The following is a 57,671-nucleotide window of genomic DNA, read 5'->3' as shown; positions in this document are numbered from 1 at the left end:
GATCTCGGCCAACAATTTCCTGATCATCTACCTGGGTCTGGAACTGATGTCGCTGTCGCTGTACGCGCTGATCGCCTTGCGCCGTGACAATGCCAAGGCCACGGAAGCGGCCATGAAATACTTCATCCTGGGCGCACTGGCTTCCGGTTTCATGTTGTACGGTATCTCGATGCTGTACGGCGCGTCCGGCACCCTGGACCTGGGCGAACTGCGCGTGGCGCTGGAAAACGGCAAGACCAACGGCACCATCATGGTCTTCGGCCTGGTGTTCCTGGTCGCCGGCCTGGCCTTCAAACTGGGCGTCGTGCCATTCCACATGTGGGTGCCTGACGTGTATCAAGGTTCGCCAACGGCCGTGACCCTGCTGCTGGGCGGCGCGCCGAAACTGGCCGCGTTTGCCATTACCCTGCGTTTGCTGGCCGAGGGCTTGCTGCCGATGGCGCATGACTGGCAGCAAATGCTGCTGGTGCTGGCCGTGATGTCGCTGGCCATCGGCAACTTCACCGCCATCGCACAAACCAATCTGAAGCGCATGCTGGCGTATTCGACCATTGCGCAAATGGGCTTCGTGCTGCTGGGCCTGCTGTCGGGTACCGTCGATGCGCCGAACAATACCCTGAACGCGGCTGGCGCAGCCACCGCCTACGGCGCTTCGATGTACTACGTCATCACCTATGTGTTCACCACCCTGGGTACCTTCGGCGTGATCATGTTGCTGGCACGTAATGGTTTCGAAGCAGAAGAACTGGCCGACTTCAAGGGCCTGGGCAAACGCAGCCCGATCTTCGCGCTGGTGATGACCCTGTTCATGTTCTCGCTGGCCGGCGTGCCGCCGCTGATGGGCTTCATGGCCAAGTACTCGGTGCTGGCATCGGTGTTGGCCACGGGCCAGCTGTGGCTGACCATCGCCGCCGTGCTGTTCTCGCTGATCGGCGCTTTCTACTACCTGCGCGTCGTGAAAATGATGTGGTTCGACGAGCCTGCGGATAGCAATGCGCTGGTCGTGCATGGCGACATGCGCGTGGTGCTGGCCCTGAACGGCGTGTTCGTCCTGGCGCTGGGCGTGATGCCTAACAGCATCCTGGCGGCCTGCGCTTCGGCCATCACCAAGACGCTGGCGTCCTGACCGATGGATGTCACCGTCTCGAGCTGGCTGGTGATCGCCCTGGGCATCCTGGGCGCCAACCTGCCATTCTTGAACGAGAAGCTGTTTGCCGCCGTGCCGTTGAAAAAAGCCGCGCCGGCGGAGCAGGGCTGGCGCAAGCCGCTGGCACTGCGCCTGCTGGAGATGGTGGTGCTGTACTTCATCGTCGGCGCCGTGGCATTCGCGCTCGAAGCGCGCATCGGCAACGGTTTCCCGCAGACGTGGGAATTCTATGCCATCACGGGATGCCTGTTCCTCGTGCTGGCCTTCCCCGGCTTTGTCGCACGCTACCTGCGCAAACGGCGCTAGAACGCTGACCAAACCTACTGCGCGTCGCGCTTTGCGGCCTGCGATGCTCACTGTGCTCAAGCACAGTTCCGCTTCTCAGCCACAAATCACTGCCGCTCGCTACGGTTTTGTCAGTGTTCCTCCCCTCCGAAAGCGGCGCCTCTGGCGCCGTTTTTTATTGAATAAAGGAATTTCATGGATACGAATCTGATTGAAACCAAAGTGGACGGCGAGCTGGCCTACCAGGGCGGCTTCCTGCGCGTGCAGCGCGACCGGGTGACACTGCCCGATGGCAAGATCACGGTGCGCGAATTCATCCTGCATCCGGGCGCCGTCGTCATCCTGCCGCTGCTCGACGACGGCAGCGTACTGATGGAGCGCCAGTACCGCTATCCGCTGGACCGCGTGTTCATCGAATTCCCGGCCGGCAAGATCGACGCAGGCGAGTCCCACCTGGCCTGCGCCCAGCGCGAATTGCTGGAAGAGACGGGCTACACGGCGACCGACTGGCAGTTCGTCTCCACCATCCACAACGCCATCGCCTATTCCGACGAGCACCTGGAGCTGTTCCTGGCACGGGGCCTCGTGGCCGGCGAGCGTCGCCTCGACGACGGCGAGTTCCTGGAAACGTTCACGACGACCGTGCCGCAGCTGCTCGACTGGGTCAGGGATGGCACGATCACGGACGTGAAGACGGTCATCGGCATCTTCTGGCTCGACAAGATCACCAGCGGCGCCTGGCAGCCGGCCTGACCTTGCGCATGCGCAAGGCGCTCTTCCTGCTGCTCGCTGGTGCCGCTCTGGGGGCGCAGGCGCAGACGCGCACGCCGTTCCAGGTGCGCTGCGAAGACACGATCAGCAAGACGGTGTCGGTGCTGACGGTGCAGCAGAACGGCTACAGCATCGACACGCATCTGTCGTACAAGGCGCTGACGGTGATGAAGGGCATGGCGCGGCCCAATACCTGGGTGCTGGGCCTGACGAAGACGGATTCGCAGGTGCAGATTGCCCTGGCCGGGCCCATGCTGCAAGATCCTGCCAGCGGCTACGAATGCGTGGCGCCGCAGATATCCGTCAAGCTCAACTACGCTCCCGTGGTGATTTACATCGGCCGCGAGTTCGCCCCCGGCAGCTGCGCGTATGATGAGATACTCGCGCACGAGCTGCGGCACATGAAAACCTATATGGAGCATCTGCCGCGCGTGGAAAAGACCGTGCGCGCCGCGCTGGCCCGGCGTTTCGAGGCGCGGCCCCTGTATGCGCCCAGCGGAACGGCCAGGGCGGCGCTGGCGCGCGAGATCGATACGGGCTGGTTGCCGTATATCAAGGCCGAGATGCGCAGGGTGGAAGTCTTGCAGGCGGCCATCGATTCGCCGCAGGAATATGCGCGCCTGGGCAAGGCGTGCAATGGCGACATCCAGAATATATTGGCGGGCAAGGCACGGCCCGCCCAGCAGTGACACGACAAGGAAACGCATGACAGCAGCAGCATCGAATCGCCCCCGCTATTTTGCGCTGATCCCCGCCGCCGGCGTGGGCGCGCGCATGGAGGCGGGCAGCCCCAAACAATACCTGCTCATCGCCGGCAAGCCCATGTTGCGCCACGCCGTGGACGCCTTTCTCGCCAGCCCCCTCATCGCGCACACGTACATCGTGGTCAGCGCGGACGACGGGCAGATCGATGGCCTGGTGCCGGATCAAGGCGTGACGGTCCTGCGCTGCGGCGGCGCCACGCGCATGGAGACGATCCTGAATGCCTTGCAGGCGCTGCACGGCAGCATCGCCGCGCACGACCAGGTGCTGGTGCACGACGCGGCCCGTCCCGGCCTGACGCCGGCACTGATCGGCAAACTCATCAACGAGGTGGGCGAGCATCCGGCCGGCGGCTTGCTGGCCTTGCCCGTGGTCGACACCGTCAAGCGGGCGGGCCCGGCCAATATGTCGGCGCAGACCGTGCCGCGCGACGGCCTGTGGCTGGCGCAGACGCCGCAGATGTTCAGCTATGCCTTGCTGCACCGGGCCCTGTCGCAGGCGCCCGACCCGCAGGCGATCACGGACGACGCCAGCGCCGTCGAGGCGCTGGGGCTGGCGCCCAGGCTCGTCGAGGGCCACCCGCGCAACCTGAAGGTGACCTTGCCGCGCGACATACAAACGGCCGAGCTGTATCTGGCCCATTCCTGAATTGTAAAGAGACCCGCATGAACACAACGACTCCCGTACTGCCTTTCCGCATCGGCCAGGGCTATGACTGCCACGCGCTGGTGGAAGACCGCGACCTGATCATCGGCGGCGTGAAGATTCCCCATCACCTGGGCCTGCTCGGCCATTCCGACGCGGACGTGCTGCTGCACGCCATCACGGACGCCATCTTCGGCGCCGCCGCCCTGGGCGACATCGGCCGCCATTTCCCCGATACGGATGCGCAATTCAAGGGCGCCGATTCGCGCACCCTGCTGCGCGAAGCAGTGCGCCGCGTGCAGGCCGCCGGCTATATTATCGGCAATATCGACGCCACCATCATCGCCCAGCGCCCGAAGATGGCGCCGCACATCGCCGCCATGTGCGCCAACGTGGCCGAAGACCTGGGCGTATCGGCGGGGCAGGTGAACATCAAGGCCAAGACGAATGAAAAGCTGGGCTATCTGGGCCGCGAAGAGGGTATCGCGGCCGAAGCCGTGGCCTTGCTGCTGCGCGCCTGAGGCGGCGGGCGGTAAATATTGCTGATTTTTAATGATTTCTGTGAATTAATATTTCCAAAGTGAAATTTGGTGAAAATTTAACGTTGTTGTCATGATAATATGCGTGCGCATTTTAGACGCGACAAGACGTCATCTTTCTAACCACGGGAATATTAGAGAACGGAATCATATGAAGAGTCGTATGCAGGGGCCGGTATTGCGCTGGCTGGGCGCCAGTCTGCTGGCCATGGCCATGCTGGCCGGATGTGGCGGCGGAAGCGGCAATGATGGCAGCGTCGTGACGCCGCCCGCGGCCGTCGTGCCGCAGCCCGCCATTCTGTTTGCCGGCGCCGTGTCAGCGGCGGCCGAAGGCGCCGACGCGATCGGCACCATGGGTGCGCCCATCGAACTCGATGCGAGCGGCAGCAAGGATAGCGATGGCAATACCTTGACCTTTGCCTGGAGCATCGTCTCCAAGCCGGCGGACAGCGCGCTCAAGCTGGACGCTGCCAGCGCGGCCAAGCTCAACTTCCAGGCCGACGTGCTGGGAACGTATGTCTTCAAGCTGCGCCTGGCCAATGGCAAGGGCGGCTGGGTCGACAAAAATGTCACGGTACTGGTCAATAACCGGGTGCCGAACGCCGTCGTGGTGGTCAATGCCACCTTTACGGCGCAGCCGGTCGTCAAGCCAGCCATGGCCATATCGGTGGGCTCCGGCATCGTCCTCGACGCCACGGGCAGTACCGATGCGGATGGCGACAAGGTCACCACCACGTGGGAATTGATGCAGAAACCGTCCGGCAGCGCGTCCGTGCTGTATGCCGCAGGTCAAACGGCCCGTTTCTCGCCGGATGTGCTGGGCCTGTACATCGTGCGCGCCCGTGGCGCGGACGGGAAGGGAGCCTATGCCGAGACGGTGTACCAGTTCGACGCCAACAACAGCTTGCCGACGGGCGTGATCCAGGGCACGGTGGCTGTCGTCAGCCGCAACAATCAAACGGTTCCCGTCGGCCAGCCGGTGGTGACCAGCGGCATCCTCAGCTATGACGAGGGCGGCGCGAAATTGACCTACGCCTGGACGGTGGACAGCCGGCCTGCCGGTTCCGTTGCGACGCTGGGCGCCGCCACGGCTGCCATACCATCGTTCACGCCGGACGTGGCCGGTGCTTACGTGCTGTCGCTGACAGTGAGCAATGGCCGCCAGACAGCGGTCGCCTACCTGAAACTCAATGCCGTCACCTCGACCTCGAGCGTGCTCGCGTTGCCGTTCAAGCCGCTGGATATGCGTTACAGCGTGGCGACCGATCGCCTGGTCGCCATCACGGCCGAGCCGAACGCCATGAAAGTCATCAATCCGGTCGATGGCGCCATCACCAGCATCGATCTGCCGACGACGGTCAAGGCCTTCAATCTGAGCCCGGATGGCAAGCTGGCCGGCGTGCTGCATGATGGCGTGGTCAGCCTCGTGGACCTGGTCGCCGGCACCGTGCTGAAGTCGACGGGTACCGGCGGCACGCAAACGGAAGTATTCGTCACCAACGACGGCGTGGTCTTCCTCTCGGGCCAGACGCTGTCTTCCTCGGCGCGGCCGGCGGTCGCCGTGATCAATGCCCGCACGGGGCAGGCTTTGCCTGCGCTCGATTACGGCGCCGGCGGCGGCTTCTACGGCGTCCTGCGCGGCGCGTTCGCCGTATCGAAGAGCAAGGTCTTTCTCGCGCCGGCTGGCAGCTCCAGCCTCTCGTATTTCACCTTCGATCCGCAAACGAATGCCATCCTGACCAGCGGCAGCGTTTACGGCGATTACTACATGACGTCGCCGTTCTTCCTGTCGCCGAAGGAAGATCTGCTGTTTTCCGCAAACGGTTCGTATTTCAATACCGAAACGCTGAAATATGTGGGGCACTTCATCCTTGGTAATGGCAACAGCGGCCAGAGCAACACCATCCTGTCGATGAGCTATTCGCCCACCACGGCGGAAGTGCTGCTGATGGAAAGCTCGCTTGAGTACGTTTCTTCGGGCTACGATACGACGTACCAGACCAGCTACAAGAAATATAGCGGCGAATTGCTGTTCCCTGCAGGCAGCGTCAGCCTGCCCGTGATCGGCGGCGAAGCCAGCTATGGCCTTGGCGTCTTCCATACATCGGCCGGCGAGTTGCTTGCGGTGGTGCAGACGGGCGGCGCGCAGAAGGGTTACGCGCGCGCCAAGTACTACCTCGTGTATCGCTGATCGCATGCAAACGGCGGCGCGTCCGCCGTGCAAGATGTGATATTTTAGAAGGCGGCGGGATGGCCAACACCATCCCGGCCGCCTTTTTTCATAGCCGACACAGGAGAATTCGGGATGCTCATCATCAAGCGCACACGCCTTGCCACCGCACTGTTGCTGGGGGCCTTCGCGGCATCGGCCATGCCCGCCCACGCCGAACTGGCCGCCACAGGCGAGCCGCCCGCCGCGAAACAGCAATGGAAGGCCGTCACGGTGGCCGAGGGCGTGCGCCAGCCGTGGGGCATCGCCTGGCTGGGCGAGGGGCGTGCGCTGGTCACCAGCAAGCAGGGCAGCTTGCATCTGCTGAATGGAAAGACTTTTACCGACGTGGCGCTGGAAGGCATGCCCAAGGTGTTTACGGGCGGGCAGGGCGGCCTGCTCGATATCGTGCTGCACCCGCAGGATGCCAACAAGCCGAACCCGCGCGTCTACATGACGGTATCGACGGGCACGAATGAGGCCAACCGCACGACCCTCGTGCGCGGCGTGTTCGACGGCAAGAAGGTGACGGGCATCCAGACCCTCTTCAAGGTCGCCACGGAAAAGAGCGGGGGCCAGCATTTCGGCTCGCGCCTGCTGTGGCTGCCGGACGGCACTTTGCTGATGAGCGTGGCCGATGGCGGCAATCCGCCGCTGCGCATCGGCGACCGCCTGGCGCGCGAGCAGGCGCAGAATCTGGCCACGCACCAGGGTTCCATCCTGCGCTTGACGGAAGACGGCAAACCGGCGCCCGGCAACCCGCTGGCGGCCAAGGGCGCCTTGCCGGAAATCTGGTCGTATGGCCACCGCAATGTGCAGGGCCTGGCGCTCGACCCCGTTTCCGGCCGCGTGTGGGCCACGGAACACGGTCCGTACGGCGGCGACGAGCTGAACCTGGTGGTAGCGGGCGGCAACTACGGCTGGCCCCTGCAAAGCTATGGCGCCGACTACACGACGCACGAACCCGTGGGCAAGCATGAGGTGGCGGGCATGATCAATCCGAGCGTGGCCTGGGTGCCGTCGCCGGCCCCGTCCGGCCTGGCCGTCTACACGGGCGACAAGATTGCCGCCTGGCGCGGCAGCATCTTCAGCGGCGGCCTGGCGGCCAAGGATATCCGCCGCATCGCCGTCGATGCGCACGGCAAGGTGACGGGGCAGGACCGCCTGGCCATCGGCGCGCGCGTGCGCGACGTGCGCCAGGGCCCGGACGGCTACCTGTATGCGCTGACGGACGAAGACAACGGCCGCTTGCTGCGCATCGTGGCGCAGTAGCACGGCAGGCGCCGTCTTCCTTTAAGATGGCGCCTTTATTCAAGACAAGGTGGCGGCATGGCCCGTGATACTTATGCATATCGGCACGTTGCCGTCGAATCGCGCGCCGTCAATGGCCGCGTGGAAATCCGCCCCGTGCCGGGCCAGGCTTTTTCGCCCGAGCTGGCCGTGCAGTGCTCGCGCCGCCTGGCCGACCTGCAGCGCTATCCGCTGGGCAGCCGCTTTTTGCTGTTCGCCAAGCTGACGGACCGCCTGGGCGGCACGCCCTTCCTGTATGCGTATCACGGCGATGCGGACGTCTTGATGGCGCCGGCCGAAGTGACGAAATTCCTTGGCGAATTTCGCCGCGGCCGCATCTGAGCCTGCTTTTGGGCTAGGCCTTGCAGGCAGCGGCACTTGCGGCCACCTGTTGGGCGGCGCGCGGCTTGCCGAAGACGGCGATCGTCACGGCGCAGCCCAGGGCGAACAGGCCGCCCACCACCATCGCGCTTGATACCCCCAGCCGGTCGACGGCCATGCCGCCCAGCAAGGCGCCCGACGCCAGCGACACCTGCACGATGGCGACAAACAGCGCGCTGCTGCCTTCCATCAGCTCCGGCGCCGCCTTGAACATCCACGTCTGCACGGCGATCGGCATGGCGCCGAAGCCGAAGCCCCACACGGCCACCAGCAGCATGGCCGTGACCGAATGGCTGCCGAACGCGGCCAGCGCCAGGGTGGACAGGCCCAGCACGGCGCCCGTGACCATCAGCGCGGCCCGCTCGTAGCGGCCGGCGGCCCAGCCGCCCACGAGGTTGCCGATGAAGCCGGACGCGCCATAGACCAGCAGCATGGCGCTGACCGTGCCGGCGGCCAGGTGCGAAATCTGCGTGAGGAAAGGCGCGATATACGTGTAGGCGGCGAACTGGCCCGTGAACAGCATGGCCGTGGCGATCAGGCCCAGCCTGGCCTTGCGGATGCCGAAAATCATCGGCAACTGGCGCAAGCGGATGGCTTGCGTCGGTGGCAGCTTGGGCAGCAGTAACAGCTGGCCGATGAAGACCAGCACGGCAATGGCGCTGGCCGCGCCGAAGGCGACGCGCCAGCCCACGAGATCGCCCACGAGCGCACCGGCCGGCACGCCCGCCACCGTGCCCAGCGAGACGCCGGCAAAGATGATGGACATGGCGCGCGACGCATGCTGCGGCGCCACCAGGCGCGGGCCGATGGCGCTGCCGATGGCCCAGAAGCCGCCCACGCCCACGCCCAGCATGGCGCGGCCCAGCAGTATCCAGCCAAACGAGGGCGCCAGCGCCACCAGCAGGTTCGACGCGACCAGCAGGGCCGTGAGCGCCAGCAGCACGATGCGGCGGTCGAGGCGGCCCGAGCCGACGGTGACGAAGATGGCGGCAAATGCGGCAACGATGCCGGGCGTGGTGATCATCAGCCCCGCCTGGCCCTTGGTGATGGCCAGTTCGGCGGCCATGGCCGGCAGCAGGCCGACGGGCAGGAATTCGGACGTGACGAGGGCGAACGCGCCGATGCCGACCGACAGGACGGCCAGCCAGGGCGCCACGGTGGTATCGTCGCTGGTGGCCGCCGGGGCGGATGAGGAAGCAGGTGGTGTTTGCATGGTGGGGTCCTGAAAAGCCGAGAGGTTTTTAACCGGTCGGTATATAATCAGCGAAGGCAGACATTGTTGTCAATAATTTTTTACCGAACGGTATGAAACAAGATAAAAAAGATGAAACCGTCAAGGCGAAAACGGGCCGTCCACGCACCTTCGATGCGGACGAGGCGCTCGATTGCGCCATGAAGGTATTCTGGGAAAAGGGCTATGAAGGCAGTTCCCTGCCGGAATTGACGAAAGCCATGGGCATGAACCGGCCCAGCCTGTATGCCGTCTTCGGCAACAAGGAGCAGCTGTTCCACAAGGCGATCGAGCGCTACAGCGACACGCGCATGCAGTTTTTCGACGCGGCGCTGGAGCAGCCGACGGCGCGCCAGGTGGTGGAAGCCTTGCTGACGCAGTATGTGGACGCGCAGACCATGCCGGACGGTCCGCACGGCTGCATGGGCGTGAATGCGGCGCTGGCCTGCAGCGATGATGCCTTGCCGATCCGCGATGAATTGTTCGCGCGCCGGCTGCGCGGTGAAATCAAGTTGCGCGACCGCTTGCGGCGCGCGAAGGAGGAGGGGGATTTGCCGCCCGATTCCTGTCCCGAGCAGCAGGCGCGCTTTGTCGTGACCCTGTCGCAGGGCATGGCCATCCAGGCGGCGGCGGGCGTATCGCGCGAGCAATTGCAGCAGATGGTGGGCTTGTTGCTGCGCAATTGGCCGCTGTAGCTAGCCGCTGGGGGCAATGGTCTTGGCCAGGTCGCTGGGTGCCTTGCGCCGCCAGGCGGCCGTCAGGGCGGCGGCCAGCATGTCCAGCTCGGCGTCCGCCAGGCGCACCGTGATGCCGGCCAGCCGTTCGCCCCACCACAGCTTTTCGCAGCCGGACGGCGTGATGACGGTGGCGATATGCGCCGCTTCCGCATCGAGCAGCACGTTGATGTGCTCGTCGTCGGGCAGGGTGGCAAAGATCTTCCCGCCCACGCGGAAGGCCGGACGGTCGTGGTGTTCTTCCTCGGTGGTGTCGGGAAACGACAGTGCCAGATAGCGTAGTTCTTCCAGGTCGACCATTCCTCTTTCCCCCAGTTCGGATAGATAGCAGCGTGACTACATTTTGCCATGCTGTTTCGCCCCGTGGTGCAGCGGCATGCGAAAAGAAATGCGCAAGATGCGACACCGGCGCGCCCGTTTGTGGTGCTTGCGCGACACGTGCGCAGGCGCGTCCACGGCGCTGATGCCCGTGCGGCACGGCCGTCCAGGCTGTTTTTCCCGCCTGTCGTGCGATTGCCATAAAAATATCTTACATGACTAAAAGAAAAATACTTTTCTTCCAGGGAATTTAAGATAGAATAGACTCAACGTTTTACCTGACCCGTCAATTGTCTGGCCTTGTCCCGGGAACCCGAACCCTTTCCAGGACGCTTGCAGTGCCGCCATGGCACGCCGCAAGTCTGCGAAGTTTTGCGGAAGCCACGCCCCCGACCGCTCATTCTTGCACTTTCCCGCGCGATGCCGACACGCCTCAATGCAGCGTGTATTCAGCTAAAGCGCCTTCACGCCTGCTGCGCCCGTTGAATACTTACTGACTGGATATCCATCATGAAAAACTTGCCTAAAATCGCTTTGTCCCTGATCGCCGCTGCTGCGTTTGCCCATGCGAACGCCAGCACCATCACCGTCTCCACCGGCTACTCGAACGCTGGCGCGCAAGCTTCCGCCGCCGCCTACCAGTCCGTGGTGAATGCCGCCGTGGCCACGCCGGGCGCCGGCTATGGCACGACGACGATTGCCAGCTACAACAATGTCACGAATAGCAGCCTGTTCGGCAGTGGTTCCAACGTCGCCTTCAAGTCGGTGATCAACTTTGGCGTCAGCGCGGCCAATGCTGGCGCCTGGAGCTTCCGCAGCGGCGTCGACTTCGGCAATGGCGGCGCCCTGTTCCTCGACGGCGTGGCGCTGGACTTCAAGAGCAGCGACCTGTGGTGGTCCGGTAACTACAATAGCAGCAGCCAGTTCCTCGCCGGTTCGGGCACCCTGTCGGCAGGCAACCATACCTTGAGCATCTTCGGCCTGGAAGGCTGCTGCGATGGCGGCCAGCAAGTCCAGTTCAAGGCAGGCAACGGCAATTTCACCAGCTTTTCCAGCACCGATGGCCTGGTGTCGGCCGTGCCGGAACCGACCACCTACGCCATGCTGCTGATCGGCCTGGGCCTGCTGGGCTTTACGGCGCGCCGCAAGCAGGAAGCCAAGTTCTAAGCGCAAGTACCAGGCAGCGATACTGCGTGCCGCACGGCGCGCGTGAAAAAGCCCGCCGCTCCGTCAGGATGCGGCGGGCTTTTTTTATGTGCGCACTGTCAGTCGCCGCTGTCGTCGTCTTCGTCGGCGCCCTTGGCCGCCTTGCTGCGCTCGGCGTCGACGGCGCGCTGCAGGCCGGCCGCATCGCGGAAGAAGGCTGCCGTCGCGTGATCCGGGCTCAGGCGCAGTGCGTGCGGGTAGATTACCGACATGTAGGCCTCGTCGGCCAGGCGGCCGCTGATCTGCAGATTGCTCAGCAGGATCAGGGTCGAGCCCACGATGGCCAGCACGACGGCCACGAGGCCGAAGCGGCGCGGATGCTGGGGTTTGATGGTGCACAAATGGTAGTAGATCATCACGCAGACAATGACGATGAACATATGCCGTCCGTAGCGTGTCAGCACTTCCAGCGACAGCGCATACGCGGCCACGTTGCTGCCCAGTTCCCACGCTTCCATGGCCAGCAAGCCGCAACCGATGATGAACAGGTGGCGGCCGAAGCGCGCCACATGGCCGAACAGGCGGTTTGCCACGGCCCAGATCGACGCCCACACGAGGCCGCCGGCCAGCGCGTAGGCGATGATCATCAGGTAGGAAATCGGGTCGAACGCATCGGCGTCGCCCAGCCAGTTGCTGAAGGCGGCCGAGGCGCCGATCATGGCCAGGCCGGCGACGGCGGGGCGCAAGCCTTCCCAGTCGTGCCGGGTGGTGTCGCTCAGTTCGGGCGCCACGGGATGGTCGCTGGCGCGCACGCGCAGGCGCGTGTGGCCCAGGCGCACGATGCTGTTGCCGCTCAAGGCCACTTGCAGTTGCCGCTGGCCCCGGTGGATCACGCCATTCTGGCTGCCCAGGTCGCGCAGCAGCAGGCCGCCCGCACCGTCGTCCTCGACGATGGCGTGGCGGGCCGCCGCATGCGCATCGTCGAGGATGAAGTCGTTGTCGTAGCCGCGCCCGATGTGGATCGGCAGTGCATCGATGCGCTGGCGCTGCTGCACTTCGCCATTCTCGGCCAGGATTTCAAGGTAGTAGGGCGGCTTCATGGCTTGCGCGCACCGGTGGTGGCGGGCGCGCGCGACAGCGCCTCGAGGAAGGTGCGCGTGACGCGCATGCCGTTGGCGTAGGACACGCCGCGCGCGTCGATGCGGCTTTGCAGGCTCATGAGTGGCTCATCGGTGCTGGCGGCCAGCAGGGCAAAGTCGTACAGGCCGGTAAACTTGCGGTAGGCGCGCACGCATAGCACGGCGCGCAGGGGCAGGGTGGCGTTCTTGACGAACTGTTCGGTGCAATGGGGGCCCGTCAGGTGCACGCTTTTATAGCTGCCGAAACTTTCGTTCTTGAACGAGGTGCTGGCCAGTTCGGAAAAGCGCAGCGCGCCCAGTTCGCTGCTGCGCAGGAATTCGTGGCGCATCGACACTTGTCCCGTCTGCAGGGCGCCGGAGATGAAGATGGCCGATTCCATGGCGCAGCTGGTGTTGTCGAGCATATAGGGCTTGTCGGACTTGACGTTGGAGCGGCCCCAGCAGCGCATCTGGTCCGATTCGCGCACGGGCACGCGGTACGGTCCCATGGCTTTCAGGCTCAGGGGCGTGTCGAGCAGGCGCGCCAGCATGACTTCCTGGTGCGCCAGCAGCTGCGCCGTTACCAGCGGCTTGAAGTCTTTCGGCGGCTTGCCTTGCTGGGCCACCTTGGCCAGCAATTGCTGGGCATAGCGGGCCGGCACGAGAAAACTGACGAGCTCGCCATCGAGGCGCTTCGACACGTTCACGCCGGCCACGTCGCCGCTGGCCGTCACGCTGGGGCCGCCGCTCATGCCGGAATTGATCGGTCCCGTAAACATCAGCTGGTCATAGAAGCTGCGCGTGACGACGCCGTTGTACGAGCCTTCCGAGATGGCGAAGCCCAGGTCCAGCGGATTGCCCATCGAATACAGGTACTGGCCCTGGGTCAGGGGTGCCAACGGTTCCGGCATCTTGAAAAAGCCCGTGCCATGGCGGTTCACGCGCAGCACGGCCAGGTCGTGCAGCACGTCGACGGCCAGCAATTCCACATTGCCGCGCTGGCCGCCCGTATCGACCCATTCGCCCACGTAGGTATCGGGATCGAGGGCGAATTGCGATACGACATGATAGTTGCTCACCACCAGGTCGCCCGTGCCGATCAGGAAGCCGGAACCCACGGACGATTGCGTGCGGCCATTTTTCAGCAGCACGCGCACTTGCAGGATGTCGGCGCGCGCGGCCGTGTACAGTTTTTGCGCGGCAGACGAGGGCGGCGGCAGGGCCGCATGTTCGGTGGCGGCGGGCGCGGCGGTGGCCGGCGGCGGCTTGATGGGGGGAGTCGAAGCGGTGGTGGCCGCGGCTGGCGAAGGCGCCGGGGCCGCGTGCGCGCCTGCGGCAGCGCACAGGCTGGCCAGCAGGAAGGCGAAGTTAGATAATTTCATGCATCCTTTGTGCGTGGGCAGGAGCGGGGCCGGCGCGGCGCGGCATCGCGCACGCGCCAGCCCGGGGGATTACAGGGCGCCGTCTTCCAGCGCCGGCGCCGTCTCCGGAGTCATCATGTGACCGAGCTTGCTTTGCTTGGTGTTCAGGTAGTGCTGGTTGAAGGCGTTGCGGTTGACCAGCAGGGGCACCCGTTCGGCCACCGTGATGCCCAGCGCTTCCATGGCGGCGATCTTGCGCGGGTTGTTCGTCATCAGGCGCAGGCTGTGGATGCCGAATTGGGCAAACATGGGCTTGCACAGGGTGTAGTTGCGCGCATCGGCCTTGAAGCCCAGCTGCTCATTCGCCTGCACCGTGTCGGCGCCCGCCTCCTGCAGGCGGTAGGCGCGGATCTTGTTGATCAGGCCGATGCCGCGCCCTTCCTGGCGCAAATACAGCAAAATGCCGCGGCCTTCCTCGGCGATGCGTTTCAAGGCGCCTTCGAGCTGGGCGCCGCAGTCGCAGCGCTGGGAAAACAGCACGTCGCCCGTCAGGCACTCGGAATGCACGCGCGCCAGTACCGGTTCGCCGTTGCCGATATCGCCCAGCACCATGGCCAGGTGTTCCTTGCCCGTGGCGTGCTCGACAAAGGCGTGCAGGGTGAACTGGGCCCACGGCGTCGGCAGTGCGCAGGAAGTCGTGTAATCCAATTCGCCTGTCGCCAGGAGGTCTGCGCCGCTTTGCATGGTTGTGCTCATATAGGTAATTGTCAAAAATAAAAGGCGCGCCTGACCACTCCGGTGCCGGCGCGCCCTGTCATCATACCAAAAAGCAGGAGAAGCCATTTCCCCTGGCTGAGATTTGAAGGCTGGAATGCCTGGTGATATGCCTCTAATTGTGGCCGGATCAGCCTTTTGCAAGGCGGCTGGCCTTGCCGAAGCCCCGCTCCACCAGCAACAGCATGCCGCCGAAGATGGACAGGTTCTTCAGGAAATTCGTCAGCTGGTCCTGGAAGTGGGCCGCATCCGCGCTCCAGAACGCGTGGAAGATCACGGTGGTGGGAATCAGGAACAGCGCCAGGGCCAGCGCCGCCCAGCGTGCCTGCCAGCCCGTGATCAGCAGCAGGCCGCCGCCCACTTCCAGGGCGATCACGCCGACCAGCAGGATGTTTGCCAGCGGCAAACCCTGGCTGGCCATGTAGCCGGCCACGCCCGCAAAGCTGCCGATTTTCAGCAAGCCCGAGACAAAGAACAGCACGCCAAGGGCGGCACGGCCCAGGGGCAGCAGGATATCTGTATTGTTTTTCATGATGGTTTCTTTTTCTTTATATCGATTGATGAATTATTTAGGCAAGTCGAACAGCAGGAATTCCGCATCTTCCGCTTGGGTAATGCTCACGCTGGCTTCCTGCGTCAGTTTCAGCGCATCGCCTGCTTTCAGCGGCGTGCCGTTGACCACCAGGCTGCCGCGGATCAGGTGCACATAGGCGAGGCGGCCTTCTTCCAGCGCGTGTTCGGCCTGTTCGCCTTCCTGCAGGATGCTGGCGTAGATGGCCGCGTTCTGGTGGATCAGCACGGAACCCTGGCGGCCGTCGCCCGAGGCGATCAGGCGCAGCTTGCCCCGTTTGCTGTCCGGCGAAAAATGCTTCTCTTCATAGCTGGGCGCAATGCCCGTCACGTTCGGCTGGATCCAGATCTGCAGGAAGTGCAAGCCATCCGTGTTTGAATGGTTGAACTCGCTGTGGCGCACGCCGCTGCCGGCGCTCATGCGCTGTACGTCGCCGTAGTGCAGGACGGAACCGGTGCCCATGCTGTCCTTGTGTTCGAGCGCGCCGTCGAGCACATACGAAATGATTTCCATGTCGCGGTGGCCGTGCGTGCCGAAACCCTGGCCGGGCGTGACCCGGTCTTCATTGATCACCAGCAGGGGGCCAAAGCCCATGTGCAGCGGATCGTGGTAGCTGCCGAAGGAAAAGCTGTGGTGGGAATTGAGCCAGCCGTGGTTGGCGGCGCCGCGTTCTTCGCTGTGACGAATCTGTAACATGGTGAACTCCGTTTCTGGTAGGTGAATGTGCGATAATTTCGAAGGACCGTTGCCTGGCAGTTGCCGTGGCGCTGATTCTGCCCTTCGCTGTACGATGAAGAAAGTATAGGCGTCCCGGTCCAGAAAGAAAAACGGAAAATCTACCGCACTATGATCGAAAAAATCGAATGTTAAGACTGAGCCTGGAAGCCTTGCAAATCGTCGACGCCATCGACCGCCGCGGATCGTTCTCGTCGGCCGGCAAGGAGTTGCATAAAGTCCCGTCCACCATTTCCTATACGGTGGCCAAGCTGGAAGACGACCTGGGCGTGCAGGTGTTCCAGCGCAACGGTCCGAAAGTCACGCTCACGGCGGCGGGCCAGGAATTGCTGAAAGAGGGCCGCTATCTGCTGAAGGCGGCACAGGACCTCGAACACCGCGTGCGCAGGGTGGCGTCCGGCTGGGAAACGGAATTGTCTATCGGCATCGATTCCATGTTTTCCGCCGTGGCCCTGGCCGACGACGTGTGCGCTTTTTACGAGGTGGCGCAGCAGACGCGCCTGCGCCTGTCGCAAGACACGCTGTCAGGCACCTGGGAAGCGCTGCTGGACCGGCGGGCCGACTTGCTGGTGGGCGCGCCCGGCGACGGGCCCGCGGGCGGCGGCTATATCGCGCAGCCGATCGGCATGCTCGACTTCGTGTTTGCCGTGGCGCCCACGCACCCGCTGGCGCAGGTGGCGGAACCCTTGTCGCGCGGCCACCTGCAGCAGCACCGGGCCGTGGTCGTGGCCGATTCGGCGCGCCAGATGGCGCCGCGCACCGTGGGGCTGTTGCTGGGACAGGACGCCTTGAGCGTGCCGAACATGCAGGTCAAGTTCGACTACCAGGTGCTGGGACTGGGTTTTGGCTTCCTGCCGGGACCGTGCGCGCGCGCCGCCATTGCGCGCGGCCTGCTGGTGGAAAAGGCCGTGGAAGAGCCGAAACCGTCGGAAACGTTTTACCTGGCGTGGCGCGTGGGCGAGGATGGCGCCGCGCTGCGCTGGTGGATGGCGCGCATGCGCGAGCCGGATGTGTTTGCCCGCCTGGCGCAGCATCTGCCGGGCCGTGCCTGACGCCGCACCCGGCCATTCTGCGTAGGTCTTAAAATGTTGACATACGCCAACATTTTTAAGTTACCATATTCACAGTATTTCCAGTATTTCCCGCCCGACCTCCATGCCCCATAGTGGGATTTTGATGATTACACACACTGCAGCGCTCCTGATATGTTCCCCCGACTTGCTCCTGGCGTGGGGTTGCCATGCTTGAGGCGAAGGTTGCGCTGTGCCTGCGCCTGGCCCAGGATGCCCGTGAACAGGCGGGGCCGCAGCAGGCCGCCACCCTGGCGCGGCTGCAGGAAGAGCTGGAGCGGCTGCGCGGCGCCAGCCGGCCCGTGGTGCGCGTGGCGCCGCCCGACGCCTTGCTGGAGATCGACCCGGACGGCTTCCTGATCGGCTGGAACCATGGCGCCGAACAGATGTTCGGCTATTCCGAACTGGAGGCGCTGGGCCAGCACATCCTGTTTCTGTATCCGGAAGACGACGCGGAAGCGAGCGTGCTGGAGCTGCATTTCACGCAGGGCGACGTGGCCACCGACGTGCGCCGGCGCAAGAAGTCGGGCATGGTGACGTGGCTGCGCATGCACCGCCACGTGATCCACGACCAGGCGGGCAAGGGCTGCGGCATGGCCGTGCGCCTGTCGGCCATGAGCGAACCGCTGTCCGACGTGGACAAGGTGAGGTTGCACGCGCGCATCATCGAAGACAGCGAACAGGCCGTGCTGATCACGGATGCGGAAGAGCGCATCGTCTCCATCAACAGCTCGTTTAGCCGCATCACCGGCTATTCGCCCGCCGAAGCCATCGGCCGCACGCCGGACTTGCTGCGCTCGGGCGTGCACGATCCCGATTTCCGCGCCAAGGTGCGCGCCGCCATGCGGGGCCACGGCTCCTGGCGCGGCGAGATCATCGGCAAGCGCAAGAATGGCGAGCTGTTCCCGCAAGACGTCACCATCAGCGTCGTGCGCGACGAATTCGGCGAAATCAGCCATGTGTTTTCCCTGTTTTCCGATATTTCCGTGCACAAGGATGCCGAGGCGCGCATGCAGCGCATGGCCAACTACGACAGCCTGACGGGCTTGCCCAACCGCTGCCTGCTGAACCAGCTGGTGGACCAGGGGCTGGCCGAAGCGAAGCGCCAGGGCACGCATGGCGCGCTGATGGTCATCGACATCAGCCGCATCGGTTCCATCAGCGACACCCTGGGCCATGAAGTGGGCGACCAGCTGGTGATCGCCATCGGCCAGCTGTTCCGCGGCGCCCTGCGCGACGCGGACATCCTGGCGCGCGTCGACAACAGCAAATTCGTCGTGGCCCTGCTGCATATCGAAAAGCGCGAGCACGCGGCGAACGTGGCGCAAAAACTGCTCAATCTGCTGGAGGCGCCCATCAATATCGATGCGCACGCGCTGCACGTGGGCGCCAGCATCGGCATCACCGTGTATCCGGAAGACGGCCTGGAAGCGCCGGCCCTGTTCCGCTTTGCCGACGTGGCCGTGGCCAAGGCGGGGCAGACCATCGAATCGACCTTCCTGTTTTACCGCGAGGACATGAACCGGCGGGCCAAGGAGCATCTGCGCCTGGAAAGCGAAATGCGCCTGGCGCTGGGCGACAAGGAGCTGGAATTGCATTACCAGCCCAAGGTGAGCCTGGCCAGCGGACGCATCGTGGGTGCGGAAGCCTTGCTGCGCTGGAAGCATCCGATGCGCGGCATGGTCTCGCCCGGCCTCTTCATTCCCGTTGCCGAGGAAACCAGTCTGATTTTGGAGCTGGGCACCTGGGTGCTGGACGAGGCTTGCCGCCAGATCCGCAGCTGGGAAGACCGGGGCCTGCACATGCCGGCCATCGCCGTCAACCTGTCGGCGCGCCAGTTCGACGAGCAATTGCCGGCGCGTATAGCGGCCGTGCTCGAACGCTACCAGGTACGGCCCGAGCAGATCATGCTGGAAATCACGGAAAGCCTGTTGATGCGGGGCGCCGACAAGGTGATCGACATCATGAACCAGCTGGTGGCCATGGGCCTGGCGCTGGCGCTCGACGACTTCGGCACCGGCTATTCCAGCCTTGCCTACCTGAAGAAATTCCCCATCAGCACCCTGAAAATCGACCGTTCCTTCGTCATCGGCTTGCCCTTCGAGGAAAACGATTGCGCCATCGCCCGCGCCATCGTCACCATGGCGCAGCAGCTGCGCCAGGAAATCGTCGCCGAAGGGGTGGAAACGGCCGAGCAGATGCGTTTCTTGCGCGAACTCGGTTGCGACCAGCTGCAAGGCTATCTGTTCAGCCCGGCGGTGCCGGCGTCGGAATTCGAACTGATGCTGGGCGAGGGCCGGCAGCTGCGCCTGGAGGCGGTAGCGCTCTAAGCGCCGCCCAGCTTTACCTTTTCCAGCAGGTAGTCGAGCATCACGCGCACCCTGGCCGGCACTTGCAGGCCCGGCCCCACGAAGACGGCGTGCACGAGTTCCCGGTCGCCCGGATTGTAGTCCTGCAGCACGGGGAGCAAATCGCCGTGCTCGATGTCGCGCAGCACGTGCTGGCGCGAAAAACGTCCCAGTCCCATGCCCGCCAGCACCAGCTGGCGCATGCTTTCGCCATCGCTGACGCAGGTATTGCCCTGCGGCGCCACCTGCAGCGTTCCGCCCGCGCCATCGAGGAAGGGCCAGGTTTCGTTCTGGCAGCGGAAATTGAAGGCCAATAAATTGTGTCCGGATAATTCCTGCGGCGTGCGGGGCAGGCCGTGCTGCGCCGCGTAGGCGGGCGACGCCACCACCAGCATCGGCTCTTCGCCCAGCTTGCGCGCCACCAGGTTCGATTCCTTCAGCTTGCCCGTGCGGATGGCAATGTCGGTGCGGTCTTCCAGCAAGTCGACGACGGCGTCGCTGACGACCACGTCGAGCACGATGTCGGGATAGCGGCGGGCGAACTCGGGCAGGATGGGCAGCAAGTGGCGCACGCCGAACGGCACGAAACAGTTGATGCGCAAGCGCCCGCGCGGCGCCGCGCCCTGCGCCGCTTCGCGCTCGGCGCCGTCGATATCGTCGAGGATGCGCTTGCACTGGATAAAAAAGGCGTCGCCCTCGGGCGTGGTGTGCAGCTGGCGCGTACTGCGCTGCAGCAAGCGCGTGCCGAGCCGCGCTTCCAGCCGGCTGACCAGCTTGCTGACGGCCGACGGCGTGAGGGCCAGGCGGCGCGCGGCGGCGGAAAACGCGCCCGTTTCCACTACGGCCACGAAGACGCCCATCTCGAACGAACGGTTGATGTCTTGCCGGGCCATTATTGAATCCATTTCACAGGTGTTTCCATTATCGGAGTCTATATCAAAAGTGGAATGCCCGATACACTGGCCGGCTTGAACCCTAGCTGGAGCTTTCCATGACTACCGCACACCCTGTTTCTACTTCGCCCGCCACGATGCCGCCCGGCGTGCTGGCGCTGGCCGTCGGCGCCTTCGCCATCGGCGTGACGGAATTCATCGTCGTCGGCATCCTGCCCGCCATCGCCAAGGATTTGCGCATTTCCATCGAATCGGCCGGCTCGCTGGTCAGCCTGTATGCGCTGGCGCTGGCCATCGGCACGCCGCTGCTGGTGCTGCTGATGTCGCGCCTGCCGCGCAAGACAGCCTTGCTGGGCCTGATGAGCGTGTTCCTGGCCGGTAACCTGCTGGCCGCCTTTTCCCACACGTTCGAGCTGTTGCTGCTGGGAAGAGTCATCACGGCCGTGGCGCACGGCACCTTCTTTGCCATCGGCGCCACCGTGGCGGCCAGCCTGGTCAGCAAGGAGCAGGCGGGCAGGGCGATTTCCGTCATGTTTGCCGGCTTGACCCTGGCCATGGTGATCGGCGTGCCCTTCGGCAGCTTCCTGGGCAACCTGATGGGCTGGCGCTTGCCCTTCTTTGCCGTGGTGGTACTGGCCGCGCTGGGCCTGGCGGCCATGGCGCGCTGGCTGCCCGCTGGCTTGCAGCAAGGCAAGGGCGGCAAGGCCATGACGCAGCTGGCGGCGCTCGGTAGCGGCCCCATCCTGACCATGATGGCCGTCACCACGTTCGGCTTCGGCAGCAGCTTTGCCGCGTTTACCTTCATCACGCCCATCCTGACGGATGTGACGGGCTTTTCCGCCACCATGGCCAGCGCCTTGCTGATCGTGTTCGGCATCGCCACCTTTGCCGGCAACCTGGCGGGCGGCTACCTGACGAGCCACCTGGGCTGGCAAAAGGCCTTGCGCGTGACCCTGCTGTTGCTGGCTGCCACGCAAGTGGGCGTGGCCTTGAGCATCAGTTCGCAGTGGATGATGACGGTGATGCTGTTCGTGTGGGGCGTGTTCGCCTTCGGCCTGTCGCCCGCCCTGCAAGCCGGCATGCTGGCCACGGCCGAGCGCTACACGCCGCGCGCCGTCGATTTCGCCTCGGGCCTGAACATTTCCGCATTCAACCTGGGCATTTCACTCGGTTCCATGCTGGGTGCGCTGATGGTGTCGCGCCAGATGATGGCGTCGTCGCCGTGGGCCGGCGTGGCCGCCGCGCTGCTGGCCCTGCTGCCGCTGGCCTGGCTGGCGCGCCGTAACCTAGCGTCGCACGTGGCTGGTGCCGCCGTGCATTGACGCCTGCGCCGGTTCAGGTATGCACGGCGGCGGCCGATGCCGTGTTCTTCATGCGTTGCGCCATGTAGGAACTGCCCATCGATGCCGCCATGATCATGGCGATGGCCAGCCATTGCGCAGTGTCCAGGCGTTCGTCGAGCAGGAGGAAGGCCAGCATGGCGGCCACGGCCGGTTCCATGCTGCTCATGATGCCGAACGCTTGCGGCGTCAGCCGCTTCAGGGCCACCATTTCCAGCGAGATCGGTATCGCGCTGGAAATAAGCGCGACACCCAGGCCCACGGCCAGCACGACGGGCGAGAGCAGGGCGGCGCCGCTGTGCGCCACGCCCACGGGCACCACCACCAGCGCGGCCATGGCCAGGCCCAGCGAGACGGAGTGTCCCGCATGCAAATGGCTGGCGCGCTTGCCGAAGACGATGTACGAGGCCCAGCAGACGGCGGCGCCCAGGGCGAACAGCACGCCGGTGGGGTCCAGGTTGCTGATGTCGTGGCCCAGCGGCAAGAGCAGCGCCAGTCCCGCCACGGCCAGGGCCACCCAGACGAAGTCGAGCGGACGGCGCGAGGCCTGCAGCGCCACGGCCAGCGGGCCGGAAAATTCGATGGCCACGGCGATGCCGAACGGTATCGTGCGCAAGGCCATGTAGAAGCACAGGTTGGTCAAGCCCAGCGCCCCGCCATACAGGGCCACCGTGCGCAGGTCGGCGCGGCTCAGCTGCCAGCGCCACGGACGCCAGAACAGCAACAGCAGCAGCGCGGAAAAGCCCACGCGCACGGCCGTCGTGCCTTGCGCGCCCACCAGCGGAAACAGGCTGTGCTTGGCCCACGACGTGCCCAGACCCAGGCAGGTGACGGAGCCGAGGATGGCCAGCAGGGGAATCAGCGAGGAATAGCGGCGTAATGGCATGGGGATAAAAGGCTTGATATCGGAATGGTGAAAGTTTATTGTGTCTGCTCCGATATTTGCACTCCATTTTGACCATCATGACGCAACTTTCGCTCACGCCTGACCCCGCCCTCGATGCCTTCGACCTGGCCATCCTGGACATCTTGCAGCGCGATAACACGACGTCGCAGCGCGAAATCGCCCAGGCCGTGCACTTGTCGGCGCCGGCCGTGCAGCGGCGCATCCGCCGCCTGCGCGAGAGCGGCGTGATCCGCAATGAAGTGGCCGTGCTCGACGCGAGCCGCCTGGGCCGCCCCTTGATACTGACGGTGGAAGTGCATTTGCACGACGAGCATCCGCTGCGCACGGCCGGCATGCGCGCGCGCATCATGGCCGAACCGGCCATACAGCAGTGCTACGGCATCACGGGCGAGGCCGATTACCTGCTGCTGATCACGGCCAGCAGCATGGCCGAATACGAGGCGCTGACGGAGCGCCTGTTCGGCGGCGACGACAATATCCGGCGCTACCGCACATCCGTGGCATTGAGCTGTCTCAAGATGGGCTTGCACGTACCGTTGACATTAGCGCAAAGGCCAGGCCAATGAGCATCTCCAAAAAAACACTAGCCGCGGTGACGGCAGCCATGCCCGCCAGCATGGCTGCCGCCGTGGCCGGCCATGGCTGGGCGCGCGCCGACGGCGGCGCATCGGATGCCGCCGTCTACCGCCTGCAGGGCCAGGGCGCTGCGCCCGACCTGTACCTGAAGCATGGCGTGGAGGCGGCCGCCGCCGATATCGCCGATGAAATGGCGCGGCTGCGCTGGCTGGCGCCATACCTGCCCGTGCCGGCCGTGCGCCAGTTCGCCCGCGTGGCAGACCCGGACCAGGCATGGCTGCTGATGACGGCCATGCCGGGCACAACGGTGTCCGCAGTACTGGAAGCGAACCCTGCGCTGGGACCCGCCGTGGTCGACGCGCTGGCGGCATTCCTGCGCCGCCTGCACGCGGTCCCGGTGCGCGACTGCCCCTTCGATGCGGGCCATGCGCTTCGGCTGGCCCAGGCGCGCCAGCGCATCGATGGCGGCCTGGTCGATGCGGACGATTTCGATGCCGAACGGGCAGGCTGGACGGCGGAACTGGTGTGGGCGGCGCTGCACGGCTGCCGGCCCCTCGCGCCCGACCTCGCCGACCTCGCCGACCTCGTCGTCACGCATGGCGACTTCTCGCTGGACAATATCCTGATGCGGGAAGGCGCCATCGCCGGCTGCATCGACGTGGGCCGGGCCGGTGTTGCTGACCGTTACCAGGACCTGGCCATCGTCTGGCGTAGTCTCAGTGAGTTGGACGCCTCGCTGCAGCAAAGGTTGTTGCGGGCCTATGGGATCGTTGATGCCGATCAAGGCAAGCTGCAGTTTCACTTGCTGCTGGACGAGCTGTTTTGAGGACGAGCCGGCAGGCAGCCGCTTGCCCTCTGGCATCATCGGCGGGAATGAATCTGGCCTATCCTGTCGGCGTATTCGACGGCAACGATGACGTGATGCCAGCAATCGCACTGCCGCGGCGTGGGGGCCGGGCGGCCATGTCACTGGTCGGATTCGTCGCGCTCGGCGTCGCGTTCCCGGCAGCTCAATGAGGCGTAATGGCCCTTGGGCAGCCTGGTCTGGATGGCGACGTCGTTCAGTGCACGCCGGATATCGACGGGGTCCGTCAAGGTGCAGCGCTGGGCGCGGGCAAACGCCTGCAGCCTCTGCGTGCTGCCATGCACCTTCACGGTGACGCCGGCGCCGGGGCTGACGCAGCAGCCTATGTATTGCGTGATGTATTCTTCCTCGATGAGCACCAGTTCATGTCCCATGAAGCTGGCGGGCTTCTTGAGCAGGTAGTAATCGGTGTAGTCGGCGCGCTGGTCGGGGCGCTTGCCGATGTAGCCTTCGCGCATGTAAGCCTGGATGGCCGTGCCGGAAGTGCCCACCCTTTGCGTCGTGCCCTTTTTCAGGTGCAGCGCCTGGAGCAGGCCGCTTTCGAGCCCAGTAACGGCAGCGGCAGCGGCGAAGGCGCTGGCGCAGCAGGCGGCCAGCAGAAGCGAGCCGGTCAGGTGGCGCGTGCGTTTCCATTCAGTCATGTGAGTGATTCCTGGCATACATTGCATACGTGAAGAGACGGGAAGCGCAGTGTAGCCCACGCCGGCCTGGTCGCGTGGCACAATGCGTGATCCGCACGCCACGTGCCACTCACCACAGGATTTTCATGACCCGCGCCATCCTCGACGAAGCCCAGATCCATCCCGCCGCCCGCCCCTTGATCGGCAGCAGGCACGCGGACATCGTGCGGGAAGTGCAGGCGGCCATTGCCGCGCATCAGGTGGTGGTGGTCGGCATGGCGCTCAACCCGTTTCCGCGCAAGGCGCGCAAGATCCTGGACGTGCTGGGCACGTCTTACCAGTATTTGCAATACGGCAGTTATTTGAGCCAGTGGCATCGCCGCAATGCGCTCAAGATGTGGACGGGCTGGCCCACGTTTCCCATGATTTTTGTCAACGGCGTGCTCATCGGCGGCGCCAGCGAGCTGCAGACGCTGGTGGAAAATGGCCAGTTCAGCGCCATGCTGGCGAAGAAAGTGCGCGAGTTTTAGGCGCGGCCTTACTCGCCCGGCCGCCACGGCGACTTGCGCGTGCGCAAGGGATCAAGCAAGCCGCGCAAATCGTTGTGGTCGAGCTCATACATCAGGGCAATCAGACTGCCCAGTTCGCCCGAGGGAAAGCCCTCGCGCGCGAACCAGCCCAGGTAGTGGCCGGGCAAGTCGGCCAGCAGCCGTCCCTGATATTTCCCATATGGCATTTCGCGCGTGACCAGCAGCGCCAGTTTTTCTGAATTCATGGTGGTGCCCCTGTGTTGACCGGCCCAGTGTAGCAGATCATCATATTGTTGATTCGGGCGCAACTATCTTCTGCCTGATGAGGTATTTTTCGCCACAAAGAAAACCCCGATACTGCATGCCAACATCTTTTATCGGAGTTTGCCATGCCCATTGCCTTGCTCGCGCTGACCCTCAGCGCATTTGCCATCGGAACCACCGAATTTGTCATCGTGGGGCTGTTGCCCACGATCGCCGCGGACCTGGGCGTCAACCTGCCGTCGGCCGGCCTGCTCGTCAGCCTGTATGCGCTGGGCGTCGCCGTCGGCGCGCCCGTGCTGACTGCCCTGACGGGCAAGATCCCCCGCAAGACCCTGCTGCTGTCCCTGATGGTCTTGTTCACCCTGGGTAACTTGCTGGCCTGGAAGTCGCCCGGCTACGAAACCCTCGTCATCGCCCGTATCCTGACGGGGCTGGCGCATGGCGTGTTCTTTTCCATCGGCTCGACCATCGCCACCTCGCTGGTGCCGAAGGACAAGGCGGCCAGCGCGATTGCCATCATGTTTACGGGTCTGACCGTGGCCCTGGTGACGGGTGTGCCGCTGGGTACTTTCATCGGCCAGCATTTCGGCTGGCGCGAAACCTTCCTCGCCGTTTCGGCGCTGGGTTTGATCGCCTTTGTCGGCAGCCTGCTGTACGTGCCCTCGACCATCCAGCACAGCAAACCGGCATCCCTGCTGCAGCAAGTGCAGGTGCTGGGCCAGCCCCGGCTGCTGCTGGTGTACGCCATGACGGCCGTCGGCTATGGCGGTTCCTTCATCGCTTTTACCTACCTGGCGCCGATCCTGCAGCAAGTGTCGGGTTTCAGTGCCGGCGCCGTGGGCGTGGTGATGCTCGTGTATGGCGTCTCCGTGGCCTTCGGCAATATCTGGGGCGGCAAGCTGGCCGACAAGAAAGGTCCTGTCAGCGCCCTGAAACTGATCTTTTTGCTGCTGGCGGCCGTGCTGCTGCTGTTGACCTTCACGGCGCCGCATCCCGTGCTCGTCGTCGTGACCGTGCTGCTGTGGGGCGCCGTGGCCTTCGGTAACGTGGCTGGCCTGCAAGTGTATGTCGTGCAGCAAGCCGAACACTTCACGCCCCGCGCCGTGGACGTGGCTTCGGGCCTGAACATCGCCGCTTTTAATCTGGGCATCGCCGGCGGCGCCTGGGGCGGCGGCCTGATCGTGGAGCACCTGGGCCTCGTGCACACGGGCTGGATCGGCGCGCTGGTCGTGCTGGGCGCCTTTGGCTTGACGGCCCTGAGCGGGCGCCTGGACCGCTTGAACCCGATACCCGTGCGCACGGGCGGCGAAAAGTCGCTCCATGCCGTGGGCCACTAAGCTGGCCTGAGATTGGCCGGGGCCGCAGCGTCCCGGCTGGCCTGGCCTGCAAATAAGTTGCTGGCAGAAAACAGCAAAACGGATGAGCACAGGGTTTAGAATAGGGCTCACCTTCCTCTGACCCATACTCCCCATGTCCGATACCGCCACTTCCCCCTTGCGCCTGCGCACCGATATCAATCCAAAACCGCTGGGCCTTGCCCTGTTGCTCATCGTGCTGGGTGCATGCTACCTGGCGCAAACGGTCGGCGTCAACCAGGCCGCGCTGTACGTGGTGGGCGCCTTGCTGGGCATCACCCTGTACCACGCGGCCTTCGGTTTTACGTCCGCCTGGCGCGTCTTCATTGCCGATGGCCGCGGCGACGGCTTGCGTGCGCAAATGCTGATGCTGGCCGTGGGCGTGGCGCTGTTTTTCCCTGCGCTGTCGGCCGGCACCCTGTTCGGCACGCCCGTCGCGGGCCTCGTCTCGCCGGCCGGTACCTCCGTCATCGTTGGCGCCTTCATCTTCGGCATCGGCATGCAGCTGGGCGGCGGCTGCGCTTCCGGCACCTTGTACACGGTGGGCGGCGGCAGCACGCGCATGCTCATCACCCTGGCCGCCTTCATCGTGGGTTCCGTGATCGGCACGGCGCACATGCCGTTCTGGACGGCGATGCCGCAACTGAAACCCATTTCCCTCGTCACGACCCTGGGCCTGGCGCCCGCGCTGGCGCTGAACTGGATCGTCTTCGCATTGATCGCCGGCGTCACGGTATTCGTTGAAAAACGCCGCCACGGCAAGCTCATCACTCCGGCATTGCGCCCGGCGCACGCGTCGCCCTGGCTGCATGGCCCGTGGCCGCTGGTGGCGGGCGCCATCGCGCTCGTCGTGCTGAACTTTGCCACCCTGGCGCTGTCGGGCCGCCCATGGGGCGTGACGTCCGCGTTCGCCCTGTGGGGTGCGAAGGCGGCGTCCGTGGTCGGCATCGATACGGCCAGCTGGGCCTACTGGTCCACCAAGGCCAACGCTGCGGCGCTGGCTGCGCCGCTGACGCAAGACAAGACTTCCGTGATGGACATCGGCATCGTGCTGGGCGCCATGCTGGCAGCGGCGCTGGCCGGCCGCTATGCCCCCGTGTGGCGCATCCCGCGGCGCTCGCTGATCGCCGCCATCGTGGGCGGCTTGCTGCTCGGCTATGGCGCGCGCCTGGCCTACGGCTGCAACATCGGCGCGTATTTCAGCGGCATCGTCTCGGGCAGCCTGCACGGCTGGCTGTGGCTGGTCTGCGCCTTCCTCGGCAACGTCCTCGGCACGCGCTTGCGTCCGTGGTTCGGCCTGGAAGTGGAAAAAGTCAAGCCGAGCGGCTGCTGACGCCGGCGTCAACAGGGGCTTTGCTGTATATTTCTGCCCCTGTTCCCCTTTGCTGCCAGCGCAATACCCATGTCCCCCACCATCCTGTTTGCCGTCGTCCTCGCGTATTTCCTGATCCTGCTGGGCGTGGCATGGCGCACGTCGCGCCATGCCACCAACGACAGTTTTTTCATCGGCAACAAGGACAGCAACTGGATGCTGGTGGCCTTCGGCATGGTGGGCACGACCTTGACGGGCGTGACCTTCATCAGCGTGCCGGGCGCCGTGGGCAGCAACGGCTTCGGCTATATCCAGCTGATGCTCGGCTATGTGCTGGGCTACCTGGCCATCACCTTCATCCTGCTGCCGCTGTACTACCGGCTGCAGCTCACGTCCATCTACCGCTACCTGGAATTGCGCCTGGGACGGCGCTCCTACCAGAGCGGGGCGGCGTTCTTCATCGTCTCGCGGCTGCTGGGCGCCACGGCGCGCTTGTATCTGGTGGTCAATATCCTGCAGGCCACGATACTCGACAGCTTCGGCGTGCCGTTCTGGCTGACGGCGTGCGTCGTGCTGTTGCTGATCCTGCTGTACACCTATGAAGGGGGCGTCAAGACCATCGTCTGGACCGATACCCTGCAAACGGCGTGCATGCTGGCCGGCCTCGTCATCTGCAGCGTGTTCTTGCTGCGCGAGATGGACCTGTCGCTCGTCGACAGCCTCGAGCGCATGCGCGCACAGGGCCTCACGCGCATCTTTACCAACGACCCGGACAGCCCCGCCTATGTGTGGAAGCATATTCTTGCCGGCATGTTCATCACCGTCGCCATGACGGGCATGGACCAGGAAATGATGCAAAAGAACATTTCCGTGCGCACCTTGCGCGACTCGCAAAAGAATATGCTCAGCCTGACCGTGGTGCTCACGGGCGTGCTGCTGCTGTTCCTCTTCCTGGGCGGCTTGCTGCAGCTGTACGCGCCGCTGGCCGGGGTGACGGCCACGGGCGACAAGCTGTTTCCCGCCGTGGTGCTGGGGCACTTTCCTGCCGTGGTGCAGCTGATCTTCTTCATCGCCCTCATTTCCGCCCTGTTTCCCAGCGTGGACGGGGCGCTCACGGCGCTCACGTCCACTTTCTGCATCGACATCCTGGGCCTGCAGCGCAGGCAGGATTTGAGCCCGGCCGTGCAGATGCGCTGGCGCCGCAAGGTGCACCTGGGCTTTGCGGCGCTGTTTCTGATCCTGATCATGGCCTTCAAGTGGCTCGATGATCCCAGCATGATAGGCGTGATCCTGAAGCTGGCCAGCTATACCTATGGTCCGCTGCTGGGCCTGTTCGCCTTCGGTCTGTTGAGCAAGCGGGGCGTGCGCGACCGCTGGGTGCCCCTGGTGGCCGTGGCCGGGCCGCTGCTGTGCGCGCTGATCGAGCAGGAGCAGGCGCGGCTGTTCGATCACTACCGCATCGGCCTGGAATTGCTGATCCTGAACGGTGCCCTCGTGCTGGGCGGCCTGTTCCTCATTTCCACGCCGCCGGGGCCGTCTGGCCGGGGCGCGCAATACTTGTCAAAATAAGACGAATCCCAGGACGATCGCGGCCATTTTCAGCTATATTGGTTTCCTTTAGGTACATAACCTCACGGAGCATCAATGTCACTCAACCCCTTTCCGCCGCTGCGCCGCGGTTTCGGCGCATTCTGGCGAGCGCTGGACGCCACCCGCCGCGCGGTCATCAACCTGATCTTCCTGCTGATCGTCATCGCCATCCTGATCGCCATCTTCGGCGGCGGCGCCAAGCCCCTGGCGGACAAGACCACCCTGGTGCTGGACTTGCAAGGCCCGCTGGTCGAGGAAACCCCGGGCGGCGTGCGCGAGGCCGTGCTGGCCAACGTCAGCGGCGAAGTCAAGAAAAGCGTGCAGCTGCGCGATGTGCTGGCGGTGCTCGACACGGCCTCCAAGGACAAGAACATCGGCTCCATGGTGATCCTGCTCGACGAGCTGCAGGGCGGCGGCCTCGCTTCGCTGCGCGAAGTGGCGGCCGGCGTGGAACGCTTCCGCGCCACGGGCAAGAAGGTCACGGCCTGGGGTTCCAGCTACAACCAGCGCCAGTACCTGGTGGCGGCCAAGGCGGACGAAGTGTTCGTGCATCCGATGGGCGGCGTCATGCTGGAAGGCTTTGGCCGCTACCGCAATTACTACCGCGATGCGCTCGACAAGGTGGGCGTGACGGTCAACCTGCTGAAAGTGGGCACGTATAAAAGCGCGGCCGAGCCTTTCATCGCCAACGGCCCGTCCGACGCGGCGGCCGAAGCGGACCGCTACCTGAACAGCGGCCTGTGGACGACGTACACCACCGACGTGGAAAAATCGCGCAAGCTGCCGGCCGGCGCCATCATGCAGACGATCGACAACCTGCCCGCCATGCTGACGGCGGCAGGCGGCGACATGGGCAAGCTGGCCCTGGACGGCAAGCTGGTCGACGGCCTGAAGACGCGCGATGAACTGCGCCAATTCATGATGGTGCGCGGCGCCCGGAATACGGAAGGCACGAACTTCCGCCAGGTGAATTACATGGACTACCTGGCGCGCCTGCGCCCCGTGCACGTGGGCGACGCCGTCGGCGTGGTCATCGCCTCGGGCGAGATCGGCGACGGCATCGCGCCGCCGGGCGCCATCGGCGGCCTGTCCACCTCGCGCCTGATCCGCCAGGCACGCGAAGACAAATCGATCAAGGCCGTGGTGCTGCGCATCGACTCGCCGGGCGGCAGCGCCTTCGGCTCGGAACTGATCCGCCGCGAACTGGAACTGACGCGCGCCGCCGGCAAGCCGGTGGTCGTCTCGATGGGCAACGTGGCCGCTTCGGGCGGCTACTGGATCAGCACCTCGTCCGATGAAGTGATCGCCGACGCGGCCACCATCACCGGTTCCATCGGCGTGTTCGCGATACTGCCGACGGCCGACAAGGTGGTGGAAAAGCTGGGCATCCACACGGCCGGCTCGCCCACCACCTGGCTGGCCGACGCGGGCAACCCCTTGCGTGCGCTCGATCCCCGTTTTGCGCAAGTGATCCAGGGCTCGATCAACCACGTGTATGGCGACTTCCTGAACCTGGCCGCCAAGGCGCGCAAGACCACGCCGGAAAAGATCGATGAAGTGGCGCAGGGCCGCGTCTGGACGGGCCTGCAGGCGAAAGACCGCAACCTGGTCGACCGCATCGGCAGCTACGGCGATGCGCTGGCTTCCGCCGCCAAGCGCGCCAAGCTGGGCGCAGACTACCGCGTCACGTACCTGGAGCAGGAAACGTCGAACGTGGACCGCCTGATCGGCATGTTCGGCTCCAAGGCCATGGCCTCGCTGGGACTGGGCGAGCACGTGAAGCTGGGCCTGGCCGGCACGGGCTTGCCGGCCGACGCGGCGCTGGGCATGGCGCGCGACCTGAGCTGGCTGTCGGGCATCACGCGCGAGCAGAAACCGTTCATGGCCCTCACGCACTGCCTGTGCGAGGTGCCCCTGGGCGGCAAGTAACACCAGCATAGACAACCTACCCAAGCCGGCTTCGCCCGGCTTGTTTCATATGCAGGACAGCGATGAGGAGCAAGGCATGGCAAGCGACATGAGCGGAGAAACTGACACGGCGATCACCATCCGCCCCTGCGTGAAGGGCGACGAGCAGGCGCTGGCGCTGGTGGGACAGGCGACTTTCCTGGAAGCGTTTGCCGGCATCCTCGATGGCGCCGACGTCATCGCCCATTGCCAGCGCCAGCACGACGCGCAGCTGTACCGCGACTGGCTGGCGCTGCCGGCCATGCGCCTGTGGCTGGCCGAGGCCACGCCCGGCGGCGCGCCCGTCGGCTACCTGGTGCTCAGTCCCGCCGGCCTGCCGGTGGCGGACCCGCGGCCGGACGACCTGGAAATCAAGCGCATCTACCTGCTGCACCGCTTCCAGGGCCAGCGCGTGGGCCAGCGCCTGATGCAGGCGGCGCTGGACCAGGCGCGCGCCGGCGGGGCAGGGCGGGTGCTGCTGGGCGTGTACGCGGAAAACCGCGACGCGCTGGCGTTCTATGCGCGCTGCGGCTTTGCGCCGCTGGGCCGGCGCACCTTCCGCGTGGGCCGTACCGACTACCAGGACGTCATCCTCGGCATGACCCTGTAAAGCCAGGTAAGGAATTGCTGCCATCCGTCTCTGCCGGTGCACCGGCGGGGCGCCAGTGTCAAGGCCGATGGCGGGAATTTTGTAGCGAGTTTGTATCGACATGCCAGCCGCCCGCCGTGTGCCGCGGCTGCGCCTCCCGGCCCCGCAAGCCTGATTTTTCCTCCCTTCCCCCTTGGCGGCCGTGCCGCGTCCGCCTGCGGGCCGCCGCCGGCCCTTGGGGGCGCCTGTGTAATTGTTTCAAATGGAAATGAAACAGAAACATGACTATGCTAGAGTCGTTTCACGATGGGAGCGTGGCTTTTTCAGCTGATCTTCGGCTCTTGACTCCCTGACGCTTTGTAGCTGTATCACCCCCGAAAAACGGCCGTCCGGCCTGAGTGTGTTCCACCTCGGCCGGCGCCACAGACTCGCCGTGCCAGCGGCCTATAAAAGGATAAGCGATGGATTCGCAGACAGCACCCAATACCCCACGGCGCAGCCGCCGCTCGAAAATCGTCGGCAGCGTCATCGCGCTGGCAGTGATGGCCGCGCTGGGCGGCGGTGCCTGGTATCTGACCCATTCGGGCGCCAGCGCGCCGGGCGGCGCCGGCATGGCCGGACCCGGCGGTCCTGGCGGGCCCGGTGGCGCCGGCGGGCGCCGCGGCGCGCCCTCGACCACCGTTGGCGTGGCCACGGCCGTGAAGTCCGACCTGCCCGTGGTGCTCGATGCGCTGGGCACCGTGACGGCGGCGTCCACCGTGACGGTGCGCCCGCAAGTGTCGGGCATCCTGAAGGAATTGAAGTTCAAGGAAGGCGGCATGGTCAAGGCGGGCCAGGTGGTGGCGCAGATCGACCCGGCCCAGTTCGAGATGGCGCTGATGCAGGCCACGGGCCAGCGCCAGCGCGATGAAGCGCAGCTGGAAAATGCGCGCTTGACCCTGAAACGCTATCAAACCCTGCTGGGCCAGGATTCCATCGCGCGCCAGGACGTCGATACGCAGGCCGCGCTGGTGAAACAGCTGGAAGGCACGGTCATGACGGACCGCGCGGCCGAAGGCACGGCCAGGCTGAACCTGGGCTACACCAAGGTGGTCTCGCCGATCAGCGGACGCGCAGGCCTGAAGGTGGTCGATATCGGCAACCTGGTGAACACCAGCGACGCGGGCGGGGTGGTGGTGGTGACGCAGCTGTCGCCCATCGACGTGCAGTTTTCCGTGCCGCAGGATAAGGTGCAGACCATCCAGGAACGCCTGAGTGCCGGGTCGGCCCCGGCGGCGCTGGCGCTGGACCGCACGCGCACGCACACGCTGGACACGGGCAGCCTGAGCGCGCTCGATAACCAGGTCGACGTGCAGACGGGCACCGTGCGCGCCAAGGCCCGCTACGCGAACGACAAGATGGCCCTGTTCCCCAGCCAGTTCGTCAACGTGCGCCTGGAACTGGGCAATATCACGGGCGCCGTGCTGGTGCCCGTGACGGCCCTGCGCCACAGCAATAATGGCGATTTCGTGTATGTGCTCAAGGCCGACAAGACGGTCACCGTGCGCATGGTCACGCGGGGCCAGGCCACCACCGACATGGTGGAAATCCGCGCCGGCCTGGAAGCGGGCGAACAAGTCATCACGGAAGGCGCCGACCGCCTGAAGGAAGGCGCGAAAGTCACCCTGGCGGGCGACAAGCCGGCCGGTGCGCGCGGTGCCGGCGCGGGCGGCGCCACGGGCGCGAACGGCGAACGCCGCCACCGCCGCCAGCAGGCTGACGGCGCGGCCAGCGCATCGGCTTCCGCTTCCGCAGCGGCATCCGCGCCAGCCGCAGCGCCGGCGAAGGGCGCAGCGCAATGAGTCCATCGACTCCGTTCATCAAGCGCCCCGTCGCCACGGCGCTGCTGATGCTGGCCATCGTGCTGGCGGGGCTGGTCGGCTTCAAGTTCCTGCCGCTGGCCGCCTTGCCGCAGGTGGACTTCCCCACCATCCAGGTGCAGACCTTGTACCCGGGCGCCAGTCCGGAAGTGATGGGGCAGACCGTCACGGCGCCGCTGGAGCGTCAGTTCGGGCAGATGTCGGGCTTGCAGCGCATGAGTTCCACCAGCGCGGCCGGCGTCTCCATCATCACCTTGCAGTTCACCTTGGGCCAGACCCTGGACGTGGCCGAGCAGGAAGTGCAGGCGGCCATCAACGCGGGCGGCTCGCTGCTGCCCACCGACTTGCCGGCGCCGCCCGTGTACGCGAAGATCAACCCGGCCGACGCACCCGTGCTGACCCTGGCCATTACTTCGGACACGATGCCGCTGACGCAGGTGCAGAACATCGTCAACACGCGCCTGGCCCTGAAGATCAGCCAGGTCAACGGCGTGGGCCTGGTGTCGCTGTCGGGCGGCCAGCGTCCCGCCGTGCGCATCCAGGGCGACACCAAATTGCTGGCCTCGTACGGCCTGGGCCTCGACAGCCTGCGCACGGCCATCGCGGCGGCCAACGTCAACAGCGCCAAGGGCAGTTTCGACGGTCCCACGCGCTCGTTCACCATCAATGCGAACGACCAACTGGTGACGGCGGAAGACTACAAGCGCCTGATCATCACCTACAAGAACGGCGCGCCCGTGCGCCTGTCCGACGTGGCCAACGTCGTCGACAGCGCGGAAAACACGCGCCTGGGCGCCTGGTCGGGCAAGCAGCCGGCCATCATCCTGAACGTGCAGCGCCAGCCGGGCGCCAACGTCATCAAGACGGTCGACGCCATCAAGGCCCTGCTGCCGGAGCTGCAATCGAGCCTGCCGGCCGCCATGAAGCTCGACGTGCTGAGCGACCGCACGACGGGCATCCGCGCTTCCGTCGAACACGTGGAAATGGAATTGCTGCTGTCCGTGCTGCTGGTGGTGCTGGTGATCTTCGCCTTCCTGCACAGCCTGCGCGCCACGGTGATCGCCAGCCTGTCCGTGCCGATCTCGCTGATCGGCGCCTGCGGCGTCATGTATCTGCTCGGCTACAGCCTGAACAACCTGTCGCTGATGGCGTTGACGATCGCCACCGGCTTTGTCGTCGATGACGCCATCGTCATGATCGAAAACATCGCGCGCTACATCGAAGAGGGCGAAACGCCGATGGCCGCCGCCCTGAAGGGCGCGTCGCAGATCGGCTTTACCATCATCTCGCTGACGGTCTCCCTGATCGCCGTGCTGATTCCCCTGCTGTTCATGGGCGACGTGGTGGGCCGGCTGTTCCGCGAATTTGCCATGACCCTGGCCATCACCATCCTGATTTCCGCCGTCGTCTCGCTGACCCTGGTGCCGATGATGTCGGCGCGCTGGCTGAAGAGCCACGCCGATGAAAAAATCAGCGCCACGGGCCAGCGCATCCAGGCCTTCCTCGACAAGGTCATCCATCAGTACGACCATGCGCTGGTGTGGGTGCTGAAACGCCAGGGACTGACCCTGCTGGTGGCCCTGGCCACCTTGCTGCTGACCGTCATCCTGTACATCACCATTCCGAAGGGCCTGTTCCCCACGCAGGACACGGGCCAGCTGCAGGCGCGCATCGAAACCTCGCAAGCCGTCTCGTACGAACGCATGGCCGCGCTGCAGCAGGCGGCGGCCAGCGCGCTGCTGGAAGATCCCGATGTCGATACCTTGAGTTCCCTGGTCGGCGTCGACGCGGCCAACAACACCATGCTGCACACGGGGAGCATGCTGATCAATCTCAAGCGTTCGCGCAGCGATAGCCAGGACGACATCATGGAGCGCCTGCGCAACCGCGTGGCCAAGGTGGCCGGCGTGACCCTGTATCTGCAGCCGACGCAGGATCTCACCATCGATGCGGAATCGGGCCCCACGCAATACCGCGTCTCGCTCGAAGGGGCCGACACGGCCACCGTCACCGAGTGGGCCGGCAAGCTGGCGGCGCGCATGCGCGAAAAATCGCAGCTGCGCAACGTGGTCACGGACGCGGGCGCCACGGGCGCCGCCGTCGTGGTGGCCATCGACCGCGACAGCGCCGCGCGCATGTCCGTCACCACGGCCACCGTCGACGACGCGCTGTACAACGCCTTCGGCCAGCGCATCATCTCGACCATCTTCACGGAAACCAACCAGTACCGCGTGATTCTCGAAGCGCAGCCGGGCATCGTCACCACGCCGGCCGACCTGTCGGACCTGCAGGTGCGCACGGGTTCCGGCAAGTCGACGCCGCTGTCCGCCTTTGCCAGCGTCAGCGAAAAACAGGCGCCGCTGCAGATCACGCACGTGGCGCAGTACCCGGCCACGACGCTGGGCTTCGATACGACGCAGGGCGTGGCGCTGGGCAGCGCCGTCGACGCCATCCGCCAGGCGGCGAAGGACATCGCCTTGCCGCCATCGGTGAGCCTGACCTTCCTGGGCGCGGCCGGCGCATATGAAAACTCGCTGTCGAACCAGCTGTGGCTCATTCTGGCCGCCGTCGTCTGCGTCTACATCGTGCTGGGCGTGCTGTACGAAAGCTACATCCACCCGCTGACGATCCTGTCGACCCTGCCGTCGGCCGGCGTGGGCGCCTTGCTGGCGCTGATGCTTTCCGGGCAGGACCTGGGCGTGATCGGCATCATCGGCATCATCCTCCTGATCGGCATCGTCAAGAAGAACGCCATCATGATGATCGACTTCGCCATCGAGGCCGAGCGCGACGAGGGCAAGAGCCCGCAGGAAGCCATCCACCAGGCGGCGCTGCTGCGTTTCCGCCCGATCCTGATGACCACCCTGGCGGCCCTGTTCGCGGCCGTGCCGCTGATGCTGGGCTGGGGCGAGGGCGCCGAGCTGCGCCGCCCGCTGGGCCTGGCCATCTTCGGCGGCCTGATCGTCAGCCAGGTGCTGACCCTGTTCACCACGCCCGTGATCTACCTGGGCTTCGACCGCCTGGGCCAGCGTTTCGCGCCGAAGCCGCGTGGCGTGAACCTGGACAAGCGGGCCGATAACGGGGGGAGCGCCGCGTGAACCTGTCCGAACCGTTCGTCAAGCGGCCCATCGCCACCGTGCTGCTGACCATCGGCATCGCGCTGGCGGGCATCGGCGCCTTCTTCGTGCTGCCCGTCTCGCCGCTGCCGCAGGTCGATTATCCGACCATTTCCGTCAGCGCCAGCCTGCCCGGCGCCAGTCCCGTGACCATGGCCACCTCGGTGGCCACGCCGCTGGAGCGGCGCCTGGGAGTCATCTCCGGGGTGAACGAAATGACGTCGTCGTCGGGCACGGGTTCGACGCGCATCAACCTGCAGTTCGACCTGAACCGCAAGATCGATTCGGCCGCGCGCGAAGTGCAGGCGGCCATTTCCGCCTCGCGCGTGGACTTGCCGGCCACCTTGCGCAGCAATCCCACCTACCGCAAGGCCAATCCGTCCGACGCGCCCGTGATCATCCTGGCGCTGACGTCGAAAACGCGCACGCCGGGCCAGATCTACGATGCCGTATCGAACCTGGTGCAGCAGAAAGTGGCGCAAGTCAAAGGCGTGGGCGACGTGGAACTGGGCGGCGGCTCGCTGCCGGCCGTGCGCGTGGAACTGCTGCCTTACCAGCTCAATCACTACGCCGTCTCGATGGAAGACGTGCGCGCGGCCATCCAGGCCACGAATGCCAACCGGCCCAAGGGCGCGATCACGGGCGACGAACGCAGCCTGCAGATCTACTCGGGCGCCAGCACGGCTTCGGGCGGGCGCAGCGCGGCCGACTACCGCAGCCTGGTGGTGGCCTGGCGCGATGGCGCCGCCATCCGCCTCGACGACGTGGCCGAAGTGGTCGACGGCGTGGAAAACACGAATACCCTGGGCCTGTTCAACGGCGACCCGGCCGTCATCGTGCTGATCACGCGCCAGCCGGGCGCCAACGTCATCGCCACGGTGGACGGCGTGCGCGCGCTGCTGCCGCAACTGCAGGCGCAGCTGCCGGGCGACATCAAGCTGCAAGTGGCGTCCGACAGCACCAATTCCATCCGCTCGTCCCTGCACGAGATCGAATTCACCCTGATCCTGTCCATCGTGCTGGTGGTGCTGGTGGTCAGCGCTTTCCTGCGCAGCGTGCGCGCCACCGTCATTCCGGCCGTGGCCACCATCGTTTCCCTGCTGGGCACCTTCGGCGTGATGTACATGCTGGGCTTCAGTTTGAATAACCTGTCCCTGATGGCGCTGACGGTGGCCACGGGCTTTGTCGTCGATGACGCCATCGTGGTGCTGGAAAATACGCAGCGCCACATCGAGGCGGGCATGGACCGCTTCAAGGCGGCCCTGCTGGGCGCGCGCGAAGTGGGCTTCACGGTGCTGTCGATCAGCCTGTCGCTGGTGGCCGTCTTCATCCCGCTGCTGTTCATGGGCGGCCAGGTGGGACGCCTGTTCCGCGAGTTTGCCGTCACCCTGTCGGCCGCCGTCATGATTTCGCTGGTCATTTCGCTGACCACCACGCCGATGATGTGCGCCTGGCTGCTGAAGAGCGGGCAGCAGTACAAGCCGCCTGGCACCGTCGCGCGCTGGTTCGAGCGGGGCTTCGAGCGCATGCTGAAAGTCTATGAGCATTGCCTGGACTGGGCCTTGTCCAGCGCCGCGCTGGTGATGACCATCCTGGTGTTCGTCGTCGGCCTGAACGTGTACCTGTTCGCGGCCGCGCCCAAGGGCTTCTTCCCGCAGCAGGATACGGGCCAGATCAACGGCGGCATGCGCGCCGACCAGAGCATCTCGTTCCAGGCCATGCAGGGCAAGCTGCGCCAGCTGGTCAACATCATCAAGGACGATCCGGCCGTCGCTACCGTCGTTGGGTTCACGGGCGGAGGCAGGGCGGGCGGCGGCTTCATGTTCATCGATTTGAAACCCGCTTCGCAGCGCACGGACAAGGGGCAGGCCGTGATCGCGCGCCTGCGCCCGCAGCTGGCCAAGGTGACGGGCATTTCGCTGTTCCTCAACCCCGTGCAGGATTTGCGCATGGGCGGGCGTTCCAGCAATTCCACCTACCAGTACACCCTGATCAGCGACAACCAGGCCGACCTGAAGAAATGGGCGGCGAAACTGGCCGACCAGATGAAGCTGCAGCCGGCCCTGATCGACGTCGATACGGACCAGGCGGAAAACGGCGTGGAAACCTTCGTCTCCATCGACAAGGACCGCGCCACGGAACTGGGCGTGCAGGTGCGCGACATCGACAATGCGCTGTACAACAGCTTCGGCCAGCGCCAGGTGGCGACCATCTACGATGAGCTGAACCAGTACCACGTGATCATGGAAGTGGCGCCCCGCTATGCGCAAAGCCCGGAAGCGCTGCGCTCCGTGTACGTGCCGGCGTCGAATGCGGCGGCCGTCGCCGCCACCGGCGCGGCGGCCACGGCCACCACCAGCGCCGTCGCCGCGACGACGTCGAATACGACGGCGGCGCGCGATCCGTCCAGCGGCACGGCGCTCTCGACTTCGCTGGCGACGATGGTGCCGCTGTCCTCGTTCAGCAGCTTTGCCGAAAGTTCCACGGCGACCTCGATCAACCACCAGGGCGGCGAGCTGGCCACCACCGTGTCGTTCAACCTGGCCGACGGCTATCCGCTCAGCGACGGGCAGGCGGCCGTGGCCCAGGCCGAGTCGGAAATCGGCATGCCGGTGAATGTGCGCGGCAGCTTCCAGGGTTCGGCGAAGAGCGCGCAGGACAGCAACAAGGAGCAGCCGCTGCTGATCCTGGCGGCCATCGTGGTGATCTATATCGTGCTGGGCATCCTGTACGAAAGCCTGGTGCATCCCGTCACCGTGCTGTCGACTCTGCCGTCGGCGGGGGTGGGCGCCGTGCTGGCATTGCTGATGTTCCGCATGGAGTTTTCCATCATCGCCCTGATCGGCGTGTTCCTGTTGATCGGTATCGTCAAGAAAAATGCTATATTGATCATCGACTTCGCGCTGGAAGCCGAGCGTTCGCGCGGACTGACAGCGGTGGAGGCGGTGCGCGAGGCTTGTTTGCTGCGTTTCCGCCCCATTCTGATGACCACCCTGGCGGCGGCGCTTGGCGCCTTGCCGCTGGCGATCGGTTTCGGCGAGGGGTCGGAGCTACGCCAGCCCTTGGGGGTCGCCATCATCGGCGGCCTGATCGCCAGCCAGTTACTCACATTGCTGACCACCCCGGTGGTCTACATCCTGCTCGACAAGCTGCGCACGCGCAGCGCCGACGAGCAGCAATTGAGCCGCATTCCTGGGCCAGATAACCCGAGTACACAATCATGAAGCAAGTAAAACCTGTCCAGACCGCCGTTCCCGCACGCTATTTGCTGGCAGTGGCAACGGCCACCGCTTTCCTCCTGCTGGCCGGCTGCGCCGTCAGCCCCGCGTATGAAACGCCGACGGCCGCCGTGCCGCAAACGTTCAAGGAGGCGGCCGGCTGGCAACCGGCCGTGCCCGCCGACACCCTGGAGCGGGGCCCCTGGTGGACCCTGTTCGGCGACGCGCAGCTGAACCAGCTGGCCGACAGCATCGACATATCGAACCAGAACGTGGCGGAAGCCGTCGCCTCGTACGAGCAGGCGCGTGCGCTGGTGCGCGAACAGCGCGCCTCGCTGTTCCCCACCGTGAGCCTGACGGGCAGCGGCGCCCGTTCCGGTGGCGGCGGCGAGCAGCAGACGAGCAACAACTTCAAGGCCGCCATCGGCGCGTCGTGGGAACCGGACATCTGGGGCCGCCTGCGCGCCGGCGTGACGGGGGCGGACGCCGGCGCGGCCGCCAGTGCCGCCGACCTGGCCGCCGCGCGCCTGTCGGCGCAAGGCGAGCTGGCGACCAATTATTTTTCGCTGCGCCAGAGCGATGCGCAGATCGCGCTGCTCAATGCCACCATCGACGGCTACAAGCGCGTGCTCGACATCACCAGCAACCGCTTCAATTCCGGCATCGCCGCCAAGTCCGACCTGCTGCAGGCGCAGACGCAGCTGGCCAATGCGCAGATCGACCTGTCGAGCCAGACGCGCGCACGGGCCCAGCTGGAACACGCGATTGCCATCCTGCTGGGCAAGGCGCCATCGGACTTCAGCCTGGCCGTGGCGCCGTGGACCCTGACCGTGCCCGAGGTGCCGCTGGGCGTGCCGTCGACCCTGCTGCAGCGGCGTCCCGACATCGCCGCCGCCGAGCGCAGGGTGGCGGTGGCCAACGAGCAGATCGGCATTGCCCGCTCGGCCTACTATCCAAGCCTGAACCTGACGGGTTCCTACGGCTCGGGCGCCAGCAAGGTGGGCGATCTGTTCAATGCGTCGTCGAGCCTGTGGTCGCTGGGCGTATCGGCCGCGCAGACCCTGTTCAACGCGGGCGCCACCACGGCCAGCGTGGATGCGGCCAAGGCGGGGCATGAGGCGGCCGTGGCCCGCTACCGCCAGACGGTGCTGTCCGCCTTCGGCGCCGTGGAAGACCAGCTGTCGGCCACGCGCGCGCTGGCCGAGCAGCTGGCCTTGCGCCAGCAGGCGTCGGCGGCGGCCGACCAGGTCGAGCAGCAGATGCTGAACCGCTACAACGCGGGCCAGGTCGGCTATACGGACGTGGTGACGGCGCAGGTGACGGCCCTGTCGGCGCGCCGCTCGCTGGTGCAGGCGCAGGCGGACCGCCAGACGACGGCCGTGGCCCTGATCCAGGCGCTGGGCGGCGGCTGGCATACGCCGCAGCCGCAGCCGCAGTAGCGGGACAGGCTGGCGCAGGCAGGGGGGAAGGCCTGCGCCAAATTCGCGTTTTTCCGCGCATCTTGAGTGCTAGAATGCAAGATTATCAATTCCCAGCCTGACGGTCTCACCGTGGCTGCTATCTTGCAGACGATGACACGCAGCAAACACAGCAATACTTCCGTGCCCGAGGTGGCCGCCATTACCTTTCCCGTGGTGGCCATCGGCGCTTCCGCCGGCGGACTCGATCCCATCGTCGCTTTCCTGGCGAACGTGCCGCAGGAAAGCGGCATCGCCTATGTGGTAATCCAGCATCTCGACCCCACGCAAAAGGCCATGCTGCCGGAACTGCTGCAGCGGGCCACCAGCATTCCCGTCACGGAAATCACGCACCAGGCGGAATTGCGGCCGAACCATATCTATGTGATACCGTCGAATGCGGACCTGGGCCTGGCCAAGGGACGTTTCGTGCTCAGCGAGCCCGTGCAGCTGCGCGGGCACCGCCTGCCCATCAATGCCTTTTTCGAGAATCTGGCAAGCGAGCTGGGCGAACTGGCCGTGGGCGTGATCTTTTCCGGCATGGGCAGCGACGGCACGCGCGGCTTGCAGGCGATCAAGCAGGCGGGCGGCCTGACCCTGGCCCAGCATCCTGACACGGCCAAGTTCGACATGATGCCGCAGAGCGCCATTGCGGCCGAGGTGGTGGACCTGGTCGATTTCCCCGACAAGATGCCGGACAAGATCATCAGTTATCTGTTCCGCAGCAGCTTCCTCAGCTTGCCGGGGAGGGAGCCGAATGGACGTAATTCCTTGCAGGAAATTGTTGCCTTGCTGTCCGAGCACACAGGCAATAGTTTTACCGATTATAAGATCAACACGGTGCTGCGCCGCATCGAGCGGCGCATGAGCTTGTACCAGATGACGTCGATGGAGGAGTACGTTCCCTACCTGCGCGCCAATCCGGCCGAAATCGACTTGCTGTTCAAGGAATTGCTGATCGGCGTGACCAGCTTTTTCCGCGACCAGAAGGTGTGGGAATACCTGAAGATGGTGGTCTTGCCGAAAATGCTGGCGGCCCACCCGGACGGGCGCGCCTTCAAGGCCTGGGTGCCCGCCTGCTCCACGGGCGAGGAAGCGTACTCGCTGGCCATGGTCTTCCATGAAGTGGTGGCCAGCATCAACCCGCCGTCGAAATACAGCCTGCAGATTTTCGCCACCGACCTGTCGGCCGACGCCATCGACCGTGCGCGCCAGGGGCGATTTCCACACAGCATCAGCAGCGACGTGTCGGCCGAGCGCCTGGAGCGGTTCTTTTTGCGCGACAAGAACGACTTCCACGTAAAGAAAGAGATCCGCAACACGATCATCTTTGCCCAGCAAAACATCATTTCGGACCCGCCGTTCACCAAGCTCGATATTTTGTGCTGCCGCAATCTCTTGATTTACCTCAATGCCAAGCTGCAGCAGCGCCTGATCCCCCTGTTTCATTATGCCTTGAACCGCGATGGCATCTTGCTGCTGGGCAGCGCCGATACGCCCGGTCATTTTTCCGACCTGTTTTTGCCATTGACGACATCGACCCGGCTGTACCGCCGGCTTGACAATATGGCGCGCCAGCGCCTGCCCACGTATTTTCCCACCAAGGTATCGTTGGCATCCCCCCCTACACCTAGCGACACGAGAGAAGTCAGCATGACTGGAAAGATTCAATCCCATGTCGAGCAATTATTGCTCCAGAAATATTCACCAGCCGCCGCGCTGCTGAACCAGGATGGGGACATCCTGTATATCAATGGCCGCACGGGGGCCTTCCTGGAGCCGGCCGCCGGCAAGGCCAACTGGAATATCCATGCGATGGCGCGCGAAGGCTTGCGCTATGAACTGGCCGGCCTGATCAAGCAGGCGCTGCAGAGCGAAAGCGTGGTGCGCCTGAAGGGCCTGGTCGTCAAGGACCACCTGGGACAGTCGCTGGGCGTGGACCTGAGCGCCGAGGCGCTGAGCCAGCCCGAATCCTTGCGCGGCATGGTCTTCGTCACGTTTTCCAGCGTGCCGCTGGTGGCCGAGCCGCGCCGCAGCCGCTCGCCCAATCCCAAGGTGCTGGAGCTGGAACAGCAGCTGGCGCAGGCGCGCAACGAAATCCAGGCCGTGCGCGACGAGATGCAAACCTCGCGCGAAGAGCTCAAGTCGGCCAATGAGGAATTGCAATCGACCAATGAAGAGCTGCAATCGACGAACGAGGAACTGACCACCTCGAAGGAGGAGATGCAGTCGCTGAACGAAGAGTTGTATACGGTCAATGCCGAGCTGCAATCGAAGGTCGATGATCTGTCGCTGGTCAATAGCGACATGAAAAACCTGCTCAACAGTACTGATATCGCCACCATTTTCCTCGACAGCGACCTGCGCATCCGCCGCTTTACGGCGCCGGCCACGCAAATCTACAAGCTGATCCAGACGGACCTGCGCCGCCCGCTCAGCGACATTGTCAACGACCTCGATTATCCGGGGCTGGAGCCGGATGCCCTGGAAGTGATCCGCAGCCTCGTGTTTTGCGAGCGGCAGGTGCCGACCAAGAATGGCCGCTGGTACAACGTGCGCATCATGCCGTACCGCACCATTGAAAACGTGATCGATGGCGTGGTGGTGACCTTCATCAACATCACGGAATCGAAGCTGCTGGAAGCCCAGCTGCGCCAGATCCAGTCCGGTGTCGCGGCCGATGGGAAGGCGGGAGAGAGCGCGTCATGAGCGAACCATTCGACAGCGGCAACTTGCCGGCCCGCCTGAGGGAGCAGGCAGAGCAACTGGCGGCGGAGCAGCGACAGCTTGCGCCACTGTCGCTGTCGAATGAAGAAGTGATGCGGCAGATGCACGAGCTGCAGGTGAGCCAGATCGAGCTGGAAATGCAGAATGCGGCCCTGGCCGAGCTGGAGCAGCTGAAGAATGAATTTGAAAGCAGCCGCGACCGTTATGCGCAGCTGTATGAACAGGCGCCCGTCAGCTATTTTTCGCTGGCGCGCGAAGGCGTCATCACGCGCGTCAACGTGGCGGCCTGCGGCTTGTTGGAACGCGACAAGAACCAGCTGCTGGGACGGCGTTTCGAGCAATTCATCGCGCCCCAGGCGCAGGCCGGCTTCCGCCGCTTCCTCGATGCCGTATTTACCAGCGGCGCGCGGCAAGTGCTCGAAGCGCAATTGTTCGAAGGCGAAGCGGGCGGCGTGGGCGGCATGGTGCGCATCGAAGCCAATTTCGATGCTGCCGGCACCACGGCGCGCATGCTGGTGACGGACCTGGGCGACGAGCATGCGCGCGAATCGGCCTTGCGGCGCGCCTTCGTCATCCTCGACAGCATACGCGAGGGCGTGCTGGTGACGGACAGCGGCAACCGCATCATTTCCGTCAACCCCGCTTTCACCACCATCACCGGCTACCAGGCGGAGGAAGCCATCGGGCGCGATCCGTCCTTCCTCGGCGGCGGTACGCATTTGCCGCAGTTCTATGAAGCCATGTGGCGCAGCCTGCACCAGGATGGCAGCTGGTATGGCGAGCTGGTGAACCGGCGCAAGAATGGCGAACGCTTCGTCGAATCGCTGTCGATCACGCCCATGCGCAGCCAGGACGGCGCCATCAGCCACTTTGTCGGCGTGTTTTCCGATATCACCGAACGCAAGCTGGCCGAGGCGGACTTGCGTGAACTGCACCGCGAGCTGGACCAGCGGGTCGTCGACCGCACGGCTGAATTACTGCGCGCCAACCAGCATCTGCAGCTGGAGGTGCACCAGCGCGAGCGGGCGCAGGAAGCCCTGCGCGATGCGGAACGCTTCTTTCATGCCACCATCGATTCGCTGACGGACCGGGTGCTGGTGCTGGACCGGGCGGGCAGCGTGGTGCATGCGAACCAGGCTTGCCTGGCCTTCGTCGGGCAAACGCCGCAGCCGCTGCAGTACCTGGATTTCTGCGATACGGACGTGCGCTGGCAGCGCAGCTCGGGACGCGAGCTGGCCGCCGGCATCCGCTCCGTCATTGCCGGCCAGGCCGACACGTTTGCGCTCGAGTATGAATTTGCCACGCGCGCGGGGCCGCGCTGGTCGCAGGCCAGGGTCAGCCGTTTTCTCGGCGAAGGGCCGCTGCGGGTGGTGGTGGCGCATACGGATATTACCGAGCGCAAGCTGATGGATGGCGCCTTGCGCCAGTCGCATGCGCAGCTGCGCCAGCTGGCCTTGCACCTGGAAACGGCCAAGGAAGATGAGCGCAAGCGCATCTCGCGCGATATCCACGATGAACTTGGGCAAAACCTGTTGGCTTTGCGTATTGATATTTCCATGCTCAGCGCGCGCACGGAAGGCTCCCACCCGCGTTTGCATCGCCGGGTCGGCGCCGTACTCAGCAATGTCGACACCACCATCAAGAGCGTGCGCGGCATCATGAACGAGCTGCGCCCGATGGCGCTGGACCTGGGCTTGCAGGCCGCCATCGAATGGCAGGTGGGCGACTTCCGCAAGCGCAGCGGCGTCGCTTGCCGCCTGCTGATACGCGACGAGGCGCTGTTTGCCGCCATCGGCAGCCAGGTCGAGATCGTGCTGTTCCGTATCGTGCAGGAGGCGCTCAGCAACGTCATGCGCCACGCCCAGGCCAGCCAGGTCGAGATCGAGCTCAGCTCGGATGCCTGCGCCGTGTACCTGGCCATCAGCGACAACGGCATCGGCATCACGCCGCAGCAGCAGCGCAAGAAACAGTGTTTTGGCCTGATGGGCATCGCCGAGCGGGTGACGGCGCTGGGCGGGCACTTCGAGGTGGGCATGCCGGCGTCGGGCGCCGGCTGCCGCCTGTCCCTGCAAATTCCGCTGCCCGGGGCGGGGCGGCCGGCCGCCTGATACAGAAATTGCAATAGGTTAATTTTTGGCGACCCGGGCGGCCTGGACAGGCTATACTTTCGCCTGCTTTTTATGGAGGGGCATATCTTGTTCAAGACAATCGTACTACCAGTCGCCTTGATGGGCGCGTTCGCTGGCGCACACGCCGACGAAGGGCAGTGGCAACCGCATCAGCTGCCACAGCTGAAAGCCGAACTCAAACGGGTCGGCATCGAAATTCCGGCGGAAAAACTGGCCGACCTGAGCAAGCACCCGATGAGCGCCATCGTGTCGCTGGGCGGCTGCTCGGCCGCCTTCGTCTCCGATGCGGGCCTGGTGGTGACGAACCACCACTGCGCGTATGGCGCCGTGCAGCGCAATTCCACGCCGGAACACAATTACATCACCAACGGCTTCCTGGCCAAGACGCGCGCCGCAGAGCTGCCGGGCGGTCCGAACAGCCTCGTGTATGTGACGGACAAGGTGGAAAACGTCAGCGACCGCGTGCTGAAGGGCTTGACGGCCGACATGAGCGGCCGCGCGCGCCACGAAGCCGTGGAAAAGCGCATCAAGGACCTGATCGCCGAATGCGAAACGGACAGGATGTACCGCTGCTCCGTGCCCGCCTTCCACCGCGGCCTCGAGTACTACCGCATCCGCCAGATGATGATACGCGACGTGCGCCTCGTGTACGCGCCATCGGACAAGATCGGCAACTTCGGCGGCGACATCGACAACTACGAATGGCCGCGCCACACGGGCGATTATTCGTTCCTGCGCGCCTACGTGGGCAAGGACGGCCGTCCGGCCGACCCGTCGCCCGACAACGTGCCGTACAAATCGAAGGATTTCCTGGTGGTCTCGGCCGAAGGCTTGAAGGCCGGCGACGGCATCTTGCTGGCGGGCTACCCCGGCCGCACCAGCCGCTACAAGCTGCCGGCGGAAATCCGCTTCGCGCGCGATACGGCCTTCCCGTTGAAAGTAGCCGAACTGCAAGCCGACCTGGCCGTGATGGCCGACTCGACGAATGGCGATGCGGCCGCGGCCGTGCGCTATGCGAGCGTGGTGAAAAGCATCAATAACGTGCTGAAGAAAACCCAGGGCTTGCTCGACGGTTTCGCCCGCAAGGACATCGCCGCCATCAAGGACGTGCAGGACGCCGAGTTCCGCGCCTGGTATGCCAAGCAGCCGAACGTGTCGCCGACCCTGCTGGCCGAACTGGACGCGGCGATCGCCAGCGACATGGCCCTCAGCGAAGAAGAGTTCGCCTGGACGGTGGCCACCAACAGCGACTTGCTGAAAAGCGCGCGCACCATCTACCGCCTGTCGCAGGAGCGCCAGAAAGCGGACGCCGAGCGCGAATCGGGCTTCCAGCAGCGCGACCTGGCCTTCATCAAGGCCCGCCTGGCCCGCCTGGAACAGTCGTATGTCAACAAGGTCGACCAGGCGCGTTTCGAGGCCGGTCTGAAGCGCTACGCGCAACTGGCGGCGAAGAGCCATCCGCAAGGCCTGGACGCGCTGCTGCCGGCCCCGAGCACCGTGGCGGCCCTGTACCAGCAGACGCAGCTGGCCGACACGGCCAAGCGCCTGGCCTGGCTGGAAAAGGACCAGGCCGCTGTTGCCCAGTCCGACGATGCCTTCATGCAACTGGCCGTCAAACTGCAGCCCGTGGAACTGGCGCTGGAAGAGCGCCGCAAGGAAATCGACGGCAACCTGGAACGCGTGATTCCGCAATACATGCAAGCCGTGATTGCCTGGAAGAAATCGCAAGGCAAGCCCGTCTATCCTGACGCCAACTCGACCTTGCGCGTCACGTACGGCACGGTATCGCCGTACTCGCCGCGCGACGGGCTGACCAAGGGGCCGTTCACGACCGTGGAAGGCATCGTCGAGAAAGTCACGGGCAAGGCCCCGTTCGAAGCGCCGCAAGGCTTGATCGACGCCGTCAAGGAAAAACGCTACGGCCAGTTCCGCGACCCGGCCCTGGGCACGGTGCCCGTCAACTTCCTCACCAGCGCCGACACCACGGGCGGCAATTCCGGCTCGGCCGTGATGAACAAGCGTGGCGAACTGATCGGCCTGAACTTCGATTCGACGTATGAGTCGATCACCAAGGACTGGTACTTCGACACGGCCATCACGCGCGCCATCCACCTCGACATCCGCTACATGCTGTGGGTGATGAAGGAAGTGGACCACGCGGACAACCTGCTGCAGGAAATGACCATCAAGTATCCGAAGCCAGTGAAAGCTGCCAAGAAGTAAGTATCAGCTTCAACTTCAGCTTGCGCCAGCGCAAAGCCGCATCCGCCGCAGGGCCGATGCGGCTTTTTTTATGCCGGGGCACCGCCCGCACCGCACATGTAGCCACCCGACTTTTCGGAGGCGCCACGTATAATTTCTTTCCCTATCCACCGCTATTCTTTCCCGACAGGTCCGCCATGCCCCCGACTCCCGCTTCACCACTTGATTGGCAGACATTTGAAACGGCCCACGACGTCGAAGCAACCTGGTTCAGGCTGGCCAGCGCGTCGCTGGCTTTGCTGGGTGCGTCCGCTTTCAAGGACCAGGCATTTTCCGCCTTTGCCTTCAACGCCGTCTCGTTTCCATCCATTTCGCTGAGCTTTGACACCGATCCCGGCAACCGCGAGCGCGGTGATTACCCTCCCGACTGGTCGAACGAGTGCATGGAAGTCGACGTGCCGGAAATCGGGCAATTATGGGAGGAGGGCCATGCAGGGATAGAAGACGCGCTGGCCGAACTGATCGATGCCGCCGATGACGCGCTGCTTGAAGCCATCGAGGCGGGCTATCTGCACAGCCTCAGGAAAACGATGGTGCGGCTGGAAGCATCCCATGCTTTCGGCCAGATCAAGACCTGCCCGCGTTTCTGGACCGTGGTCACGCAAGTGGATGCCGATACGCACGACGAGGAACGGCTGCTCGAGCAGGTGCGCCTGGCGCCAGTGTCGGGCCAGGCGTGACGACGGCGGGCGCGGCGTGTCGCCCGCCGCGCACGGCCATGCTTGCTAGGCGGCGCCGGCGATCTGCGCCCGCGGCGTGGCCGCGCTCCGTGCGTTGAGTATCCGCCACAGGCGCGCCGGCAGTGCCCTGATCGGCCGCTCCAGGACGGGAATGTCGATCCAGCAGGCGTACAGCAGATGGCCGTTCACGCGCATCGGCGGCCCGGCGCGTTCCGTCGCAAAGCCGCCTTGCCGCAGCAGCCGCTCGATGCCGACGGGGGAGACGGAAATGATACGGCGCGCGCCCAGGGTCGCTGCCGTGGCGATGGCCTTGCGCAGCAGGCGAAAAGTATCTTCCAGCGTATTGCGGTTGTCGTGCAGATCCATCGACGTGAAGCGGGAAAGTTCCCAGATATCGTGATGGCGTGGCGGCGCCTGGCCGGCCATCAGTTGGGGAAATATTTCGCCCAGTAAATATTGACGGTCGGTGGGCAGGAGACGGGCGCAGCCGTTGATGCGGCCCTCCTCATCCCTTGCGATGACGTAGTACGTATCGTCATGATCGAACTGGTCCGTTTCCCTGCCCTCCCTGGATGGCAGGTCCCATCCCAGGGTCTCCACGAAAACCTTGTAGCGATAGCGCTCCAGTTCGGACTTCAGGGTATTGCAAAGCGCATCGGATTTGGCTGAAAGGAATTTCATAATTATCTGCGGCAGTGACGGGATGGCTATTACAGTGTAATTGTGGCCGCTGCAAAACTGTAAGGAACCACAGGTGGGGGGCGATTTATGTTGCTGGCGGTGCGTTTTGGTGAGAATTTGAAGCAGACTTTGCTATACCATACGCCGACTTGTCGACATGTCATTTTTTTATCATGCGCGAGGTACCCTGCGGCAAATTCCATCCCCTAACAAAGGACTTCTATGTTCGCTTACAACGCCCCAAAAACGCGTATCCCGGCAGCAGAATGGAAACAAGGTGTGATCGAAAGCCTGGCTGCCACCCACACGCCGGATGACATATTCGGGGTGCTGGCGGGGATAGCCGGCGATCTGGGGTTTGAGTATTGCGCCTATGGCCTGCAAGGCCGCCTGCCGATGTCCAATCCCAAGGTATTTACCGTTAATAATTATCCAATTTCCTGGCAGCGCCGCTATTCCGAGCAGGCGTATATGCGTTCCGACCCGACCGTCAGCCGCGCCAACCGCTCCTTGCTGCCCATCCTGTGGGATGACAAAATGCTGGAAGAAAATCCCGAATTCTGGGAAGACGCCCATGCCCATGGCCTGCGCTACGGCTGGGCCCAGTCGTCATGCGACATGAGCGGCCAGGTCGGCCTGCTGAGTTTTTCCCGCTCCAGCAAGCCCCTGACGGAGCGGGAAATTGACGTCCTGTCCTTTCGGGTGTCCTGGCTGGCGAATGTCGTGCATGAGCATTTTGCCGACGCCATTGCCGTGCCGGCCAAGGATGCGCCCAAAGTCCAGCTGACCGAACGCGAGGCGGAAGTGCTGCGCTGGTGCGCGGACGGCAAGACCTCGGCCGACATCAGCGAGATCCTGAACATTACGGAACGCACCGTCACCTTTCACATCAGCAATTCCCTGCAAAAGCTCGATACGGTCAACAAGACAGCCGCCGTCATCAAGGCGATGGCCTTACGCCTGCTGTAAGCGGGCGGCCTCCGGCGGCGCGGCAAAGATCAGCGCGGCATTGGTGCCGCCAAAGCCGAAGGAATTCGACAGCACGTGGCGGACCGGCCGGGCGTATGCCTTGCCGGCCACCAGGTCGATGCCCTCGCATTCGGCGGCGCGGTTCTCCAGGTTGAGGGTCGGCGGCACGATCTGGTCGCGCAAGGCCAGCACCGACAGGATGGCTTCCACGCTGCCGGAGGCGCCAAGCAGGTGGCCCATGGCCGACTTGGTCGAGGAGACGGAGACGCCGCCGTGCAGGTGGGCGCCGAAGACGTGCCGCAAGGCGGCGATTTCTGCCAGATCGCCGGCCGGGGTCGATGTCGCGTGCGCATTGATGTAGTCGATGGCCTCGGGCGCCAGGCGGGCGCGCCGCAGCGCCGCCTGCATGGCCCGTGCCGCGCCATTGCCGTCTTCCGGCGGCGCCACTGCATGGTAGGCGTCGCCCGACATGCCGTAGCCGATCACTTCGGCGTACATCCTGGCGCCGCGCGCGCGCGCATGCTCGTACTCCTCCAGCACCATGACGCCGCTGCCTTCGCCCATCACGAAGCCGTCGCGGGCGCGGTCCCACGGCCGCGAGGCCCGTTCCGGCGCATCGTTGAACGCCGTGGACAGCGCGCGGGCGGCGCAAAAGCCCGCCACGCCCAGCTCGCAGATGGTGCCTTCGGTGCCGCCGGCCACCATGACGTCGGCGTCGTCGAGCGCGATCATGCGCGCGGCGTCGCCTATGGCGTGCGCGCCCGATGCGCAGGCGGTGACGGTGGCGTGCGCGGGCCCGCGCAGATGGTGCTGAATGGCGATGTGTCCCGCCGCCAGATTGATCAGGTTGGACGGGATGAAGAACGGCGACAGGCGCCGCTGGCTGCCATTTTCCAGCGCCCTGGCCGCTGCCTCGATGCCGGGCAGGCCGCCGATGCCGGAACCGATCATCACGCCGCTGCGTTCCTGTTCCGCCAGTGCGGCCGGCGCCCAGCCGGCATCGCGCAGCGCTTCGGTGGCGGCGGCGATGGCGTAGACGATGAAGGGGTCCATTTTCTTCAGTTCCTTGCGCTCGACCCAGTCTTCCGGGCGAAAGCCGCCTTCCTCGCCCGCCGCCGGCAATTGCCCGGCGATGCGCGCCGGCAGGTGCGCGGCCGGGAAACGCTCCAGCAAGCCGATGCCGCTGTGGCCGGCCAGCAGCCGCTGCCAGGTGCGCTCGGCGCCAACGGCCAGCGGGGTCAGCATGCCGATGCCGGTGACGACCACGCGGCGCAGGCCGAGCGGGTGGGGCAGAGCGTAGTGGGACGAAGACATCGCAGTCCTTTCAGCAAGGTAAACAAAGCCGAAATGTATCAGCAATCGCCCGCCGTATACCCCTGTAGGAAATGACAGGTCGGGCGCGCCTCATTTGGCGCCGCCAGGCAGCAGCTGGCGCTGGCGCGCGACGAGCATGCACGCCACCCCGGCGAGCAAGACCAGCGCGGCCACCACGATAGGCAGCAGGGTCGACAGGGGCTGCAGGGCCGCCGTGATCAGCGGCGCCACGCCCCAGGCCAGCGCATTGATCGCCGAGATCAAGCCCATCAGCTGTCCCTGGCGCTCCGTCAGCGTGCGGTTGGAGGCGATGCTGAGCAGGCAGACATAGGTCGTGGCGACGGCAATCGCCAGCGGGCCGGTCAGCAGCCACAGCACGGCCGGCGCATTGCCCAGGGCCGCCGCGGCGACCAGCGGCGGCTGGATGGACAGGCTGAGGAGCAGGATGCGCTCCAGCGCGAAGCGGCGCGTGGCCCAGGGCACGATGAACAGCATGGCAACGGCAAAGCAGGTGGAGTAGTACGCCAGCAGCTGGGCTTCCTGCCAGGCGTCAAAGCGGTAATGCAGCAGCGCGAACGCGGCCATGTAGTTGAAATACATGTAATAGCCGAGCAGGAAGATGGCCAGCAGCAGCAGGGGCTGGCGCAGCTCGGGACGGCACAGCATGTGCCACAGATTGCGCCACGGGTTGGCGTTGTCGTCCGATAGCGTGCGGGTATCCGCGTAGCACAGCAGGACCAGGACGGCGCTGGCCAGCGGCAGCAGCGCCGCCCACAGATAGGGGAGCCAGAGCGCCGCGCCCTGCTGGTGCATGATGCCGCCCAGCAGCGGGCCGGCTACGAAACCGATGCCGTTGGCGGCCGTCACCAGCGCGAGGTTGGCGGCCTTGCTGTCTGCCGTGCTGAGGTCGATGATGGCCGCCTGCGCCACCGGCAGGCTGGCGGCCGTGATGCCGGCCAGCGCCCGCCCGCAGCAGATCAGCACCAGGCTGTCCTGCCAGACGCCGAAGGCGGTCAGCGCCATGCCGCCGGCGTTGCCAAGCAAGCACAGCAGCAAGACCGGTTTGCGGCCCTTGCGGTCCGACAAGGCGCCCAGCCAGGGCGAGCCCAGGCACATCATCAGCGGATAGATGGCCAGCATCAGGCCGTAGACGGCCGAGCGGAAGGCTGGCCCCTGGCTGCTGTCGAACAGCGGCGACGCATCGCCCAGCAGCAGCGGGGTCAGGGTCGGGTAGACGATGCCGATGCCGGCGGCGTCGGCGAAAATGGTACTGAACAGGGCGAGGTAAACCAGTCTGGATTTCATCTTGGACTCATCAAAATTGGCCGGGATGCGGCTGCGCCCCGGCCGGAAAAACATTAATCGGAAGCCTGGGCCAGGCGGCGCAGGCTGCTGACGGCAAAGTCGTGCAGCGTGGCCGCGTCGCGTACCTCGTCCAGTTCCAGTTGCCCCAGTTCGCGCAGGAACTCCGCATTGGCCACCTGCCGCGGCGGCGTCTGTGCGGGCTGGGGCTGGCCGAGGTCGGCGTACAGCGGCAGCAGGCGGAAGAAGGGATCGCGTTCCGCCGTCTCCTGCCTGCTGCGTTCGACCCAGCGTGCCGCGGGCGTGGCCTGCAGCGCGGGCCGGAGCGCCGCGGCGAGGGCGTCGAACGCCAGCGGTCCGAGGCTCAGGTTGCGCACGCCCGAGGCCGTGCCCAGCTTGCTGCGCCTCGCCACGTAGCGCGCTACCAGCGCCGTCGGCAGCAGCGTGACGGGCATCGGCACGTCCGGGTAGGCATCCATCTGCAGGCACTTGACGGCCAGGGCAACAAAATGGTTTTGCGTGTACAGGCGGCTGTCGCTGTCGTCGAACATCAGCGGCAGGCGGTAGACGGTGGCCGGATAGCCCATGGCGATGGCCTGCGTCACCTGCAGCTCGGCCGCCAGCTTGGACTGTTCGTAGCCGGAAGCGATGGCTTCCAGGCTGGATGCGGGCAGCGGCGCCTCCGGCAAGTCGGCCAGTTCGGTGAACTGGGTCGACATGTGGTGCACGTGGGCGGCGCCGGCCTGCGCCGCGAACAGCAGCACATGGCGGGTGGCGACCACGTTGCCGTCGCGCATGGACGCATAGTCGGCAGCGTGATTGACGTGCGCCGCCGCGTGGATCACCTGGCCGACGCTGGCGCAGCATGCGGCATAGTCGGCGACTGACATGCCCAGCGAGGGCTGCGTCAGGTCGGCCTGGAGCACGCTCAGCCGCAGTGGCGGCAGGTCCGCATGGAACAGCTGCCGGTAGCGCGCCGCCAGGCGCGCCATGCCGTCGTCCCCGCGCAGCGGCAGGACGATGCGGGCCGCACTTTCGCTCAGCAGCGCGTGCAGCAGGTGCATGCCCAGGTGGCCGCTGGCGCCCGTCAGCATCACGGCCTTGCCCTGCGTGCCGCCGGCAGGGAAGGGCGGCAGCTCGCTCATGCGCGCCAGGTCGGCCTGGTAGGCGCGACCGGGAGACGCCGTGTCGTCGGCGGCATCGGCCGCCAGCAGGCCGTTGATGGTGGGATTGCTCACGAAGCGGCCGAAATGGATGCGCAGTCCCAGCGAGCGCTCCGCGGCCAGCACCATGCGCGTCAGCACCAGCGAATCGCCGCCCAGCTGGAAAAAGTTCTCGTCGACGTCCACCACTGGCACTTGCAGCAATTCCTGCCACAGCGCGCAGAGGCGCTGCTGCAACGGCGTCAGCGCCGCGGCGGCGGCAGGCAGGCGCTGCTCGCGCTGCTGTGCCAGCCGCTGCGCCAGCAGGGTGCTGAGCGCCGCGCGGTCGACCTTGCCGCTGCTGTTGAGCGGGAAGGCGTCGAGTTGGAACAGCTGCGATGGCAGCATGTATTCGGGCAGGCGCTGGCGCAACTGCTGCAGGAGCGCGGCATCGGCCGGCGTGCGCGCGATCACGGCCGCCATGATCTGGCGCGTCGTGGCGCCGGGCTGGCCCACTTCCATCACCAGCGCGCACGCATGCTGCACGCCGGCCTGCGCCAGCAGCGCGTGCTCGATCTCGCCCAGCTCGATCAGCTGGCCGCGCAGCTTGATGCGGAAATCGTTGCGGCCGATGTAGTCCAGTTCGCCATCGGCCGTCCATCTGACGATGTCGCCCGTGCGGTAGACACGCCGCTGCGGCGTTTGCAGCGGATTGCCGTAGAACGGATCGGGCTGGCGCACCGTGCCGATGTAGCCGCGCGCGACGCCGCTGTCGCCCAGGTACAGTTCGCCCGCCACGCCCACGGGCACGGGGCGTCCCAGCTTGTCCAGTACCCAGCAGCTGACACCGGGACAGGGTTTGCCGATCAGCGCGCCGCTGCCGTGCGGCAGGGCGCGGCAGGCGTGGAAGGTGGCGTAGATGGTGGCTTCGGTCGGCCCGTACAGGTTGTGCAGCACCGTTGCCGTGCCCGATGCCAGCCATTGCTGCACGACGGGCCGCATCAGCGCCTCGCCGACGGAAATGACGTGGCGCAGGCGAGGGCAGGTGGTCAGCTCGCTCACCAGCAGGTTGAGCAGCGAGGGTACCGTGCTCATCATGGTAACGCCGTGCGCCCTGCAGGCGGCCACGTGCGCGCTGCCGGCGGGACCCTCCGGCAGCAGCACCACGGTGCCGCCGCAGATCAGCGGCAAACAGTATTCGGGTACGGAAATGTCAAACGTCAGCACCGTGCCCTGCAGGAATTTGTCGCCGGGACCGAAGCCGAAATACTCGGCCATCCACGCCAGGCGCTCGCTCAGGCCCGCATGCTCGACCAGCACGCCCTTGGGCATGCCGGTACTGCCGGAGGTGTACAGCACATACGCCAGATGGCCGCTGCCGTCGGCATACGGGCTGTTCGGTTCGAGCCGCCGGGCCGGCGGCACGACGACGGCTTGCCGCACGCGCACCTCGAGCGACTGCCCGAGGGCGATTTCCAGCACGCCCAGTTCCGCCTGCGCCCGCAGCAGCGCCTGCATTTCCTCGGCGGGGCGTTCGCTGCTGGTCAGCACCAGCGCGCAGCGCGCCGTCTGCAGCATGTACAGCGAGCGCTGCGGCGGATGCTGCAGGTCCAGCGCGACATAGGCGGCGCCGCATTGCCACAGCGCGAGTATGGCGATCACCGATTCCGGACAGGCGGCGCGCGGCATCATCAGGCCGACCGTGTGTTCCTTGCCGATGCCCAGCGCCGCCAGCTGCGTGGCCAGCTGCTGCACGTGGTGGCGCAGCTGCGCATAGCTGAGGCCATGTTCGCCCCATGCCAGCGCCGGCGCCGTGGGATGGCGCTCGGCCTGCAGCAGGAATTGCTCGTGCACGGGCAGCGTTCTCACGCCGACCGGCATGGCGGCGGCAAGCGGCGCCGTGCCCGGGCCCTGGCCGCCCAGCAGGCAGCGCTGTTCGGCCGCCGACAGCATGGACAGCTGCGCCACGGCCTCGTCGCCGCCGGCCGCCAGCTGCGCCAGCAGCGCGGCATAGTGCGCCGCCATGCGCGCCATGGCGGGCTGGCTGAAGGCGCTGCAGCGGAACTTGAGCAGCATGTCCCAGCGGCCCTGGTACTGCGTGATCCACAGGCTCAGGTCGAACTGCGCCAGCTGCTGCGGAATCGTCAGCGGCGTCAGCGTCGCCGCGCCGGCTTCCAGGTGCATTTCCGCGGCATCGAAGAAATTGAAATAGCTTTGCAGCGGATCGTGGCCCTGCACGGCCGCCTTCAGCCGTTCGTCGCGCATCAGCTGGGCCAGCGGGATGTCCTGGAACTCCAGCAGTTCGAACAGGGCGGCCGAGACGCCGCGTTCCAGCGCCGTGCCGCTGACGCCTTCGTCGATGTCGACGACCAGCGGCAGCACGTTGACGAAGTGGCCCACCGTGTGGCGCCAGCGCTGCTGGGTGCGGCCATTGAACGCCACCCCGGTCAGCACCCGCTGCTGGCCGCTGTAGCGCGCCAGCAGCAACAGCCAGGCCGCCAGGCATACGCTGGCGCGGCGGCTGGCCGGCAGCGCGCGCAGCCGCTGCATGGCTGCCGGCGACAGCGGTATCGCCACGCTGTCGCCCGCGGC

The 57,671-nt window shown here is 65.3% G+C and carries 46 protein-coding genes (1 of these 46 running past the window's edge); 31 read left to right on the top strand and 15 right to left on the bottom strand.

From position 1 onward, the window contains the following. From nuoN to GCN74_RS12965, 9 genes are all read left to right on the top strand, one after another. On the top strand, positions 1–1,126 hold the 3' portion of the coding sequence (gene nuoN, locus GCN74_RS13005) for an NADH-quinone oxidoreductase subunit NuoN (protein WP_152257081.1). Its footprint begins 377 nt before the window's first position; only the last 1,126 of its 1,503 coding nucleotides appear in the window; the start codon falls outside the window, past its left edge; it ends in the stop codon at positions 1,124–1,126. Positions 1,127–1,129: 3 nt separating this feature from the next. Then, positions 1,130–1,453: a DUF2818 family protein gene (locus tag GCN74_RS13000; RefSeq protein WP_152257080.1), complete on the top strand. Its 324-nt coding sequence runs from the start codon at positions 1,130–1,132 to the stop codon at positions 1,451–1,453. A gap of 174 nt (positions 1,454–1,627) precedes the next feature. Continuing rightward, positions 1,628–2,185 (top strand): NUDIX domain-containing protein, encoded by a 558-nt coding sequence (locus GCN74_RS12995; RefSeq protein WP_152257079.1) that lies wholly within the window; start codon positions 1,628–1,630, stop codon positions 2,183–2,185. A gap of 8 nt (positions 2,186–2,193) precedes the next feature. Continuing rightward, a complete protein-coding gene (locus tag GCN74_RS12990; RefSeq protein WP_193317065.1) occupies positions 2,194–2,892 on the top strand; it encodes a hypothetical protein in 699 nt (232 codons plus the stop codon). Positions 2,893–2,908: 16 nt separating this feature from the next. Further along, positions 2,909–3,613, top strand: coding sequence for a 2-C-methyl-D-erythritol 4-phosphate cytidylyltransferase (ispD, locus tag GCN74_RS12985; protein ID WP_152257077.1), 705 nt, complete (start codon positions 2,909–2,911; stop codon positions 3,611–3,613). Positions 3,614–3,630: 17 nt separating this feature from the next. Next, positions 3,631–4,131 carry a 2-C-methyl-D-erythritol 2,4-cyclodiphosphate synthase gene (gene ispF / locus GCN74_RS12980; protein ID WP_152257076.1) on the top strand — a complete coding sequence of 167 codons (501 nt, stop codon included), beginning with the start codon at positions 3,631–3,633 and terminating at the stop codon, positions 4,129–4,131. Positions 4,132–4,300: 169 nt separating this feature from the next. Continuing rightward, positions 4,301–6,340: a PKD domain-containing protein gene (locus tag GCN74_RS12975; protein WP_152257075.1), complete on the top strand. Its 2,040-nt coding sequence runs from the start codon at positions 4,301–4,303 to the stop codon at positions 6,338–6,340. A 114-nt stretch (positions 6,341–6,454) separates the two neighbouring features. Then, complete coding sequence (locus GCN74_RS12970; protein WP_152257074.1) at positions 6,455–7,630, top strand: PQQ-dependent sugar dehydrogenase; 1,176 nt, start codon at positions 6,455–6,457, stop codon at positions 7,628–7,630. Positions 7,631–7,687: 57 nt separating this feature from the next. Continuing rightward, positions 7,688–7,990 (top strand): hypothetical protein, encoded by a 303-nt coding sequence (locus GCN74_RS12965; protein ID WP_152257073.1) that lies wholly within the window; start codon positions 7,688–7,690, stop codon positions 7,988–7,990. Positions 7,991–8,003: 13 nt separating this feature from the next. On the opposite strand, the gene GCN74_RS12960 is transcribed toward GCN74_RS12965, so the two are convergent. Then, positions 8,004–9,242: an MFS transporter gene (locus GCN74_RS12960; protein WP_152257072.1), complete on the bottom strand. Its 1,239-nt coding sequence runs from the start codon at positions 9,240–9,242 to the stop codon at positions 8,004–8,006. 92 nt (positions 9,243–9,334) lie between these two features. On the opposite strand from GCN74_RS12960, the gene GCN74_RS12955 reads away from it, so the two are divergent. Beyond that, positions 9,335–9,955, top strand: a complete 621-nt coding sequence (locus GCN74_RS12955) for a TetR/AcrR family transcriptional regulator (protein ID WP_152257071.1) — start codon at positions 9,335–9,337, stop codon at positions 9,953–9,955. On the opposite strand, the gene GCN74_RS12950 is transcribed toward GCN74_RS12955, so the two are convergent. Beyond that, on the bottom strand, positions 9,956–10,294 hold the full coding sequence (locus GCN74_RS12950) for an MmcQ/YjbR family DNA-binding protein (protein WP_152257070.1): 339 nt from the start codon (positions 10,292–10,294) through the stop codon (positions 9,956–9,958). Positions 10,295–10,822: 528 nt separating this feature from the next. Here GCN74_RS12950 and GCN74_RS12945 point away from each other — a divergent pair. Continuing rightward, the gene (locus GCN74_RS12945; protein ID WP_152257069.1) at positions 10,823–11,479 is read left to right on the top strand and encodes a CCXG family PEP-CTERM protein; all 657 of its coding nucleotides are present in this window, start codon (positions 10,823–10,825) and stop codon (positions 11,477–11,479) included. A 98-nt stretch (positions 11,480–11,577) separates the two neighbouring features. On the opposite strand, the gene GCN74_RS12940 is transcribed toward GCN74_RS12945, so the two are convergent. From GCN74_RS12940 to GCN74_RS12920, 5 genes are all read right to left on the bottom strand, one after another. Further along, positions 11,578–12,558, bottom strand: coding sequence for an FHA domain-containing protein (locus GCN74_RS12940; RefSeq protein WP_152257068.1), 981 nt, complete (start codon positions 12,556–12,558; stop codon positions 11,578–11,580). Next, a complete protein-coding gene (locus GCN74_RS12935; RefSeq protein WP_152257067.1) occupies positions 12,555–13,958 on the bottom strand; it encodes a S1 family peptidase in 1,404 nt (467 codons plus the stop codon). Before GCN74_RS12935 ends, GCN74_RS12940 begins: the two co-directional genes overlap by 4 nt. Before the next feature lie 69 nt (positions 13,959–14,027). Continuing rightward, a complete protein-coding gene (gene ribA, locus GCN74_RS12930; protein WP_070224093.1) occupies positions 14,028–14,681 on the bottom strand; it encodes a GTP cyclohydrolase II in 654 nt (217 codons plus the stop codon). A gap of 160 nt (positions 14,682–14,841) precedes the next feature. After that, positions 14,842–15,243 carry a DoxX family protein gene (locus tag GCN74_RS12925; protein WP_152257066.1) on the bottom strand — a complete coding sequence of 134 codons (402 nt, stop codon included), beginning with the start codon at positions 15,241–15,243 and terminating at the stop codon, positions 14,842–14,844. A gap of 33 nt (positions 15,244–15,276) precedes the next feature. Next, positions 15,277–15,978, bottom strand: coding sequence for a pirin family protein (locus GCN74_RS12920; RefSeq protein ID WP_152257065.1), 702 nt, complete (start codon positions 15,976–15,978; stop codon positions 15,277–15,279). Positions 15,979–16,145: 167 nt separating this feature from the next. Between GCN74_RS12920 and GCN74_RS12915 the strand changes: the two genes are divergently transcribed. Together GCN74_RS12915 and GCN74_RS12910 are read left to right on the top strand one after the other, a co-directional pair. Continuing rightward, positions 16,146–17,069: a LysR family transcriptional regulator gene (locus tag GCN74_RS12915; RefSeq protein WP_152257064.1), complete on the top strand. Its 924-nt coding sequence runs from the start codon at positions 16,146–16,148 to the stop codon at positions 17,067–17,069. Between the two features lie 188 nt (positions 17,070–17,257). Next, the gene (locus tag GCN74_RS12910; RefSeq protein ID WP_152257063.1) at positions 17,258–19,417 is read left to right on the top strand and encodes a putative bifunctional diguanylate cyclase/phosphodiesterase; all 2,160 of its coding nucleotides are present in this window, start codon (positions 17,258–17,260) and stop codon (positions 19,415–19,417) included. On the opposite strand, the gene GCN74_RS12905 is transcribed toward GCN74_RS12910, so the two are convergent. Further along, positions 19,414–20,328: a LysR family transcriptional regulator gene (locus GCN74_RS12905; RefSeq protein WP_152257062.1), complete on the bottom strand. Its 915-nt coding sequence runs from the start codon at positions 20,326–20,328 to the stop codon at positions 19,414–19,416. The genes GCN74_RS12910 and GCN74_RS12905 overlap by 4 nt on opposite strands. 98 nt (positions 20,329–20,426) lie before the next feature. Between GCN74_RS12905 and GCN74_RS12900 the strand changes: the two genes are divergently transcribed. Beyond that, positions 20,427–21,650, top strand: coding sequence for an MFS transporter (locus GCN74_RS12900; protein ID WP_226939021.1), 1,224 nt, complete (start codon positions 20,427–20,429; stop codon positions 21,648–21,650). A 13-nt stretch (positions 21,651–21,663) separates the two neighbouring features. Here the strand turns inward: GCN74_RS12900 and GCN74_RS12895 are convergent, their stop codons facing one another. Beyond that, the gene (locus tag GCN74_RS12895) at positions 21,664–22,554 is read right to left on the bottom strand and encodes an EamA family transporter (RefSeq protein WP_152257061.1); all 891 of its coding nucleotides are present in this window, start codon (positions 22,552–22,554) and stop codon (positions 21,664–21,666) included. Positions 22,555–22,631: 77 nt separating this feature from the next. On the opposite strand from GCN74_RS12895, the gene GCN74_RS12890 reads away from it, so the two are divergent. Together GCN74_RS12890 and GCN74_RS12885 are read left to right on the top strand one after the other, a co-directional pair. Further along, positions 22,632–23,141: an Lrp/AsnC family transcriptional regulator gene (locus GCN74_RS12890; RefSeq protein ID WP_152257060.1), complete on the top strand. Its 510-nt coding sequence runs from the start codon at positions 22,632–22,634 to the stop codon at positions 23,139–23,141. After that, positions 23,138–23,977: an APH(3') family aminoglycoside O-phosphotransferase gene (locus GCN74_RS12885; RefSeq protein ID WP_226939020.1), complete on the top strand. Its 840-nt coding sequence runs from the start codon at positions 23,138–23,140 to the stop codon at positions 23,975–23,977. The genes GCN74_RS12890 and GCN74_RS12885 overlap by 4 nt, the downstream gene beginning before the upstream one ends. Before the next feature lie 140 nt (positions 23,978–24,117). Here GCN74_RS12885 and GCN74_RS12880 read toward each other — a convergent pair whose 3' ends face one another. Then, on the bottom strand, positions 24,118–24,657 hold the full coding sequence (locus GCN74_RS12880) for a hypothetical protein (protein ID WP_152257059.1): 540 nt from the start codon (positions 24,655–24,657) through the stop codon (positions 24,118–24,120). A 125-nt stretch (positions 24,658–24,782) separates the two neighbouring features. Here GCN74_RS12880 and GCN74_RS12875 point away from each other — a divergent pair, with 125 nt between their 5' ends. Further along, on the top strand, positions 24,783–25,166 hold the full coding sequence (locus tag GCN74_RS12875; RefSeq protein WP_152257058.1) for a glutaredoxin domain-containing protein: 384 nt from the start codon (positions 24,783–24,785) through the stop codon (positions 25,164–25,166). Between the two features lie 8 nt (positions 25,167–25,174). On the opposite strand, the gene GCN74_RS12870 is transcribed toward GCN74_RS12875, so the two are convergent. Then, positions 25,175–25,411, bottom strand: coding sequence for a DUF3820 family protein (locus GCN74_RS12870; protein ID WP_071076391.1), 237 nt, complete (start codon positions 25,409–25,411; stop codon positions 25,175–25,177). Positions 25,412–25,555: 144 nt separating this feature from the next. Here GCN74_RS12870 and GCN74_RS12865 point away from each other — a divergent pair, with 144 nt between their 5' ends. The 13 genes from GCN74_RS12865 to GCN74_RS12805 all read left to right on the top strand — a co-directional run bounded on the left by GCN74_RS12865 (position 25,556) and on the right by GCN74_RS12805 (position 49,671). After that, positions 25,556–26,767, top strand: a complete 1,212-nt coding sequence (locus GCN74_RS12865) for an MFS transporter (protein ID WP_152257057.1) — start codon at positions 25,556–25,558, stop codon at positions 26,765–26,767. Between the two features lie 133 nt (positions 26,768–26,900). After that, a complete protein-coding gene (locus GCN74_RS12860; RefSeq protein WP_152257056.1) occupies positions 26,901–28,118 on the top strand; it encodes a YeeE/YedE family protein in 1,218 nt (405 codons plus the stop codon). A 69-nt stretch (positions 28,119–28,187) separates the two neighbouring features. After that, the gene (locus GCN74_RS12855; RefSeq protein ID WP_152257055.1) at positions 28,188–29,666 is read left to right on the top strand and encodes a sodium:solute symporter; all 1,479 of its coding nucleotides are present in this window, start codon (positions 28,188–28,190) and stop codon (positions 29,664–29,666) included. A gap of 75 nt (positions 29,667–29,741) precedes the next feature. Next, positions 29,742–31,616 (top strand): signal peptide peptidase SppA, encoded by a 1,875-nt coding sequence (gene sppA / locus GCN74_RS12850; RefSeq protein WP_152257054.1) that lies wholly within the window; start codon positions 29,742–29,744, stop codon positions 31,614–31,616. 88 nt (positions 31,617–31,704) lie between these two features. Continuing rightward, positions 31,705–32,244, top strand: a complete 540-nt coding sequence (locus tag GCN74_RS12845) for a GNAT family N-acetyltransferase (RefSeq protein ID WP_152257053.1) — start codon at positions 31,705–31,707, stop codon at positions 32,242–32,244. Between the two features lie 440 nt (positions 32,245–32,684). Next, positions 32,685–34,064 carry an efflux RND transporter periplasmic adaptor subunit gene (locus GCN74_RS12840; protein WP_152257052.1) on the top strand — a complete coding sequence of 460 codons (1,380 nt, stop codon included), beginning with the start codon at positions 32,685–32,687 and terminating at the stop codon, positions 34,062–34,064. Continuing rightward, positions 34,061–37,180 (top strand): efflux RND transporter permease subunit, encoded by a 3,120-nt coding sequence (locus GCN74_RS12835; RefSeq protein ID WP_152257051.1) that lies wholly within the window; start codon positions 34,061–34,063, stop codon positions 37,178–37,180. The genes GCN74_RS12840 and GCN74_RS12835 overlap by 4 nt, the downstream gene beginning before the upstream one ends. Further along, on the top strand, positions 37,177–40,422 hold the full coding sequence (locus tag GCN74_RS12830; protein ID WP_152257050.1) for an efflux RND transporter permease subunit: 3,246 nt from the start codon (positions 37,177–37,179) through the stop codon (positions 40,420–40,422). The genes GCN74_RS12835 and GCN74_RS12830 overlap by 4 nt, the downstream gene beginning before the upstream one ends. Beyond that, positions 40,419–41,855, top strand: coding sequence for an efflux transporter outer membrane subunit (locus GCN74_RS12825; RefSeq protein ID WP_152257049.1), 1,437 nt, complete (start codon positions 40,419–40,421; stop codon positions 41,853–41,855). The genes GCN74_RS12830 and GCN74_RS12825 overlap by 4 nt, the downstream gene beginning before the upstream one ends. A gap of 132 nt (positions 41,856–41,987) precedes the next feature. Continuing rightward, positions 41,988–44,582 carry a chemotaxis protein CheB gene (locus tag GCN74_RS12820; protein WP_152257048.1) on the top strand — a complete coding sequence of 865 codons (2,595 nt, stop codon included), beginning with the start codon at positions 41,988–41,990 and terminating at the stop codon, positions 44,580–44,582. Continuing rightward, positions 44,579–46,708: a PAS domain S-box protein gene (locus GCN74_RS12815; RefSeq protein WP_226939019.1), complete on the top strand. Its 2,130-nt coding sequence runs from the start codon at positions 44,579–44,581 to the stop codon at positions 46,706–46,708. The genes GCN74_RS12820 and GCN74_RS12815 overlap by 4 nt, the downstream gene beginning before the upstream one ends. 87 nt (positions 46,709–46,795) lie before the next feature. Next, on the top strand, positions 46,796–48,952 hold the full coding sequence (locus GCN74_RS12810) for a S46 family peptidase (protein ID WP_413541540.1): 2,157 nt from the start codon (positions 46,796–46,798) through the stop codon (positions 48,950–48,952). 176 nt (positions 48,953–49,128) lie between these two features. Further along, entirely contained in the window at positions 49,129–49,671 is a 543-nt protein-coding gene (locus GCN74_RS12805; protein ID WP_152257046.1) for a hypothetical protein, read from the top strand. A 45-nt stretch (positions 49,672–49,716) separates the two neighbouring features. Here the strand turns inward: GCN74_RS12805 and GCN74_RS12800 are convergent, their stop codons facing one another. Continuing rightward, positions 49,717–50,352 carry an acyl-homoserine-lactone synthase gene (locus tag GCN74_RS12800; protein WP_152257045.1) on the bottom strand — a complete coding sequence of 212 codons (636 nt, stop codon included), beginning with the start codon at positions 50,350–50,352 and terminating at the stop codon, positions 49,717–49,719. 279 nt (positions 50,353–50,631) lie between these two features. On the opposite strand from GCN74_RS12800, the gene GCN74_RS12795 reads away from it, so the two are divergent. Continuing rightward, complete coding sequence (locus GCN74_RS12795; protein WP_193317064.1) at positions 50,632–51,321, top strand: LuxR family transcriptional regulator; 690 nt, start codon at positions 50,632–50,634, stop codon at positions 51,319–51,321. Here GCN74_RS12795 and fabF read toward each other — a convergent pair. The 3 genes from fabF to GCN74_RS12780 form a co-directional block, all read right to left on the bottom strand. Then, a complete protein-coding gene (gene fabF, locus GCN74_RS12790) occupies positions 51,307–52,635 on the bottom strand; it encodes a beta-ketoacyl-ACP synthase II (RefSeq protein WP_152257043.1) in 1,329 nt (442 codons plus the stop codon). The two genes, GCN74_RS12795 and fabF, sit on opposite strands and share 15 nt — an antisense overlap. Before the next feature lie 90 nt (positions 52,636–52,725). Further along, positions 52,726–53,940 (bottom strand): MFS transporter, encoded by a 1,215-nt coding sequence (locus GCN74_RS12785; protein WP_193317063.1) that lies wholly within the window; start codon positions 53,938–53,940, stop codon positions 52,726–52,728. Between the two features lie 53 nt (positions 53,941–53,993). Then, positions 53,994–57,671, bottom strand: a 3,678-nt coding sequence (locus GCN74_RS12780; protein WP_152257041.1) for a non-ribosomal peptide synthetase, incomplete at its 5' end; no start/stop codon positions are given.

Origin of the sequence: Janthinobacterium sp. FT14W (assembly GCF_009208755.1) — a bacterium.
Taxonomy (GTDB): Bacteria; Pseudomonadota; Gammaproteobacteria; order Burkholderiales; family Burkholderiaceae_D; genus Janthinobacterium; species Janthinobacterium violaceinigrum.
The sequence above is the reverse complement of the archived record's forward strand: the minus strand, read 5'-3'. Positions and strand labels throughout refer to the sequence as shown.

Bases quoted from the DNA above. Each gene is read 5' to 3' on its own strand.
- GCN74_RS13000 (WP_152257080.1), top strand. From the start codon at position 1,130: ATGGATGTCACCGTCTCGAGCTGGCTGGTGATCGCCCTGGGCATCCTG.
- GCN74_RS12995 (WP_152257079.1), top strand. From the start codon at position 1,628: ATGGATACGAATCTGATTGAAACCAAAGTGGACGGCGAGCTGGCCTAC.
- GCN74_RS12990 (WP_193317065.1), top strand. From the start codon at position 2,194: ATGCGCAAGGCGCTCTTCCTGCTGCTCGCTGGTGCCGCTCTGGGGGCG.
- ispD (WP_152257077.1), top strand. From the start codon at position 2,909: ATGACAGCAGCAGCATCGAATCGCCCCCGCTATTTTGCGCTGATCCCC.
- ispF (WP_152257076.1), top strand. From the start codon at position 3,631: ATGAACACAACGACTCCCGTACTGCCTTTCCGCATCGGCCAGGGCTAT.
- GCN74_RS12975 (WP_152257075.1), top strand. From the start codon at position 4,301: ATGAAGAGTCGTATGCAGGGGCCGGTATTGCGCTGGCTGGGCGCCAGT.
- GCN74_RS12970 (WP_152257074.1), top strand. From the start codon at position 6,455: ATGCTCATCATCAAGCGCACACGCCTTGCCACCGCACTGTTGCTGGGG.
- GCN74_RS12965 (WP_152257073.1), top strand. From the start codon at position 7,688: ATGGCCCGTGATACTTATGCATATCGGCACGTTGCCGTCGAATCGCGC.
- GCN74_RS12960 (WP_152257072.1), bottom strand. From the start codon at position 9,242: ATGCAAACACCACCTGCTTCCTCATCCGCCCCGGCGGCCACCAGCGAC.
- GCN74_RS12955 (WP_152257071.1), top strand. From the start codon at position 9,335: ATGAAACAAGATAAAAAAGATGAAACCGTCAAGGCGAAAACGGGCCGT.
- GCN74_RS12950 (WP_152257070.1), bottom strand. From the start codon at position 10,294: ATGGTCGACCTGGAAGAACTACGCTATCTGGCACTGTCGTTTCCCGAC.
- GCN74_RS12945 (WP_152257069.1), top strand. From the start codon at position 10,823: ATGAAAAACTTGCCTAAAATCGCTTTGTCCCTGATCGCCGCTGCTGCG.
- GCN74_RS12940 (WP_152257068.1), bottom strand. From the start codon at position 12,558: ATGAAGCCGCCCTACTACCTTGAAATCCTGGCCGAGAATGGCGAAGTG.
- GCN74_RS12935 (WP_152257067.1), bottom strand. From the start codon at position 13,958: ATGAAATTATCTAACTTCGCCTTCCTGCTGGCCAGCCTGTGCGCTGCC.
- ribA (WP_070224093.1), bottom strand. From the start codon at position 14,681: ATGCAAAGCGGCGCAGACCTCCTGGCGACAGGCGAATTGGATTACACG.
- GCN74_RS12925 (WP_152257066.1), bottom strand. From the start codon at position 15,243: ATGAAAAACAATACAGATATCCTGCTGCCCCTGGGCCGTGCCGCCCTT.
- GCN74_RS12920 (WP_152257065.1), bottom strand. From the start codon at position 15,978: ATGTTACAGATTCGTCACAGCGAAGAACGCGGCGCCGCCAACCACGGC.
- GCN74_RS12915 (WP_152257064.1), top strand. From the start codon at position 16,146: ATGTTAAGACTGAGCCTGGAAGCCTTGCAAATCGTCGACGCCATCGAC.
- GCN74_RS12910 (WP_152257063.1), top strand. From the start codon at position 17,258: ATGCTTGAGGCGAAGGTTGCGCTGTGCCTGCGCCTGGCCCAGGATGCC.
- GCN74_RS12905 (WP_152257062.1), bottom strand. From the start codon at position 20,328: ATGGCCCGGCAAGACATCAACCGTTCGTTCGAGATGGGCGTCTTCGTG.
- GCN74_RS12900 (WP_226939021.1), top strand. From the start codon at position 20,427: ATGACTACCGCACACCCTGTTTCTACTTCGCCCGCCACGATGCCGCCC.
- GCN74_RS12895 (WP_152257061.1), bottom strand. From the start codon at position 22,554: ATGCCATTACGCCGCTATTCCTCGCTGATTCCCCTGCTGGCCATCCTC.
- GCN74_RS12890 (WP_152257060.1), top strand. From the start codon at position 22,632: ATGACGCAACTTTCGCTCACGCCTGACCCCGCCCTCGATGCCTTCGAC.
- GCN74_RS12885 (WP_226939020.1), top strand. From the start codon at position 23,138: ATGAGCATCTCCAAAAAAACACTAGCCGCGGTGACGGCAGCCATGCCC.
- GCN74_RS12880 (WP_152257059.1), bottom strand. From the start codon at position 24,657: ATGACTGAATGGAAACGCACGCGCCACCTGACCGGCTCGCTTCTGCTG.
- GCN74_RS12875 (WP_152257058.1), top strand. From the start codon at position 24,783: ATGACCCGCGCCATCCTCGACGAAGCCCAGATCCATCCCGCCGCCCGC.
- GCN74_RS12870 (WP_071076391.1), bottom strand. From the start codon at position 25,411: ATGAATTCAGAAAAACTGGCGCTGCTGGTCACGCGCGAAATGCCATAT.
- GCN74_RS12865 (WP_152257057.1), top strand. From the start codon at position 25,556: ATGCCCATTGCCTTGCTCGCGCTGACCCTCAGCGCATTTGCCATCGGA.
- GCN74_RS12860 (WP_152257056.1), top strand. From the start codon at position 26,901: ATGTCCGATACCGCCACTTCCCCCTTGCGCCTGCGCACCGATATCAAT.
- GCN74_RS12855 (WP_152257055.1), top strand. From the start codon at position 28,188: ATGTCCCCCACCATCCTGTTTGCCGTCGTCCTCGCGTATTTCCTGATC.
- sppA (WP_152257054.1), top strand. From the start codon at position 29,742: ATGTCACTCAACCCCTTTCCGCCGCTGCGCCGCGGTTTCGGCGCATTC.
- GCN74_RS12845 (WP_152257053.1), top strand. From the start codon at position 31,705: ATGAGCGGAGAAACTGACACGGCGATCACCATCCGCCCCTGCGTGAAG.
- GCN74_RS12840 (WP_152257052.1), top strand. From the start codon at position 32,685: ATGGATTCGCAGACAGCACCCAATACCCCACGGCGCAGCCGCCGCTCG.
- GCN74_RS12835 (WP_152257051.1), top strand. From the start codon at position 34,061: ATGAGTCCATCGACTCCGTTCATCAAGCGCCCCGTCGCCACGGCGCTG.
- GCN74_RS12825 (WP_152257049.1), top strand. From the start codon at position 40,419: ATGAAGCAAGTAAAACCTGTCCAGACCGCCGTTCCCGCACGCTATTTG.
- GCN74_RS12820 (WP_152257048.1), top strand. From the start codon at position 41,988: ATGACACGCAGCAAACACAGCAATACTTCCGTGCCCGAGGTGGCCGCC.
- GCN74_RS12815 (WP_226939019.1), top strand. From the start codon at position 44,579: ATGAGCGAACCATTCGACAGCGGCAACTTGCCGGCCCGCCTGAGGGAG.
- GCN74_RS12805 (WP_152257046.1), top strand. From the start codon at position 49,129: ATGCCCCCGACTCCCGCTTCACCACTTGATTGGCAGACATTTGAAACG.
- GCN74_RS12800 (WP_152257045.1), bottom strand. From the start codon at position 50,352: ATGAAATTCCTTTCAGCCAAATCCGATGCGCTTTGCAATACCCTGAAG.
- fabF (WP_152257043.1), bottom strand. From the start codon at position 52,635: ATGTCTTCGTCCCACTACGCTCTGCCCCACCCGCTCGGCCTGCGCCGC.
- GCN74_RS12785 (WP_193317063.1), bottom strand. From the start codon at position 53,940: ATGAAATCCAGACTGGTTTACCTCGCCCTGTTCAGTACCATTTTCGCC.